This is a genomic window from Caballeronia sp. LZ029, assembly GCF_031451275.1.
Taxonomy (GTDB): Bacteria; Pseudomonadota; Gammaproteobacteria; order Burkholderiales; family Burkholderiaceae; genus Caballeronia; species Caballeronia jiangsuensis.
The window spans coordinates 1,854,713-1,908,572 of sequence record NZ_JARUXO010000001.1 but is presented as its reverse complement, the minus strand read 5'-3'; the positions used below and the strand labels follow the sequence as shown (position 1 = coordinate 1,908,572).

Sequence of the window (53,860 nt, the reverse complement as noted above, 5' to 3'; positions counted from 1 at the left end):
ATTTCTGCAACTGGTCGTTCACAACTCTTCCTTGGGTGTTGAGGCTCGCCCGTTCTTCCGGGTCTCAGCCGATGCGCACGAGCTGCGCCTTGTAGTATTCGCGCCGGTCGGCGTAGCTTGCCGTGGCGGCGCGCATGCGGGCGATGTCCGCCTCGCCGATCTCCCGGACCGCTTTCGCGGGCGCGCCGAGAATCAGCGTGTTGTCCGGAAACACCTTGCCTTCGGTGACGACGGCGCCCGCGCCAACCAGACAATTGCGGCCGATCACCGCACCATTCAAGACCACGGCCTGAATCCCGATCAGCGAGCCTTCCTTGACCGTGCAGCCGTGCAGCATCGCCTGATGGCCGACGGTGACATCTTGCTCGATCGTCAGAGGAAAGCCAGGGTCCGCATGCAGCACCGCGCCTTCCTGCACGTTGCTGCCGCGTCCGACGACGATCGGCTCGTTGTCGCCGCGCAGCGACGCGCCGGGCCAGACGCTCGTGTTTTCCTCGAGCGTCACGCGGCCGATGATGGTCGCGGTGTCCGCCAGGAACACGCTTTCGTGGATGGTCGGGGCGTCGTCGCCGAGTTTGTAGATGGCCACATTGTCTCCTGGGGCGTGGTGTCGTAAGAGTGGGGCGCTTGGGGCGCTTGGGGCGCTAAAATGCGCGCCTGCCGGTGCGGCTTGACGGTCAATCTCGTCGTTGCGCCAATTGTTGCGCGATGTGCGGCGTCCGCCGGGATTACCATTTTAGCTGTTTGCCGTAAGCGTCCGCTGGACTGCCCTGTTGCACGCCCGTTTTCGAGATAGTTCGATGCAAGATCCCGTGATTCCCACCACCGAAGAGCACGCCTGCGCGCGCCGCGGGGCGCTCGCCATCCTGCGCGAGCGCGAGCCCGCGACGAAGGCGGCGCACGCCCGCCTGCTGTTCGAGGCTGCGCGCGCGGAACCGTCCCGCATCGATCCGAACGCCACGCTCGATGAACCCGACGATCTGCCCGGTCGGCCGGAACGACCGGAACTCGTCGAGCCGTCGTCGCTGAAGCGTCGCGGCATGCAGTCGGATGCGGGTCGCGCCGTGTTGCTGCACGCGCTCGCGCACATCGAATTCAATGCGATCAATCTCGCGCTCGACGCCGTCTGGCGATTCCCGTCGATGCCGCGCGATTTTTATCTCGACTGGTTAAAGGTCGCAGCGGAGGAAGCGCATCATTTTTCGCTGCTCAGCGCGCGGCTCGCCGAATTCGGCCATGTCTACGGCGATTTCCCCGCACACGACGGCCTCTGGGAGATGGCGCAGCGCACGCGCGGCGACGTGCTCGCGCGCATGGCGCTCGTGCCGCGCACGCTGGAGGCTCGCGGCCTCGACGCATCGCCGCCGATTCGCAAGCGCCTCGCGCAGGCGGGCGACCACGCGTCCGCGGCGATTCTCGACGTCATCCTGCACGACGAAATCGGCCACGTGCTGATCGGCAATCGCTGGTTCCGTTTCCTGTGCGACGGCCAGCGCCTCGATCCGCATACGACCTACGAACGCCTCGCCGAGCAATACCACGCGCCGAAGCTGCGCGGCCCGTTCAACTTCGAGGCGCGCCGCGACGCCGGCTTCGACGAAGCCGAACTGCGCGCGCTCGCCGGGCTGGACGACGCGAAGTAGCGCGCGGCCATCGTCGCTATAATCGAACGATCATCCTTTTCATCCGGAACGACACCATGAAAGAATCGCGCTCCGAATTCGTCGATGCGCGCGGCGTGCGTCTGCACGTGCGCCGCTGGGGCTCGCCCGACGCCCCGATGCTCTTCATGCTGCACGGCTGGATGGACATGAGCGCGTCGTTCCAGTTCGTCGTCGATGCGCTCGCCGGCGACTGGCAGGTGCTCGCGCCCGACGCGCGCGGCTTCGGGCTGTCGGACTGGCCCATCGCGGAGAAGGGCGGCGGGCATTACTACTTTCCCGACTATCTCGCCGATCTCGACGTGCTGCTCGATCATTTCTCGCGCGGCGCGCAGGTGAATCTCGTCGGCCACAGCATGGGTGCGAACGTCGCGCTGCTTTACGCGGGCGTGCGGCCCGAGCGCGTGCGCCGCGTGGTCGATCTCGAAGGCTTCGGGCTGCCGGCGGCGCGTGCGTCGCAATCGCCGGGGCGCATCGCGCAATGGCTCGACGATCTGCGCACGCCGCCCACGCTGCGCAGCTATGCGAGCCTCGATGAAGTCGCCGACCGGCTGATCCGCACGAATCCGCGTCTGCCGCTCGCCCGCGCGCGCTATCTCGCGCAGCACTGGTCGCGCGAGGAAAGCGACGGGCGCTTTCATCTGCTTGCCGATCCGGCGCACAAGTTGCGTGGACCGACGTTGTATCGGCTGGACGAGGTGAGCGCAGCGTGGGCGCGCGTCACGGCGCCGGTGCTGCATGTCGAGGCGAAGGACTCGCCGACGCTCGCCACTTTCGCGGGACAGACGCCCGTCGCCGAGTTCAAGACGCGCTTTGCCGTGTTCTCCGACTGGCGCGAGGAAATCGTCGACGGCGCCGGGCACATGATCCATCACGACCAGCCGGAGCGTGTCGCGGCGCTGATCGAATCGTTCTGCCGGTGAGCGACGCGCCACGGTACGAAGGAACTACATAATCGGCGTGTCATGCCGTTACAGTTAGAATGTAAGTGAAACCTCAGAGCCGAAAATGAACGCCGATCTGCATTGCCATTCCACCGTGTCCGACGGCCAGTTCGCGCCCGCCGAAGTCGCGGAGCGCGCGCATGCGAACGGCGTGACGCTGTGGTCGCTCACGGATCACGATCAGCTCGGCGGGCAACACGAAGCGCGCAAGGCCGCCGAGGCGCTCGGGATGGACTATCTGCCCGGCGTCGAGATTTCGGTGACGTGGGCGTCGCGCACGGTGCATATCGTCGGCATGAACGTCGATCCGGACAACGCGGCGCTCCTCAAGGGCCTCGAGTGCACGCGCAACGGGCGCGCGGCGCGCGGCGAGGCGATTGGCGAGGCGCTCGCGGCGATCGGCATTCCGGATTGCTACAAGGGCGCGCTGCGCTTCACCGACGACCCCGACATGATTTCGCGCACGCACTTCGCGCGATATCTGGTGGAGGCGGGTTACGCGAAGTCCACTTCGGACGTGTTCGCGCGCTATCTCGGCGACGGCAAGCCGGGTTTCGTCGGGCATTGCTGGGCGAAGCTCGCCGATGCGGTCAAGTGGATCAAGGATGCGGGCGGTGAGCCGATCATCGCGCATCCGGGACGCTACGATTACACGCCGGTCGAATTCGCCGCGCTCTTCGACGAATTCATCCAGCTCGGCGGCCGTGCGATCGAGGTCGTGACGGGCAGTCACACGCCCGATCAATACCGCGAATACGCCGATGTCGCGCGCCGCTACGGCTTCGAGGCATCGCGCGGCTCGGACTTCCACGGCGCGGGCGAAGGGCGGGTCGATCTCGGCCGGCTTCCGCCGCTTCCCGACGATCTCACGCCCGTCTGGGCGCGCTGGCTTTAGCGTTCTTTTCGGCGCGCGTCGCTCTTTCGATGCGCGCACGGTCTTTGCATTACCGGGATTTTCCGCACGCACATCGCGTGAGGCGTCTGCGCGCGATTCGCACGCGCCGGGCCTTCGCGATTACGATCGAAACAATAAGGCGTCGCCATGTCTCAATTTTTTCGCATTCATCCGGACAATCCGCAGCCGCGGCTCATCAATCAGGCCGTGCAGATCATCCGGGACGGCGGTGTCGTCGCGTTGCCGACGGATTCGAGCTACGCGCTCGGCTGCCATCTCGATGACAAGGACGCCGTCGAGCGATTGCGGCGCATTCGCGGCATCGACGACAAGCAACTGCTGTCTCTGCTCGTGCGCGATCTTTCCGAGCTCTCCAACTTCGCGATGGTCGACAACCAGCAGTACCGGCTGATCAAGTCGGTGACGCCGGGGCCTTACGTATTCGTGCTGCAGGCGACCAAGGAAGTGCCGCGCCGGCTCTCGCACCCGTCGCGCAAGACGATCGGGCTGCGCGTGCCGGATCATGCGATCACGCTCGCGCTGCTGGAGGCGCTCGGCGAGCCGCTGCTCGCATCGACGCTGATTCTGCCGCCCGACACCGAGCCGCTCAACGATCCCGAAGAGATTCGCGAGCGGCTTGAGAAGCAGGTCGAGCTCGTGATCGATTCGGGCGCGTGCCCGGCGGAGCCGTCGACGGTAATCGATCTTTCATCGGGGGAGCCAGTGCTCGTGCGCGCGGGGAGAGGCAGTCTCGAACCGTTCGGGCTCACGGCGTAAGCGCCGCGCAGTAGCGTACACGGGCACACGACCCGATCGAGCGTTATCGCACATCATGGGCGAAATAGTGCGCGCCCGGCGCCCTCGTGCGCGTCTGATCCGACCTGCCTGCTTGCTACAATACCGCCCCATGGACTCTTCCCTGATACAAACCATCGCGGTCTACGCGCTCCCCGTGATCTTCGCGATCACGCTGCACGAGGCCGCGCACGGTTATGCCGCGCGACTGCTCGGCGACAACACGGCTTACGTTCTGGGCCGCGTTTCCATGAACCCCATGCGCCATATCGATCCTATCGGCACGATCGTGATTCCGATCGTCCTGTACTTCGTGACGAGCGGCGCCTTCATGTTCGGCTACGCGAAGCCCGTGCCGGTGGCGTTCGGCAATCTGCGCAATCCGCGCTGGGGCAGCCTGTGGGTCGCCGCCGCGGGCCCAGGCAGCAACTTCGTCCAGGCGATCGTCTGGGGCGTGATCGCGGTGCTGCTCGCGGCCTTTCACGTCGACGAAGTGTTCTTTACGCGCATGGCCGCCGCGGGCGTCGGCGTGAATCTCGTGCTCGGCGTGCTGAATCTCTTCCCGCTGCCGCCGCTCGACGGCGGCCGCGTCGTCATGGCGCTCCTGCCGGTGCGCGCGTCGATCGCGTTTTCGAAGCTCGAGCCGTACGGCTTCTTCATCGTGATGGCGCTCGTCGTGACCGGCGTGCTGACGCGCTACTGGCTCGGGCCGCTCGTGAACGTCGGCTATACGGCGGTGTCGGCTATCCTGAATCCCCTCGCTTCACTATTCCCATAACATCATGTTCCCTGACCGTATCTTCTCCGGCATGCGGCCCACCGGGTCGCTGCACCTCGGCCACTATCACGGCGTGCTGAAAAACTGGGTGCGGCTGCAGTCCGAATATCCGTGCTTCTTCGCGGTGGTCGACTGGCACGCGCTCACGACGCACTACGAGACGCCCGAGGTCATCGAGAAAAACGTGTGGGAGGTGCTCATCGACTGGCTGGCGTCCGGCATCGATCCGGCGCAGGCGACGCTCTTCATCCAGAGCCGCGTGCCCGAGCACGCCGAGTTGTCGCTGCTGCTCGGCATGGGCACGCCGCTCGGCTGGCTCGAACGCGTGCCGACCTACAAGGAACAGATCGAGAAGCTGCGCGAGAAGGATCTGTCCACTTACGGCTTTCTCGGCTATCCGGTGCTGATGGCGGCGGACATTCTGCTGTATCGCGCGTCGCTCGTGCCGGTCGGCGAGGATCAGGTGCCGCACGTCGAGATGACGCGCGAGATCGCGCGCCGCTTCAACTACCTGTACGGACGTGAGCCGGGCTTCGAGGAAAAGGCGATGGAAGCCGCGAAGAAGCTCGGCGGCAAGCGCGCGAAGCTCTATCACGAGTTGCGCGTCGCGTATCAGCAGGAAGGCGACGACGAAGCGCTCGAACAAGCCCGCGCGATGCTGCAGGAATCGCAGAGCCTGTCGATGAGCGACCGCGAGCGGCTGTTCGGCTATCTGGAAGGTTCGCGCAAGATCATCCTCGTCGAGCCGCAGGTGCTCTTGACCGAAGCGTCGCGCATGCCGGGGCTGGACGGGCAGAAGATGTCGAAGTCCTACGGCAATACGATCGGCTTGCGCGAGGATGCGGCGACCATCGAGCAGAAAGTCCGCAGGATGCCGACCGACCCGGCGCGCGTGCGGCGCAACGATCCGGGCGATCCCGACAAATGCCCGGTCTGGCAACTGCATCAGGTCTATACGGATGAAAAGACGCACGAATGGGTGCAGAAGGGCTGCCGCAGCGCGGGCATCGGTTGCCTGGAATGCAAGCAGCCGGTGATCGAAGGCATTCTGCGCGAGCAGCAGCCGATGCTCGAGCGCGCCCAGAAGTACATGGACGACCCGTCGCTGTTGCGCGCGATCGTCGCGGACGGCTGCGACAAGGCGCGCAAGTTCGCCACGGAAACGATGCGCGACGTGCGCGAGGCCATGGGCCTGTCCTACAACTGATGGAAGGGGCGCCGAGTCCGTGGGTCGCGCGCTGGGCGCATCTCGTCGCGCCCGGCGGCGCGGTGCTCGACGTCGCCGCGGGTAGCGGGCGCCACGCGCGCTGGTTCGCGGCGCGCGGTTTTCCGGTTCTGGCGATCGACCGCGACGCAGACGCGCTGGCATCGATGTCCGCGATAACCGGCATCGACACGTTGAGCGCCGATATCGAAAATGCGCCCTGGCCGCTGCCGGACGACCGAACGTTCGATGCAATCGTCGTCACGAACTATCTGCATCGGCCGCTCTTCGGGCACTTGATCGATGCGCTCGCGCCCGGCGGCGTGCTGGTCTACGAGACGTTCGCGGCGGCCAATGGCAGCATCGGCAAGCCGTCGAATCCCGCGTTTCTGCTCGAACCCGGCGAACTGCTCGAAGCGGTGCGAGGGCGGCTGCGCGTGATCGCTTACGAGGACGGATTCGTCGACGACCCGCGTGCTGCCTATGTGCAGCGGATTTGCGCCGTTCGCGAACCGCAGTCAGCCGAAAACGCGCTCACCATTGGTAACATACCCCCGGGTCCGCCGCGTTACGCGCTGACCGGCTAATCCGCTACAATCGCGTAATATCGCTTTTCGCGATTAAATTCACGATTAAATTCATAGAGTTTCATGACAAACGGAACACACGGCGGCATCCAGATCCGCGGCAGCATCCCTGCCATCGTCACACCGATGCACGAGGACGGTAGTCTTGATCTGCCGGCGTTTCGAAAACTGATCGACTGGCATGTCGAGCAAGGCTCGAACGGTCTCGTCGTGGTCGGCACCAGCGGCGAATCGGCCACGTTGTCGGTCGAAGAGCACATCCTGATGATCCAGACGGCCGTCGAACACACGGCCAAGCGCTTCCCGATCATCGCGGGCGCGGGCGGCAATTCGACCGCCGAAGCCATCGAACTCTCGAAGCAGGCGAAGAAAGTCGGCGCCGACGCCACGCTGCAAGTCGTCCCGTATTACAACAAGCCGACGCAGGAAGGCATGTACCGTCATTTCCGCACCATCGCGGAAGCGGTCGATCTGCCGGTGCTGCTTTACAACGTGCCGGGCCGCACCGTCGCCGACATGAGCAACGAGACGATCCTGCGTCTCGCCGACGTGCCGGGCATCATCGGCGTGAAGGAAGCAACGGGCAATATCGATCGCGCGGCGCATCTGATCAAGCACGCGCCGGCGAACTTCGCGATCTTCAGCGGCGACGATCCCACGGCCATCGCGCTGATGCTGCTGGGCGGTCACGGCAATATCTCGGTGACGGCCAACGTCGCGCCGAAGGAAATGAGCCAGCTCTGCAGCGCCGCGATCGAAGGCGATGCGATCACCGCGCGCCGCATTCATCTGAAGCTGCTGTCGCTGCACAAGCAACTCTTCTGCGAATCGAATCCGATTCCGGCCAAGTGGGCGCTGCAGGCGCTCGGCCGCATGGAAGGCGGCATCCGTCTGCCGCTCACGCCGCTCGACGCGCGTTATCACGACGTGGTGCGTGACGCGTTGCGCGACTCCGGGCTTCTCGCCTGATCACACGTGGCGGCGCGCCAAGTCACAAAGAATCGAAAGGCCGCGCCGCCGCACGTGATCGAAATGAACCACACCTTCAGCCATCAACCGCCGCTCACTGGCTTCGACATTGGCCTCGCTGAACCGCTCGGCTAGAGCGGATTCGGCGCGAGGCAATGCGTCATCAGCAGCAAAGAAGGACCTCATGAAACTTTCCGCTCTTCTTACTCATGCCAAACGCGTGAGCGTGGTGTCGCTCGGCACCGGCGCGCTCATCTCGCTTGCGGGTTGCGATACGCTCAACGACTGGCTCGCGCCGGATCGCGTCAACTACAAGGCTGCCGAAACCGCGCCGTCGCTCGCGGTTCCGTCCGATCTGACCACGGCCGACATCAGCCAGCGCTATGCCGCGCCGCCGAAGATCAACGCGCTCGGCGGCGCCGCGGAGCGCTCGGTCACGCCGGCCGGCAACGCGACGCTCGGCGTGCCGAACGCGCAGGATCCGTTCGGCATGCACATCGAAAGCGACGGCGATCGCCGCTGGCTCGTCGTCGATGGCCGCTCGCCCGATCAGATCTGGGGGCCGCTGAAGGAGTTCTGGGAAGAGAACGGCTTCACGCTCAAGACCGATGCGCCGCAGACCGGCATCATGGCGACCGACTGGGCCGAGAATCGCGCGAACATTCCGAACGACTGGTTCAGAAACAGCGTGGGCAAGCTGCTCGACTTCGCTTACTCGTCGGGGACGCGCGACATGTTCCGCACGCAGGTGGACCGCGCGTCGGACGGCTCGACCGACATCTCCGTCACGCACAGCGCGATGGAAGAAGTGCTGACGGGGCAGGATAAAACTTCGTCGCGCTGGGAAGCGCGTCCGCGCAATCCGCAGCTCGAAGCCGCGGTGCTCACGAAGCTGATGCAGAAATTCGGTCTGACCGAAGCGCAATCGCAAAAGCTGATGGCCGAGGCGCGTCCGTCGGGTGCGAAGGTGGCGGTGGATCAGGTCGCGGGCGGTTCCACGCTCGATCTCGCCGAGCCGTTCGATCGTGCATGGCTGCGCGTGGGCCTCGCGCTCGATCGCACCAACTTCACGGTCGACAATCGCGATCGCGACAAGGGCATCTATTACGTCCATTTTTCGGACTCCATGGCGGAGCTGAAGAAGGAAGGTCTCTTCGGCAAGCTCTTCTCGAGCAATACGCCGAAGCCCACGCGCCAGTTCCTCGTGAACGTGCGGCCGAAGGCAGACTCGGTGACGCAGGTCGGCGTCGTCGATGCGAATGGCCAGCCGGATAACTCGTCGGATGCGCAACGTATCGTGTCGTTGTTGCATGCTCAGTTGAACTAGACGAACACGTTAGTCAGCCGATGATGAGTTCATTGTGAGATTCGCCAGTCTCGGCAGCGGCAGCGAGGGCAATGCGTTGCTCGTCGAGGCATCGAGCGGCACGACCACGACGCGCGTGCTGCTCGATTGCGGATTCTCCGGGAAGGAAGTCGAGCGCCGTCTCGCGCGACTGAACTGCCGCGCCGAGGATCTGGACGCCATCGTCATCACGCACGAGCATACGGACCATATCGGCAGCGCATTGACGCTCGCGCGCCGATGGTCCATTCCGTTGCACATGAGTTGGGGCACGGCGCGCGCGATCGGCGCCGATGAAGCCAACGTCGAATTGAACGTGCTGTGGGGCGATGAGAGCGTCGCCATCGGCGATCTCAGCGTGATGCCGTACACCGTGCCTCACGACGCCCGCGAGCCGCTGCAATACGTCTTCTCGGACGGCGCTTGCCGCCTCGGCGTGCTGACGGATGTCGGCGTGTCCACGCCGCATATCACGAGCGTGCTGAGCGGCTGTGATGCGCTCGTGCTCGAATCCAATCATGACGTTGAGATGCTCGCCGCGAGCCGTTATCCGCCATCGCTCAAGGCGCGCATCGGCGGGACGCACGGGCATCTGAACAACGAAGCGGCGGCGGCCATTCTCGCGTCGCTCGACCGCTCCAGGCTGCGTCATCTCGTGGCCGCTCATCTCAGCCAGCAAAACAATCTGCCGCATCTCGCGCAGGCCGCACTTGCGGCTGTGCTGGGGGCGTCCGCGATCGATGTCGTCGTGGCGACTCAGGCCGAAGGGTTCGACTGGCTCACGCTCTAGAACGAGCGCAGAATGCGGATACAAAAAAACCGGCTCAAGAGCCGGTTTTTTCGTTTGCAGGACCGCATCGAGCGGCCTGCAACGCAGCGCCGATAGGCTAAAAGCCTTACTGGCTTGCGCCCGATGCCGGAGCAGCAGCCGAAGCGGCAGCGTCCGAAGCTGCGCCAGCAGCCGAAGCTGCATCGCTTGCAGCGGCCGAAGCGCTCGATGCAGCAGCGTTTGCGTCCGAAGCAGCAGCAGCCGGTGCCGAAGCAGCCGACGTATCGCTTGCAGCGCTCGGAGCAGCCGTTTCGCTAGACTTGTTGCATGCAGCCAGAGCAACAGCAGCCAACAGGGATGCTACGAGGAGGGATTTCTTCATGATCACGTCCTTTTATGGTTAAAGGTAAGCAACAGCGCAAAGTACCGGTAATGTGTGCTCCAACACCGACCTGGGCCGCTGTGGAGACTCACAATTCTTTTTTGTGTGAGACTTCCTACGGCTTGGCCGGAAATTATAGGCACTTTCGTAACGACCGTCGATAAATCGGGGGACGATACGTTGTCTTTCTCATACAAACTTTCATATTGCGGAACAGCAAAATTCTAACATCCGCAGCGTGTCAAGAAGTCTCGTAAAGTCAAGCCTGTCAAGGCAAAGCCCCAATCCGAAGCCAGCCCGCACAATACCATTCGTGCAGCAGCGCTGTCATTGACGATTCGTCTGTAAGTGTTACAAAGCGTTTCGCCTGCAGACAGCGAGTATCCGCCAATTCAGGGAGCCACTTTTTCATCTTTGACAACAACACTTCGGCTTCACCATTTACGAAAAATGACCGCGCGTCATAGAGCAAAATAGTCTTTCTATCCAGCCTGACGCCCGTTTTTTTCGCTCGCTCTACAAACTTTTGCTCATTCAACACGCGCTCGGGCGGGTCGAATACGACGTTCGCTTTCGGCTCGCTCAAATACGTGCCCAGAAACGCCGCAATGTCCTTTTCATTCCAGTTGACGTTCGCAAGGATCGCGCCAACACGGTCGATGAGCAGCGACGGCAGCGCCGCCGGACTCGACACGGGCTCCTGCGCCGGATCGCGATAGCGGGCGTTGCCCTTGGGACCATCGGATGCGTCGCCCATGCGCTCGGCGAGATGATAGAGGAACTGCGCCGTGAGCTCGTGCGCGGAGGGCGCGCGAAAGCCGATCGACGCCGTCATGCATTCGCCTTCCGCGATACCGTCGTGCGCGATATGCGGCGGCAGATAGAGCATGTCGCCGGGCTCCAGCACCCATTCTTCCTCGGGCTCGAAGTGCTGTAAAACTTTCAACGGCAGTCCGGGTTTTAGCGAAAGATCGCGCTGTGCGCCAAAGCGCCAGCGGCGCTTTCCATGAACCTGGAGCAGAAACACGTCATAAGAGTCGAAGTGCGGTCCGACACCGCCGCCATCGGTCGCATACGAGATCATCAGGTCGTCGAGACGCGCGTCCGGAATGAAGCGGAACCGGTTCATCAACGCGTGCGCGCGATCGTCGTGCAGATTCACGCCCTGCACGAGCAGCGTCCATTCGCGCTTCTTCGACGAAGGCAATTCGTCGGGCGCGAACGGACCGTGCTCCAGATTCCATGTATTGCGAAAATGTGTGATGAGACGCGACTCGACGTCGTCGAGATCGGCGAGTTCGAACAACGCTTCGCGCGAGAGCGGAGCCGCGATATCGGGAATGGCTTGCCGAATCAGCAGCGGTTTTTTCTGCCAGTAACGCCGCATGAACTGTCGCGGCGTACGGTTGCCCAACAAGGGGGTGGGTTCGTCCGGCAAAGGCGCGCGACTATGCGCGAGAAGGCCGGGAACCGGGGATGGGGTTGCGTCAGAGGGCCGCTTGGGCATCGTATAATCGAGGCTTGTATCTTGGAGGATCCAATGAAAATTGCGAAAGACACTGTCGTTTCGGTCGCTTACAAGCTATCGGATGCGCAAGGCAATCTGATCGAGGAGAGCGACGAGCCGATGGTCTATCTGCACGGCGGCTATGATGGCACGTTCCCCAAGATCGAGGAAGCGCTCGACGGTCACGAGGCGGGCTATGAAACGCTCATTCAGCTCGAACCGCAGGATGCGTTCGGCGAGTACGATCCCGAACTCGTGAAGGTCGAAGAGCGCAGCCGTTTTCCCGAGCCGCTCGAAGTCGGCATGCAGTTCGAAGGCACGCCCGAAGATGGAGATGACGACATCGACTCGCTCATCTACACCGTAACCGACGTCGCCGAGGACAAAGTCGTGCTCGACGGCAATCATCCGCTCGCGGGCATGGCGCTGCGTTTCGCGCTGTCGGTGCAGGAAGTACGCACGGCCACGGATGACGAAATCCAGCATCAGCACGCGCATGGCGCGGACGGCCTGCACGTCGTCGACGAAGATGAAGACGATGACGACGAACCGCGCAAGGACGCGGGTCCGACGCTGCATTGAACGCGTCGGCAGATGAATAAAGAAAGCGCAGCTTCGGCTGCGCTTTTTTATTGCCCGCTCGCGCCGTTCTGCACGCCCGATGCAGGCACCGGATAGATCGGCGGCAAGGACTGCGGCGGCGTGAGGATAGGCGGCAGCTCGGAGGCGGGCGAGGGCATCGAAGGCGGCGGAGGCAGCGACTCCGGCAGATCGTTGCGCGGCAGCGCAGGCGGCGTGGATGCCGGTGCGGGATAAGGCGCATAAGGCTCGCTCGACTGCGCGGGCGCTTCAGGCGGCGGCGCGCTCGATTCTTTCGTATGGGATTCCTTCACATCGCGCACGCGCAGCCGAAATGGCGGGTGCCATTGCGCATCGCTTTGCACTTCGAGCCATTGCGATTGCGGCTTTCTGAACGCGATCGCCACGCGCGTGAGATTCGTGACGATCAAACCCTTGTCGTTGCGCAAAGGCTGATCGATATGAAAGCCGTTCGGCTCGGACGCATCGGTGCCGTGAATCACGACGACCGGACCGCGAAAGATTTCCGCCGCCTTCACGAGGCTGCGCTTCAGTTCGAGGAAGCCATCGCGCGGCTGGTTCGAGCGCGAGAAATGCAGCCATGCGAAGCGATCGCGCCGCTCGTAGCGAGAGAAGTCGGGATCGGCCTGAAGCATGATCACGAGCGCGCGCATTTCGGCGCGTCGCGCCGATTCCGCCGCATGTTCGAGCCAGAAGGTCGTCGCGACGGCGCGGTCTTCGAACTCGCCGTTGCGCCCGCCCGCCGTCAGATAGTGATTGTTCGGGCTCGGCGCATTCAGCCCGATGAACGCGATGCCTTGCGCCTGCCAGCGCACGATTTCCCGGAACGTGCGAAAGCGCGCGACGTCGCTTTCGCGCGAGAGCGTGAGCGGATTTTGTCCGAGCGAGCTGGCATCGGCGAAGAAGAGCTGACGCACGAAATCGAGCCGTTCGACGGGATCGTAAGTGCCCCCGTGCGCGAGCGTGCAATCGGCCCAGTCGTGCTGACCGAGCAGCATCACGAGCGGCGTGCGCGACGCGTCGAGCAGGTCGTGACGCGACTGATAGATGCTGTCGCGGCACGGCTCGGTTGCGCCCTTGAAATTGCCGTCGTAGACAATGAACGCGATGCTGCCGTCGCGCGCGATCGCATCGAGCATGCGGCGCACGGGCGCTTCGTCGGCGGGGCGGGTCAGTGCATCGGAGATCACGGCGAACGCAAGCGGCGCGTTGCCCTCGGCACGCGCATGAGCGATCGCGCCGCACGCGAGCGCGAGCGCGATCGTCACGGCGCGCGTCAGGCGCGCGGCGACAGCGCGCTCGACGCGCGGCGCGTCACGCTCAACGCGATGCATCCGGCGGACGATTCGCCAGTTCATGTAGTTCGTAGAGCAGATCGAGCGCTTCGCGCGGACGCAGATCGTTCGGATCGAGCGCGCGCAGCTTGTCCATCACCGGGTGTTCCGGCGCGTCGGCGGTCTCCTGATCTTCGTGCGGCGGATCGTCTTCATAGGGCGCATACGGCTGGCTCGCGAACAGATCGAACTGTGCGGCGGGCTGGCTGACTGACTGCTGCTCCAGATGCACGAGATGCTTGCGCGCCGCGCGAATCACCGCGGCCGGCACGCCCGCGAGTTGCGCGACCTGCAGCCCGTAGCTCTGATTGGCCGGGCCTTCGCTCACCGCGTGCAGGAACACGATGCCATGATCGTGCTCGACCGCCGACAGGTGCACGTTCGCCGCCTGCGCGAATTCCGCGGGCAATTGCGTGAGTTCGAAGTAGTGCGTCGCGAAGAGCGTGTAGCAGCCGTTGTGCGTGAGCAGATGCCGCGCGATGGCCCACGCGAGCGCGAGGCCGTCGAAGGTCGAAGTGCCGCGCCCGATCTCGTCCATCAGCACGAGGCTCGATGCGCTCGCGTCGTTGAGAATCGCCGCGGCTTCGGTCATCTCGACCATGAAGGTCGAGCGGCCGCCCGCGAGATCGTCGGCCGCGCCGATGCGCGTGAAGATGCGGTCGAGAGCGCCGAAACGCGCGCGCTTCGCGGGCACGTAGCTGCCGACGTACGCCATCAGCGCGATCAGCGCGGTCTGACGCATGAAGGTGGACTTGCCGCCCATGTTCGGGCCGGTGATGAGCAGCAGCTTGCGGTCCTGGCTCAGACCGCAATCGTTGGCGATGAACTGCTCGACCTGCGCCTCGACGACCGGATGCCGTCCCTGTTCGATATCGATGCCCGCGTCGGCGGTGAATTCCGGCGCGACCCAGTCGAGCGCGCGGGCGCGTTCGGCGAACCCGCACAGGAGATCGAGTTCCGCGAGCGCGCTCGCGACGCGCTGGCAATCCGCGATGAAAGGCAGCAGATTCTGCAGCAGCGCATCGTACAGCGCGCGTTCGCGGGCGAGGGCGCGTTCCTGTGCGGACAGCGCCTTGTCCTCGAACGTCTTCAGTTCAGGCGTGATGTAGCGTTCGGCGTTCTTCAGCGTCTGACGGCGGCGATAGTCGTCGGGAACCTTGTCGGTCTGCCCGCGCGTGACTTCGATATAGAAGCCGTGCACCTTGTTGTATTCGACACGCAGATTCGCGATGCCCGTGCGCGTGCGCTCGCGTGCTTCGAGATCGATCAGGAACTGATCGCAATTCTCCGAAATATCGCGCAGTTCGTCGAGATCGGGATCGTAGCCGCGCGCGATCACGCCGCCGTCGCGAATCAGCGCGGCGGGCTCGGTCGCGATGGCGTTCGTGAGGAGATCGAGACACTCGTGCGGCGGCTCCAGCGCGGCGCTGATGCGCTCCAGCGCCGGCGTATGCGCGGCCACGTTCGCGACGAGCGTGCGCAAGTCGGGCAGCGCGGCAAAGGTGTCGCGCAGGCTCGACAGATCGCGCGGCCGCGCCGACAGCAACGCGAGTCGGCCCGTGATGCGCTCGATGTCGGAGATCTTGCGCAATGCGCCGCGCAGGGTGTCGAGGCCGCCGCTGGCAGGGGCGTCGAGCAATGCGCCGATCGCTTGCTGGCGCGCTTGCGCAATCGCTGCGTCGCGCGGCGGATGATGCAGCCAGTGGCGCAGAAGCCGGCTGCCCATCGTCGTGCAGCAAGTGTCGAGCAGCGAGAAGAGCGTGGGCGATTCGGTGCCGCGCAGCGTCTCTGTGAGTTCGAGATTGCGCCGCGTGGCCGGATCGAGCCCGATGTACTCCGATTCGTATTCGACCTTCAGGCTGCGCACGTGGCGCAACTGCTGGCCTTGCGTCGCGGCGGCGTAGAGCAGCAGCGCGCCGGCCGCGCCGCACGCGCAGGTGAGTGTTTGCGCGCCGAAGCCGTCGAGGCTCGCGACATCGAGTTGCTCGCGCAGGCGCTGCGTGCCCGAGCCGACATCGAAATGCCATGCCGGAACGCGCGTGGTCGCACCGGGATTCGTCACGCCGAGCGACGAGGGGACGTCGGTGATCGAATCGGCGATAAGCGTTTCCGCCGGACGAATGCGCTCGAGCGCGGCGCTCACCTGTCCCGGCGCGACTTCCGCGAGGCGCAAAGCGCCGCTCGCGAGATTGAGCCACGCGAGCCCGACGCTCGTGACCACGCCGCGACGATTGTGCGCGGGGCAGAGCGCCAGCAGATAGACGTCGCTTTTGTCGGAGAGCAGGGCCGCGTCGGTCAGCGTGCCCGGCGTGACGACGCGCACGACCTTGCGCTCGACCGGCCCCTTCGATGTCGCCGGATCGCCGATCTGCTCGCAAATCGCAACCGACTCGCCGAGCTTCACGAGCTTCGCGAGATATTGCTCGCATGCGTGATGCGGCACACCCGCCATCCTGATCGGATTGCCGCCCGATGCGCCGCGCTGCGTGAGCGTGAGATCGAGCAGGCGCGCGGCCTTCTCGGCGTCGTCGAAGAAAAGCTCGTAGAAATCGCCCATTCGGTAGAAAACGAGCGTGCCAGGATGCTCCGCCTTGATGCGCAGATACTGCTGCATCATCGGTGTATGTTGGGAAATCTCCGCATCGCTCAGACCCTTGTCGGACGGGGCTGGATTCGCTTCAATGGCTTGCCTGGTAAGGGCTTCGGACAATTCGTATTCTCTCAACTAGTGTACGTCTAAGGTAACTATTTGTACGGCTTGCGCTGCTTTTTCGGTATAGGTCTTGGTATAGTTCGTCTATACGGGAGCGAAGCAATGACAAAACCTACACCTGAAAAAGCCGCACGACCGACACTGACACCCGCGATTATCGCCGCTATGCAGCCGGGCGTCGAACTGAGCGATCCAGATTACCCCGGTCTGCGCGTGCGCTGCACCGGCTCGGGTGCGAAGACATTCTTCTACCGATACCGCGGGGCCGACGGCGGGCTGCGGCAGATCAAGCTCGGCGAGTTTGGGGCGATGACGCTGGCCGGCGCGCGCAAAGCGCTGTCGGTCAAAAAGCAGGAGCGGGAGCAGGGCATCGACCCGCAGATGGAAAAGCGCAAGACGCGGGAAGAGGCAAAGCGGGCCCGCGAAGCGACGCGTCTGACAACCTACACCGTGGGCGATATGGTCCAGCACTATATCGACGAGGAACTGGATCAGCAGAAACGCGGCGGCGAAAGCGTGCGGCTGTTGAACCGCGAGCTGCTGCCGAAGCTCGGCGCGCGCCCCGCGGCGGCCGTCACGCGCAAGGAATTGCAGGACCTCGTTATTCGCCCGACGATGGCACGTGCGCCGCGCGTCGCGACGATGTTGCTCAGTCGCATCCGTTGCGCCTACGCGCACGCGGCCGAGCAGGGGCGGCTTCCTGATGACCACGTTTCGCCGACGGTCGGCATCAAGGGCGCCGCGCAGGTTCGGCGCAAGCGAGCATTCAGCGACAGCGAGATCGCGATGTTCTTGCGGTGGCTTCCAAACTCGCCGTTTTCCTTGTCAGTGCGGCACGCGCTTCAGTTGTCGCTGCTGACTGCAAGCCGGTCGGGCGAGATCGTCTCGGCGCGCTGGCGCGACATCGATCTCGATCGCGGCACCTGGGTCATGCAGGAGACGAAGAACGAGGAACCGCACACCGTCATGCTATCCCGCCAGGCTCTCGAGATCCTGCGGTACCGCCGAGAACTACATCCCGACTTCGTATTCCCGAGTCCGAAACGCAAAGACCGGCACATCGCGCAGAAGGCCATCGGCTTGGCCCAGTACGAAGCGAGGCAGGCGCGCGACGATCAACCGGCCGCTGACCCGCTCGCAGTGTCGTGGACGACTCACGACCTTCGCCGATCCGCCGCGACCGGCCTGGCGCGCCTTGGATGCCCGCGCGTCGTGCAAGATCGCATCCTGAACCACGTCGACGGTTCAGTCAGCGCAATCTACGACCAGCATCGGTACGATGACGAGGCGCGCGAGTATTTGCAGCGATGGGCCGACCATCTCGACGCGCTGCTCGTGCCGAATGTGACGGCTCTCGATGCGAGGGCTGCGTGATGGATACCCTTCTGACCGCACCGACGCCGGCAGAGATCCTTGAGAAGCAGCGCCTCGCCGAGCTTGAGTACGATCGGCGTCGCGCGTGTATCGACCTGCTCGTGCTTGCATATCACGAGGGTTACGTAAGCCTCGAAACAGTATGCCGACAGGCAAAAGACGTGCTCGCGACTTCTGAAACTACAGACCGCGGGCGCTGGCTGGCTTATGGTTCGATGCTTGACTGGGCGCTTTCGAAAACGCCGCCCGACGATGTTCGCAAGGCCAAGCTGCACACGGTTCCCGACTCGATGGCGGAAGCGGTGCGCGCTGTCGTGCGCAATATCGCCGAGAAAGAAGGGCTTCGCACGAAATCCAACGCCGCCGACGAAAAGACTCGCTTCGAACGCGCGCAGGAAGTCTTCGGAGAGTTGGGGCTGACCTTCACCGTGTCGTCGATTCTGAAATGCTGCGGGCACAAATGATTACCCCAGTTTGTCAGTAATCGGGGGCCGACAGAGGCGCTGCAAATAACGAAACTTGGACCTGTTCTAACCAATCACGGACAGCCAAGTGAAAACGAAAGACGACGCGACGCCCCGCCTTGTCGCCTCACATCGCAGCATCGAGCCCGAAGTCGTCGACATGACCGGGCTGCGCATCATGCTCGGTGGTCGCCCGCGCCAGTGGGTGTACGACCGGATGCGCGACGATTCGGCTTTTCCCCGTCCCATCAAGATCGGCACGTTCAAGAACGCATGGCTGATCCGCGAAGTGCGTGCCTATCTCGAAGCCCTGCCGCGTCACGAGCTGACCGGCTTGTCGGGCCCCGACTACCGTGCGTCGGTGGCGAAAGCCAAAGCGAGCGCCGCATGAGCATCTACTTCCAAATCGAAGCGACTGAAGATCCGAACGTCGTCTTGGTCCGCAGCTCGGCCAATCCGAACCCTGAGCGCAAGCCCGCTATGGCCGTCGCACTCGGCGATCTAGGCGGTGTGTTGCTTTTGCTGTGGGAAGCCGCGCAGAAGGGCGCGCGTACGGAATAGGGACGGCGTATCGGAGCGAGCTAACGCCCCGACCGCCTAGCACGACAGTAACGATTGGGAGAGGGTTACCGTGGCACTTGACAACGATTCTACGTTAGTACAACTGATTTTGACAACAACTCGTGAGCTGGTTGAGGCCTGCGTCTGTTCGTTCGCTCTGACGTCCCTCGCGCATTACATGGGGCTCTTCTGATGCCGATCAAACGAGGGCCGCGCCCTGATCGATTCGCGGTGACGCCTAACGACCTGCTCAACGACCCATCGCTGAATTGGGCCGAGATCGGCATGCTCGTCTTCTTGCTGAGCAAGCCGGATCATTGGAATATCAACGTGAAGGCGCTCATCAACAAGACTCGCGATGCCCGGCGCCCGGTTGGGCGTGATGCCGTCTACAAGATCCTCGATGACCTGACGGCGGCTGGATACGTCAGCCGAAAGCGCAAAGCCGACGGCTCGGTCGTCTGGACGATCTACGACAGGCCTCATCCGGGAAACCCGGAAAAGGGTGCAGAGCCTCATCCGGAAATTCCCCACGAGGAAACCACGCAAGGCTTTGAGGCATACGCAGAGCCTCATCCGGAAAACCCAGATCGGGATAACCCAGATCGGGCTTTTCCGGATGTATTAGTAAAGACTGAAAAGGCAGTAAAGACTGAAAAGGCATCTATGTCGGGTTCACCCGACGATGCCCTCAAGGTGCTGACGCACCTCAATGAAAAAGCCGGCCGGAAGTACAGGCCAGTATCGGCGAATGTCGACCTCATCCGGAAGCGGCTCAAGGAAGGGGCGACAGTCGAAGACTGCCTCGCAGTGATCGACTGTAAGTTCGATGAATGGGGCGACGATCCGAAAATGGCCGGGTATCTCCGGCCGGCGACACTCTTCAACGCGTCCAAGTTTGCCCAGTACATCGGCCAAGTCGACAACAGCGAAATCGACGATCAGTTCTTGGGGGCGATATGAACCGCCTCCCGATCAACGGCCAGCGACTGCTCGACATGCGGCGGCGCAAGCAACGGCCGGCGGGCGTCACACTGATCTCGTTCGTTGGCTGGCTGCCGTACTCGAATTTCCAACTCTCCGCGAATCCGACGGATTCCGTCGACTGGACGCCTATCGCCGGGCTGGAGATCGACGTGATGGTCAGCCGGGCAATGCCGTTCTCCGCAGTCGTGCGCCAGCTCGGGGCGATCGCTCTGGCCGCGCCCGACCACATGGTTCTGAGCTACGTCGAAGGGCCGCGCGTAGATTGCGGGCAGGCCCGGTACTCGTTGCAAACCTTCAATCCAAACACTGGACGGATGCTCTTCGACTGGTTCCCGATGGCCGTCGGCGTGCCGCACATTGCCGACGCCATTAAGCTCGAACGCCGTCTGTGGCACGAGCTCGGTAGATCCCTCCCGATTCCCTTCGATGACGCCGAGCGGCGCATCCTCACCCGCATGAAAAAGGAGGCCGCATGGCCCAAGTGATTCCCGACGACATCGATTTTGAACAATACCTTCGAGATGACGAAGACGGCCGCGCAAAGGTGCGTCCGGCTTCAGAATTTGTCGACGAGGTCGTCCAGTTGATCCACGGCGAAGAGGACGAGACCGGCAACAGCACGCCCTGGCCAAAGGTCGGGAACCTTCTCAAGTTCAGGCCCGGCGAAGTGTCGCTTTGGGCGGGAATCAACGGTCACGGAAAGTCGGGAGCGCTGGGGATGGTTGCTCTGAATTTCCTTGCGGAAGGCGCGCCCACTTGCATTGCGTCGATGGAAATGACCCCGCGGAAGACCTTGGAGCGCATGGCGAAGCAAGCCGCCGCGAGCGAAAAGCCGACGATCGAATACCTGGAGCGATTCGGCCAGTGGACAGATGGCCGTCTCTGGATCTACGCCCACATGGGGCAAGTCAAGAGTGACCGAATGCTCGCCGTCGCGCGGTACTGCCGCAAAGAGCTTGGCATTGAGCATGTGGTCATCGACTCCCTTCTGAAGTGTGGCATCGCGCCCGACGACTACGCCGGACAGAAGAACTTCGTCGACGCGCTTTGCGCGCTCGCGCGCGACACCGGTTTGCACATTCATCTCGTCCATCACATTCGAAAAGGCGAATCCGAGATGAGCGCGCCCGACAAGTTCGACATCAAAGGTGCTGGCGAAATTTCAGACCTCGTCGACAACGTCCTGCTGATCCACCGCAACAAACGGAAGGAAGCGGAGATGGTGAAAGCACTTGCCGGCAACAACCTCGACGCGCAGGAAAAGCTGCGCATGCAGGGAGACACGATTCTGATCTGCGCGAAGCAGCGTCATTTCTCGTGGGAAGGCCAGGTCAACCTGTTCTTCGACAAGCCGAGCCAGCAATTGCGCGAAGGCCCGAGTTCGACGCCGCGCTATATCGACTTCGACAACGGCGGATGGCAGCAGAAATGGGGTCGATGACTGTTGTGTGAAAACAACGGCGGGCGATTCGGAGGGGGAAACCCGGTTCCCTTCGCCGCCAATCCTGCTTCAGGTACCAACGCGCGAGGGACATAACCATGCGAGATCTTTCCGAAAAACTGATCAGCGATATCGAAATGCTCGACCGATCGGAGGCCCGGCCAACACCATTTAGCAAGCGCCTCGAAAACGCCTGCTTGAAGGATCGCGAGCTCGACATGCTCGTCTATGGCAACGAGCGCGCGACGACGTCCTCGCGCACGCGGCTGCTGTATGCGTGTGCGCGCTGGTGCTTCGCAATCGACGAGACCGTCGCGCTGCTCGATGCGCTTGACGGGCGCGCTGAACAGGCACCGATCTGATAGCAGCGTTCGACGCCCGCCTGGCCAGAATCTCGCCGATTGGGCGTCAAAACCTATACCGGGAACTACACAATGGACGATCCACCAGTACTGCGGTTCGGCGACGTCGACGTGCCCTTCACGAAACCCGTGATCTTCGTGTTGTGGATGCTTTACCTGCAGCCGCATCGCCCCGTGCCCGTTGCTTCAATCTTGAACGTCAAGCGCGACGCGGCGATCAAGCGCATTCAGCGCGGGGCCGAACGACTCGGCACGATCGACGCCAAGCTCGCGGTAAAGCTGCGCGAGCACGTGCATTGGGAAGGGGGCGTCGCGCGATACACGCCCCGGCGCTGAAAAATGTCACTGGCGTTGTAAACGGGGTGGCCGCGTGGGAGATTGGCGCATCTCAACGGGGAAACCTATGAAACGCACAACCATCCTGCGGGCCAAAGCGCAAGAAGCGGCCGTCGCGCTGCAGAACGCCATCGCAGCGCGCGACGCATCACTGGCTGAAGTCTCGCGCAACCCGTCGTCCGACAAGGCGCACACGGCGCTGAATGATGCGCTCGCAGCCGTGCCGCGCGCTAACGCCGAAGTCGAGGCGCTGGCAGCAGCGCTCGAGCAAGCGCAACGGCTCGACGACGCTGACGCGCTCGCAGAGAAGCGCGCCGCATGTCTCGACTACGCAAAGCGCGCGCTCGAAGTCGCCGGCAAGCGCGTCGAAGTCGCGAAGAAACTCGACGCACTGCTTGCGCGCCTGCCGGGCATCGTTGCCGAGTTCGCCGCGCTCGATACCGAAGCGCATTCGCTGATTGCTGCCGCACTGCCTCACGATCTGAAGCTGCCGCAGTACGGCAACTCGACCGCGATCAACTCGCTCTTCGACAGTCGGATATCGAAGGCGCTACTCGCACCGCTCGCCGCGGCCGGATTTCCTACTTGGGACAAGATCAGCGGCCCGACGTCTCTGAACGCGTCGCAACTCATCGCGTGGATCCAGGACGGAAGCCACTACTCTGGCGCGCATCCGGCCATCGCCATGAGCAAGGTGAAGATCGCCGACGCCGTGCAGGCTGCGAACGAAGTGCTCGCACGCGAGATTGAGCGTCTGCAGAAGCACGCCGGCTTGATCGAAGGCGACGACCCCGAAGACGCGATACCGTTCGTGCCGATCGCCCCGCCGCAGGTCAAGACCGTCATGGCGCGCGACCCGCACACTGGCGAGATGATCGAGCAGGAATATTCGATCGACGCGACCGAAGTCGTGTGGGGTGCGGCGAAATGAGCGATTTCGAAGCTATGGCCTCGCGCCTCTACGGCGGCTCGACGCCCACGACACCGCAAGCGCAAACCGTAATGCAGGGTGAAGCGGCACCGATCGAGAACCGTCTGTATCCCGATGCTGCGCCGTCGCCGCAAGCAGCCCCGCAGCCCGCTGCCGAGCCTGCCGCGATCGAATCCGAGACAGCGTCCGAGAAGCCGCAGGAAAGCGCACCGCAGGCCGAACAGACCGCAACCGAACCCGGCAAGCCCGAACTCCCCGATGCGATCCGCGAGCTGCGCGACGACCCGACGCGCCGCATGTTCAGCCCGCAAGGCACGTTTGCAAGCGTGCCGCTCGAAGACGCGATGGCGAACGTTGCCGCAGATCCTGAAGTGAAAGCCGCGGTCGCTCATGAATTTCGCGAGATCTTCGAGGACATCGGCGCGAGCCCGCAAGACGCGCACGAACTCGTTACCGCTGCTCGTGCTTTCACTGCCGAGCCGGTGACGCCTGAGCGCGACGCTTCTAACGTGAACTCGGCAATCGACGCGTTGAATCGGCAGTACGGCAAGGACGCAAAATCGGCGCTCGCAACCGCGCAGGCAATGATCAATCGCGACCCGCGCCTGGCGCAGATGCTCGATCGCACTCGACTCGGCAACGACCCGAAGACCGTACTGAAGATTGTGGCGCTCGCGCGCAGCAACCGCGGCCGACGCTGAGTATCGGCGTGGATATAGGTCAGCGCGGCGCCACGCCGTGAGCCCATAGCCAGCGCGTAACAAACACCAATACCGTAAAGGGGTAGGACATGATTCTCGATCAACAAAGCCTTTTCAGCGACGCGCAGGCGATCACCGTCAGTGCGAATTCGCAGAATGTCATTGACCACCTGCTGACGACGCAACTGCCGTACGGCGCGGTGAATCAACCAATCGGCGTTCTCGCGCAAGTGAACCAGCCCTTCGCTGGCGGCACGTCGCTGCAGATCTCGCTCGTGTCGGCCGATGACTCGGCTCTGTCGTCGAACGTCGTCACGCACCTGACGACGGGCGTAATCCCCGTCGCGTCGCTCACGCAGGGTGTACAGGCGCTCGCCGCGCGCGTGCCGCAGCAGAAGCTGCGCAAGTATCTTGGCCTGAAGTACACGGTCGTCGGCACGATGACCGCGGGCACGATCACGGCGGGGCTCGTCGAAGACATCAACTCGGTGATGCGCACGACGGACTTCACGAAAGGCTTCTCGGTGGCGTGATGGCTCGCGACGTCGAAAGCGGCAAATTTCTGCCCGGCACTTCGGGCAACCCGGGCGGCAGAATGTCCAATGCCGCCCGGCGTCTGCGCGAGTTGATGGAACAGGACGTGGAGCTCTTCTATGCGCAGTTGGTTGCTGGCGCGAAAGAGGGCGATCCTACGTGCCTGAAAATCTATTTCGACCGCATCCTGCCCGCGCTGAAGCCCGCCAACCCGCCGACGCAGCTTCCGGCACTCTATGCCGCCGCCAACCTCACCGAAGCCACTCGCGCCGTCACAGACGCGATCGCGCGCGGCGATCTCTCGATTGAAGACGGCCAGCGATTGCTGATGGGGATCGGTGCAACTGTGCGCGTAGAGGAGCACGACGAGGTCAAGCGTGCGATCGCCGGCATCCAGGCGAAGCTCGGCATTAAGAAAGAGACCGGAGACGATGTATGAGCACGCCATTGCTGCGCCAGCTTCGCATACTCGAAGCCAGCACGGACGCCTTTCTAGCTCGCAGATCCACATCATTTACGGCTGAAGATCGAGCACAGCGTACCTACAGTCTTATCCGATCTCTGGCGTCGACGAACAGTAGCTGCAGCGCGCTGGCGCCGACACCGCACGACGGTCACTGGCCCTACCTGCCGTCTCGTTATGACGAACCGAACGTGATGCGCTATGACGCGCTGGTGGCGATGGTTGAGGCTTGTGGTCATCGGCTGTTGGTGTTGTTCCGCGACACGATAGGTACGCCTCCCGAGCTTCCGAGCGGCGGCATCGTGCCGCTCTATTTTGCGAAGGATGATGCCGAGCCGTTGATCAGCTTCTGGTTCGAACCGACCTCGCACTCTGCACTGGTATAGCTGCACGTATCACTTTTCAATCAATGTCCGTCGACGGTGCCGAGAGCCGGGCGACAAACACCGATGACAGGGCGGCGTACCGCCGAAAACAATAGGGAACATCATGCCAACAGTACCGAGTGAGGTGGCAGCCGCCGCGATGGACCCGCCGCGCTCGCCGTCCCCAGGCGAGCATTCCATTACGCAGATCGGCAAGTACCGTATCGAGTCGCTGTTGGGCGCCGGCGCGATGGGCATCGTCTATCGCGCGTTCGACCCGCACATCGAGCGCCACGTCGCGCTGAAGACGGTTCGCCGCGAGTTGTTCGAAAGCTGCGAGCGGGAGAGCCTGAAGGAGTGTTTGCGTAACGAGGCGCAGACAGCCGGCCGGCTCGCGCATCCGAATATCGTCGGCGTGTATGACTACGGCGAGACGGCGGACACCGCCTATATCGCGATGGAACTAGTGAGCGGCCAAGGACTGAAGCAATGGCTCGACACTGGCCGTCCGCTCGAACTCGCCACCGCGCTCGACTGGTTCGGGCAACTGCTCGCCGCGCTCGGGTTCGCTCACGAGCACGGCGTCGTGCATCGCGACATCAAGCCCGCCAATCTGCTCGTGAGCGCGCAGGGGCAGCTGAAGGTCGCGGACTTCGGCCTCGCGCACGACAGCGTCAGCGTCAGCGCGGACGATGCGACGTGCGCGATGCTAGGCACGCCGAGCTACATGTCGCCGGAGCAGTTCACCGGCGAGCCCGTCGACGGGCGCTCGGATCTCTTTTCCGCCGCGATTGTGCTCTATCAGATGCTCACAGGATGCCGTCCTTTCGCGGGCGCATCGCGGGCCGAGGTCATGTGGCAGATCATGTACGAGACGCCGCGCGTGCCGTCCGCCTGCAATCCAGCACTGTCGTCCGCCTGCGACGACGTGCTGATGCACGCACTGTCCCGGCGTCCCGATGCGCGCTTCCAGACGGCTCACGCGCTGCGGCGGGCGCTCGACGATGCGACGGACGGCTCGCCCCTCATCGCGACGACGATTACTTCAAGGCGCGCGGCGTGACGAACCCGACCGACGGCCAGATGCTCGGCGCGTATTGGACGATGAGATCTCTTTCCGCAAACAGGTGACACTATGCAAAAGCCAATCAGCCGCCTGCTAGAACTCTGCGCGAGTCTCGAAGACGCCTGCAAAGCCGCTGGGAAGCAAGGCGATATGTCCGACCTACTAGCGCTGCCGCGCGTTCGGCTCATGGCGTTACAGAACGCCATTGACAACATCACGCTCAACTCAGCGAAGCTGTTTAGTGTGATGGCGTTTCACACGAAAGCGCAGAAGACGTCGGCGCGTTTGATCTTCCGCTTCGCAATGTGTTCCGAGCGCCAGTTCGGCAGACCAGTCAGTCACCGCGAAGCGCTGGCGCTGCTCGATGAAGTGCTCGCGGCACTCCCTTGCCTCGTCGCTGCCATCAAGGAATTCGACGGCGCGTGCAGCGAGCTCGCCGAGATGTTCCACTGAGCGCGTCGCACATACCGAACGCTTGTGCGCACATACTCAAAGGATTCTGATAGGAGTCCTTTTGATGACCGTATCAAGCGCAACCCGAAAAGCAGGCCCGTTCGACGGTAACGGAGTGACGACCACGTTCCCGTTCACGTTCAAAGTTTTCAGCAAAGACGACGTCCAAGTCGTGCTGACGAATGCGAACGGCGCCGACACCCCGCTCGCGCTCGACGCCGACTATTCCATAACGCTGAATGGCGATCAAAACGGCTCGCCGGGCGGCTCGGTCACCTATCCACTGTCCGGTTCGCCGCTGCCTTCCGGCTCCAAGCTCACGCTTACCGGCGATCTGCCGAATCTGCAACTGACCAACATCACCAATCAAGGCGGCTTTTACCCCGAAATCATCGAGACGATGGTCGACCGGGCGACGATCCAGATTCAGCAGCTTGCCGAAGAACTCGCGCGCAGTATTCGCGTTTCCGTATCCGATGCGTCCGTCGGCCTGCAGTTGCCGAACAGCGTTGCCCGCGCGAGCACGACGCTCGGCTTTGATGCTAATGGGAATCTCACAGTGCTGCCGATCCCGGCGTCTGTCGGCGCGGGGGACTTGCGTAACGAGACTTTCACGTCGGGCGTTGATTTCACGCCCGACATTTCGACGTCACTTTTGCTTTCGCGCTCGTACGGTACGGCCGCGAATATTTCCGTCTTCTTCGACGGGGCGTTCCAAGGCCCCGACCAGATCGCATCGCTAAACGGTAATGTGCTGACGTTCACCGCGCCGATTCCGTCTGGTGTTCAGAAGGTGTACGTGAAAGGCGGCACGACGCTGTCTCTGTCGCTTCCGCCGCTGCAGAGCATTATCGACACGATGCTCGCCGCCGGCTCGAAGATCTATAACCGCGCAAACAACTGGATCGACGTCAAGGACTATGGCGCGAAGGGCGACGGCGTGACGGACGATACAGCTGCGGTGCAGGCTGCGATCAACGCCGCGGCGCCGTTCCCGTACATGGGCAGCACGCGCGCGACGGAGCTGCACAGCGTCATCGGCACCGTTTATTTCCCGTCTGGAACATACAAGGTGTCGTCGAAGATCCGCCTCGCGCCGGGGCTGCACCTGCTCGGCGACAACGCGACGACCGACTATCCGAGCCGCGACGGTGTGAACGGCGTTGGCACCGGCGGGATCAAGCGCTTCGGCTCGTGCATCTACTCGACGTTCGCGAACCAGCAGAGCTATGCGCTGGACACGTCGCCGTGGAGCAGCACAGGCACGCGGAGCGATGACTATCTGCAGACCGCCGCAGATTCGAGCGCTGGCACGCACACGCAGATGCAGGGCATCGTCATCGAGAACATGTCGCTGATCGGCGCATGGACGTGCCGCGGCTTGAATCTCGCCGGTGCCGACACCTTCCGCCTAAAGAACGTGTTCATTAAGGGCTTTAACGTCGGCGTGCGCTGCTCCGCGGTCTGGTACGGCCGCGCCGAGAACGTGACGATCGAGTCGAACTATCGCGCCTGGATCAATGCAATCGGCTGTACGGATGTGCAACTCGACAACTGCGCACTACGCAACGGTGTCGACGGCGTGACGTACAGCGCGTCGGCGAGCGGGCGCGAACCGTCCGACCCGCCTACGACGACCAATCTCACGCAGGCGATGCTCGACCAGAACGTCGGCGTTGTCAGCTATTACTCGACCATCTCCTCCGACAATACCGCGCTCGAAAATTTCCAGACAGCGATCCTGTCGTCGAACACGGTCGATCGGCACACGAATCTATATGTCGAGGGTATCTCGGACGTCGTGCTGCGCGTCGCGAACTTCGACGGCCAGAACGGCTATTACCACTTCGACACGATCAATCCAAACGGGGCATCGTGCGATCTGCTGTGGTGCAGCCTCGCGCGTGTGGAGGTCGATTGCAACTGGACAAACTACACACCCGGCAACTATCGCAAGCTGATCGGCTTTCTGAACGCGCCAGGCAATAGCCGCGATCTCATTCCGATCTTCAATGCGCGGTTCACAACGAACGCTGGCGACACGCTCGGCCCACAGTTCTATCGAAAACGCCCTGACGACTACAACGTGGGCAACTGGACGCCGTCCCTTTCATTTGGTGGGAACAGCGCAGGCACGCCAGATCTCGCTTATGGGCGATGGCACCGCATCGGAAATCGCGTCTTCTGCGATTTCAACATCCATATCGCAACGCTCAGCGGCGCAACCGGGCAGGCGCTAATCAGCGGCTTGCCGTTTAACTCAGACACGACGACGAATCACATCTCGGTCGGCGTTGTCGGGTACTCGTCCAATTCCCCGTCCGACGTTCGTCTGAACATAACGTGGAATTCGGGCGCGACTGCCTCTCTCGTCAACTCGACCGGCGTCGCGCTCACGAATTCGGGGTTCAGCAACGGTGTGCAGTTGGCAGGATCGTTCTCTTACGAGGTTCAGGCCGGCCAGTAAGGCGAAGAGAATATCGACGCATCGAGGAAATGTATGCGACAGATGATAGGTGTCACCGAAAGAGGCATGCGTGTCGGGCAAGATCACCAGCGCGCGAAGCTGTCGAATCGCGACGTCGAACTGATCCGGCAGATGCACGAGGAAAAGATAACCCGCAGAGTCATCGCCGAAAAGTTCGGGGTAAGCGTAAGTCTGGTCGACAAGGTTGCAAACTACCGGCGCCGGGTTCAGGTGGCAACGCGGTACAAGCAGGCCCTGTGAAGCCGATCGCCAGGATCAATCACGGAAGAACTGCGGATATTCGCGCTTGATCTTGGCGATGACGTCGTCCATGTAAATGTCGCGCCGCAGCTCCTGCGTAATCTGCTTCGCCTCGACCGCAGCGCGAATTAGCGCATCTCTCGCGACGGCCGGAAGGATCGAGGCAACGAATGGCATTGACGTGTCGAGCATGGCGGAGCTCCGTGGGTTAACCGGATTTTAATGCAGTTGGCCCTCGTTTGAGCCGTGCTTTGCTTATGCCCCATGGAGCCGCTTTAAGACGCGCACAGCCGCGAGGAGATGACGCGCGATCTCTTCGATGGCTCGCTGCTCGTCCGTCTTCGTGTCGTTCTCGTTGACCTGCGTCGGCGGGACTTCCTTGGATCGCCGGAAGCTTATGAAGTCGACGACGTTGCTCGTGGGTGCAGAATGGTGCGAGGCGAGTGTTGTTCCCTTAGACATGGCTGATCTCCCTTTCGACGATGCGTGCAACGGCAAGAAGAGCGTCGCCGGTAATATCGAGCGCGTCGGCGTACGTGGGCGCGAGCGCCGCGCGCTTGATTGCGTCGCGGGCGATGAATTCGATGATGGCGGGGCTTATGTGCCGCGTCTGTGCGGCGGGTGGCTTTCGCATGGAATCGCTCCTAGTCGAGACTGGGACCCGTTTTTGAGACGGGCGGGCAGGAGCTCAAAACCGCGACTAGACGGCGGGCATATTTCCCTTACGGGTCTTGTATTAGCCGCACTCCCGCCCATTGGCACGAAACCTATGGACGCAAAAATAGCCACGTTCTTTCGGGGTGGCTTGCCGCTAGTCGTTGGTGTTTTGAGCACCGTGAAGCGAAGCATAGAGGGCGGGGTATACGATCGTCAAGCAGTTTTCGTGACGGGACCATCGACAAGATCGCGAATTATCGGCGGCGCAACGTGGCAGCAAAGCGGTACAAGCGCGACGATCGTTAGCTACCGCCTAAAGCATCGACCGGTGGATGCCGATAGACCGACGCCGACTCGATCAAGATCACCGGCATGAAGCGGTACTCGAAGCAAGCGGCGCGGTTCAAGCGGGCGTCCAGTGTCGATGTCGTGACGGGCGCTCGCGGGTGCCCGGTCATGACATAGTCGACGAATGAGGCGCTGTGCGCTAAGCGCGCGGGGCTCGCACCGGCCGGTGAACTGCTAGCGGCGAATGTCGATCTGCTTCGATTGACGCGCGGGGTCAAGTTCTGCCGCGCGCGGCCGATATCGTCGGCATGGACAACCGAACAGAGATGCAGATCCGCCACTACGTGCGGGTAATTGAACTTGTGCGCAAGCGCGAAGGCCGGCCGATACCGTCAGACTTCGAGCGCGACACGCCAGAATGGCGCGAATGCGTCGAGCAGATGAAGGCGCAGTTACGCCACGCCCTGAGTTACGATTGGAATGCGCCGCTCGCCTTTGAGCGGGACATGCAGATCAATGTCGATAACGTCGAGGACGTCGAGTTCGTCGACGCGCCAAGAAAGGGCAAAGCATGACGCAACGAAAGATCCGGCGGACGCAGGAACGCTTGTTCGCGCCGCACCACATGCTACTGAACGCCGCTCGGCACGCGCTCGAAGCCGCTCGGACGGAGCCGAAGGGCAGTTTCTACGGGCAGCTGAGCGCCATGACGTTTTCTGCGCTCGCCTTGGAAGCGCTGAGTAATGCGATCGGGGCAGCGGTAATTAAGGATTGGAAAGACTTCGACAGCGCAAGGCCGATGGCAAAACTGCGGATCTTGGCCGACGAACTCGGCGTCGCCTACGCCGGTGACCAAAATCCGTGGGCGACTGCGCGGTGGATGATGGGATTTCGAAACGCAATCGCGCATGCCAAGTCTGAGCCACTGGAGACCGACGAGATCATAAGCGAGCGGGAAGACGAGAATCGCCTGTTCGACTGGCCGCAATCCAAGCTTGAAAGGGAAATAACGGCGGGCAATGCAGAGCGCGCATTTGCGGCGGTAGAAGAAATCAAGCGCTTATTGCTCGATTGTATTCCTGTCGACAAGCGATTGGGTTTGGAGGTCGACGGCGCGACCGGCAGCAGTACGCTTCACACCGACTGAAGCGCAGGTGTCGGCGTTAGTGTAGGTTTGCGGCTGCGCTACCTTCTAACGCAGGTCGATTGTAGCTCAGATACTGCTGCATCATGGGCGTGTGCTGCGACAGGTCCGCGAGCGGCGCGGCGGTGTCGGGGGAAGTGTCGGGGAGTGCCGTGTGATTGCCCATCTTGCGTGCTGTGAAAGCCGGAACGACCAGACGACCGGACGCGACGTGCGCCGGCCGCAAATCAGCCGATAGGGCATGAGTTTAACCTGTAGCGGGATGACGGCGGAGTCGGCCGAACGGCCAATGAGATGTCGCTAGAGGACTGAGATGGCGAGGGCACGCGTGCATTGCGCCCTCACGGCTGTCGCGAGGGCGCAGCACGCCGCCGGAATACGCGCAATGCGGTCCCGGCTGCAAGTTTCGATGATGCCGAAGCGCCTCACGCGCGCCCGGCGAGATAACCGACGAGCAACGCGAGACCGGCCACCGCGCCGAGCGTATGCCACGGCCTGTCATGGACGAAGTCGTCGGCGTAACCGGCGGCGTCGTTCAGCCTGCCCGCCAGCGCGCCGTTCGCGCCATTCAACTGCGAACGCGCGGTTTTCAGTTTCGACTGCAACTCCTTGCGCAGCTTGTCCGTATCGATGTCCTTCGCGTTCTGGATAGAGCTTTCCAGATCGTCGAGCAGACTTCGCAACTGGCCGCTGGCCGAATCGACGGCGTCACTCGCACCGCGCACCGCGCGCTGGCCGAGATCGGCTGCGCCATTGATCTTGCTGTCGAGCGTCGAACGTGTGAACAATCCCATTTCCTTGCTCCTTTATTGACGTTGCCGAGTAATGATTATGGCCGGGTCCGCTTCGCATTCGTCACTGTAATCACAGCTCGCGCGGCAATCCCGGCGCGCGCCTACAGCGTTACGACTTCGCCCCGCCGCCTGCGTTCCATCCCTCTTCCTCGTCCGCCGGCGCCGGGGTATGAACCCAGAATACACCGTGGAGCAAGCTTCATTCCTCGACCAGCGCGCCGAGATCCGTTTCACGCTCGTTTTGCGTGTGGCGGCGCATCGCGAGCGCCATCATCAGGCACACGAAAAGGCCGAATACGACGATGATCCACTGCACCGGCACCTTGGTCGTGAGAAGCAGCGCATAGGCGCCGAGCATCGCGAGCACGGCGAGATTCTGGTTGAAGTTCTGCACCGCGATGGAATGCCCGGCGGACAGCAGCGTCGCGCCGCGATGCTGGAGGATCGCGTTCATCGGCACGATGAAAAAGCCTGACAAGCCGCCCAGCGCAATCATCAGCGGATACGCCATCAGGATATATGCCGGCGCGAACAACGGACCGATCTGCACGCCCGATCCCGCCGGGAACAGATCCTTGTTGTAGAACGCCATCGCGACCGACACCGCGCCGATGAGCACGCCCACCGGCAGCACCTTAAGCGACTGGCGCAGCACGATCCACGCGGACGCCGCCGCCGCGCCGAGCGCGATGCCGATGCCCGTCACGCCCTGCAGGACGGCGGCTTTCGAGAGTGTCAGGCCGAGGTTCGCATCGGCCCATTTGAGCACGAGCAACTGGAGCGTGACGGCCGCGCCCCAGAGCAGCGTCGTGACCCACAGCGCGATCTGCGCGAGCTTGTCCTTCCACAACACCTTGAAGCAATGCGAGAAATCGTGGACGAGCCGGGTCGGCTGGTTCAAGAGATTCGGGTAGCGCGCGCCGGTGTCCGGAATGAACACATTGATGACGGCCGCCGACGCATAGATCACCATCACGGCGAACAGCGCGGCGTGCGCGGCGGTGCTCACGAGCGGCAGATGCGCATGCGTGACCCAGCGCCCGACGACCTGACTCACCAGCGCGCCGCCGATCACGGTGCCGAGAATCGTCGAGCCGACCGTGGCGGATTCGAGCCATGCGTTCGCCGCGATCAGCTTCTGCGGCGGCAGGAGCTCGGTGAGAATGCCGTACTTCGCGGGCGAATACGCAGCCGCGCCCAGACCGACGACGCCGTACGCGAGCATCGGATGGACGCCTGCGATCATCATCGCGCAGCCGGCCGCCTTGAGCGCGTTCGAGACGAACATGACGTGGCGCTTCTGGATGGCATCGGCGAATGCGCCCACGAATGGTGCGAGCACCACGTACGAAATCGTGAAGAAGATTTGCAAAAGCGGCGTGACCCACGGCGCCGAATGCACGACGGCGAGCATGGCGATGGCGGCGATCAAGAGCGCATTGTCGGCGAGCGACGAAACGAACTGCGCGGCGATGATCGTGTAGAAGCCTTTCTTCATGAGCAGGGGTGACGTGTGGCGCGGCACGCGCCGAAGGAGCGGACAGACGGGGGAAAAGCTTGCACTGTAGCGGAGCCCCGCATTCGTTGCAGAGCAGGCGGCGCGCCCGAAGCGCGAGGGAAGAGAAACGACGGAGCGCAGGGCGCGCCCCGTCGATGCGGCTTATTCGCCGGTCAGACGCGTGCGCGAGTACATGTCGAGAATCTTGATCATCTGCGCGTACACCTTCGGATTGGCCGCGACGATCTCGTTCTTGAAGAGGAAATCCGATTCGCCGGTGTAGTTGCCGACGAGCCCGCCCGCTTCCGTCACCATCAGGCTGCCGGCCGCCACGTCCCACGGATGGATGCCTTGCTCGAAGAAACCGTCGAGACGCCCGGCCGCGACGTTCGCGAGATCAAGCGCGGCGGCGCCCGGCCGGCGCAGGCCCGCGCACGACAGCGTCATTTCGCTGAAGAGGCGCATGTAGCCGTTCAGGCCCTGGCCGTCGCGGAACGGGAAGCCCGTGCCGATGAGCGCATCCGACAGACGATCCAGCTTGCCGACGCGGATGCGCCGTTCGTTCAGATACGCGCCGCGGCCGCGCGATGCGGTGAAGAGGTCGTTGCGGGTCGGATCGTAGATGACGGCCTGCTGCACGACGCCCTTGTGCGCGAGCGCGATCGACACGCAGTAGTACGGGAAGCCGTGAATGAAGTTGGTGGTGCCGTCGAGCGGATCGATGATCCACTGGAACTCCGACTCGCGATCCGTTTCGCCGGATTCTTCGGCGAGGATGGAGTGATCGGGATAGGCGGTGTGCAGCGTCTCGATGATCGCGGCTTCGGACGCCTTGTCGACTTCCGTCACGAAGTCGTTGTGCTGTTTCTTGCTGACCTGGATGCGGTCCAGATCGAGCGACGCGCGATTGATGATCTGTCCGGCGCGGCGTGCGGCCTTGACAGCGATGTTGAGCATCGGATGCATGAGCGAAATCCTCTGACGGCCGGCGCTCACGTGAAATGAATGCGCGGACGGAAAAGTTGGCGACAACGACTATGTCGACGAAAGACGAATTGAATAAGAGCGGTGCGTCCGCGCGAAGGTTCGACTGAATGAAAAAACCGTTCGCGGCGCGCGAAGGGGCCATTTTACCCGAAAGTGGCCGCGCGTTTTCGCCGCTTCGGCAAAGCGCGTTAACATACCGGGTTCGAACATTCAGCACAGATCGCGCCTTGGAACCCAACGAACTTTCCGCGCCCGCAGGCGGCTTCACCTCCACGCGCTTCATCCTCGTCGAGCCGAGTCATCCCGGCAATGTCGGCGCGGCCGCGCGCGCGTTGAAGACGATGGGCTTCGCGCGCCTCGTCCTCGTCGCGCCGCGCTTAGCCGACGTCAAGAACGAGCCCGAAGCCATCGCGATGGCCTCCGGCGCCGATGACGTCCTCGCGTCCGCGCATGTCGTCGATACGCTCGCCGATGCCTTGGTCGGCGTGCACTGGTCGGTCGCGCTCACGGCGCGCATGCGCGAATACGGTCCGCCGCAGATGCCGCCGCGCGCGCTCGCCGAACGCGCGCACGAATTCGTGCGTCACGGCGACATCGCGCTCGTATTCGGCAACGAGCGCACGGGGCTGTCGAACGCGGATGTCGAGCGCTGCAGCGCGCTCGCGCATATTCCCGCCAATCCCGCGTACAGCTCGCTCAATCTCGCGCAGGCCGTTCAGGTGCTCGCCTACGAGCTGCGGCTCGCGTTTCAGGCGCCCGCGAGTGCGCTCGCCGTCGTCGAATCGGCGGGGCAGAGCGCGTCGAGCGAAGAAATCGAAGGCATGTACGCGCATCTCGAAGACGCGCTCGTCGCGCTCGATTTCCTCGATCCGGCCAATCCGAAGAAACTGATGTCGCGCGTGCGGCGGCTCTTCGCGCGATCGGGGCTGGAGCGCGAAGAAGTGAATATCCTCCGCGGAATGGCGAAGCACATCCTGCTGCACACGAAGAAAGACTAGAACGCGCGTGCCCTCGCGGGCTCTCGTCTGGCCGATGGCGACGACCGCGCTGCCGTCGGGGGCATCGAGCGAACTCTGCGCGCTCGTCCTACAATCGGCGAAAAACGGCGACAGCCGATATAAGCTTTGCGCGTTCCGTGCTTTAGGTTTTCATTGCACGGACGCCCGCGCGCCCCTTCCCACAATCGAGATACCGCCATGTTCGACCGACTTCGCGAAGACATCGCCGCCATCCGCGAGCGCGATCCCGCCGCCCGCAGCGCCTGGGAAGTCGTCACCTGTTATCCCGGGCTGCACGCGATCGTGCTGCATCGCGTAGCGAACGCGTGCTGGCGCGGGCAATGGCGCTGGCTCGCGCGGTTCGTGTCGCAGATCGCGCGCTTTCTCACGGGCATCGAGATTCATCCGGGCGCGACGCTCGGGCGGCGCGTGTTCATCGATCACGGCATGGGCGTGGTGATCGGCGAGACGGCGGAAATCGGCGACGACTGCACGATCTATCAGGGCGTGACGCTCGGCGGCACGTCGCTCACGCGCGGGGCGAAGCGCCATCCGACGCTCGAACGCGGCGTGATCGTCGGTGCGGGCGCGAAGGTGCTCGGCGGCTTTACCGTCGGCGCGGAAGCGAAGATCGGATCGAACGCGGTGGTCGTGAAGCCGGTGCCGGCGGGCGGCACGGCGGTGGGCAATCCGGCGCGCATCGTGATGCCGGCGGTTGCGAAGCCGAAGGAAACGAAGAGCGAAGGCTTCTGCGCCTACGGCATCACGCCGAACGCGGACGATCCTGTCTCGCTCGCGATCCACGGCCTGATCGATCACGCGTCGACGCAGACGCAGCGCATCGATGACATCGTCGCGGCGCTGGAGCGGCTCGGCGCGCGCGTCGAAGCGCTCAATGCTGTCGATGGCGCCGCGCTCGTCGATCTCAAGCGCCTGTGCACGTCGATGGACGGCAAGACCACGGAAGAGCGCGTCGCGTCGCTCGAACGCTAGAGCGGCAACGCGCGCACGCCTTCGTCATCGAGGCGCAGATAGCCGCCGCGCGGCGTGTTCGCGTCCAGTTCCCAGTCGGGCAGGACCCAGCGCACGCCCGCGACTTCGCGATGCATCGCCGGACGATGCGTGTGGCCGTGAATCAGCGTAGTCGTGTGGCTGTGGATGAACAGCTCGGACACCGCTTTTTTCGTGACATCGTATTTCGCCTTGTCGCCCATCACGCGCGAGCCTTCGCTTTTCGTGCGCATGCGCTGGCCGATCGCGAGGCGCGTATGGAGCGGCAACGCCAGAAAAAGACGCTGCGCGAAGCGGTTGCGCGCGAACTTGCGGAAACCCTGATACGCGCGATCCGCCGTGCACAGGCCATCGCCGTGCGCGAGCACGACGCGCCTGCCGAACGCGGTGATCACGAACGGGTCGGGCAGCGGCATTGCGCCCGCGTCTTTCATGAAGCGCTTGCCCAGCAGGAAATCGCGATTGCCGTGCATCACGTAGAGACCGATGCCGCGTTCGGAGAGCGTGTGCATGAGGCGCGTCATGCGGCGCGCGAAGGTGGCGCGCGCGTCGTTCGCGGGGCCATCGAGAACGTCGTCGCCGATCCAGAACTCGAACAGGTCGCCGAGAATGAAAACGGAGTCCGCATCGTTCGCCGTGACCTCGATGAAATGCTCGAAGGCCGCGACCGTTTTCGGAATCGCTTCCGAGAGATGCAGATCGGCAATGAAAAACAGCGGGCGCGCGTTGTTCGCTGCACCCGCTGCTTCGCGATCGAATGAAGTCTTCGTATCGATCATGCAATGACCAGTATCAGACCACGACGGCCTTCTCGATCACCACGTCGTCGACCGGCACGTCCTGATGGAAGCCCTTCGAACCGGTCTTGACCTTCTTGATCTTCTCGACGACATCCATGCCTTCGACCACCTTGCCGAACACCGTGTAGCCCCAGCCTTGCGGCGTCGGCGACGAATGGTTCAGGAAGTCGTTGTCCTTCACGTTGATGAAGAACTGCGCGGTCGCCGAATGCGGATCGTTCGTGCGCGCCATCGCGACCGTGCCGGCGTCGTTCTTGAGACCGTTGTTCGCTTCGTTGTTGACCGGCGCATCGGTCGGCTTCTGGTTCATGCCCGGCTCGAAGCCGCCGCCCTGGATCATGAAGCCGTCGATCACGCGGTGGAACACGGTGTTGTCGTAGTGACCCTTCTTCACGTAGGCGAGGAAGTTCTCGACGGTCTTCGGCGCCTTCTCCGCGTCCAGTTCCAGCTTGATGACGCCGTGGTTGGTATGTAGTTCGACCATGATGATGTTCACTCCAGTGAGTTTGATTGAGCGCTGGCGCGGCGCGCGCGCCAGGTTAGCGACAGGCGCTTCGGATTACTGCGAGACCACGGTGGCCGACTCGATCACGGTCGGCTTTTGCGGCACGTCCTGCATCGGCCCGCGCGTGGTGGTCGGGCTGCCTTCGATCTTCTTCACGACGTCCATGCCCGCGACGACCTTGCCGAACACGGCATAGCCGTTGCCGTCCGGGCTCGGATAGTCGAGACCCGCATTATCGACCGTATTGATGAAGAACTGGGCGGTGGCCGAGTTCGGGTCGCTCGTGCGCGCCATCGCGAGCGTGCCCGTGGCGTTCTTCAGACCGTTCCTGCTTTCGAGCGGGATCGGCGCGCGCGTCGGCTTCTCTGCGAAGCTCGTGCTGAAGCCGCCGCCCTGGATCATGAAGCCCGGAATCACGCGATGGAAGATCGTGCCGCTGTACTGACCGGACTTCACATAGTCCAGAAAGTTCGCGACGGTCTTCGGCGCTTTCTCGGGATACAGCTCGACCTTGATGTCGCCTTGCGTGGTCTTGATGAGCACGGTGGGATGCGCGGCCTGCGCATTCGGCTGGGCGAACGCCGGCGCGCTCGCAATCAGGGCCGCGCTCGAAAGCGCCAACATCAGGAATTTCATGAAGGATCGATCCTCGTGTGGTGAATGCGGACAGTCGGCAGCGATGAGCGCTTACGGCTGCGCCTTCGGCGCGGCGTAAGGCGTGGTCGGCAGCGGGGCGGTCGGGCCGCCGAACGGCGAGAATTCGTCGGGCGAAGGCATGGCCGGCGGGACGACGCCGGACGCGGGCGCCCACTCGTCGGCGGCCGTGCGCGGCGCGATGGCCGCGCCCGCTCCGGATGCGCCGTCGGCCGCACCCGCGCGCTTCTTCGGCGGCGTGTAGATATTCTGGATCGCCGTGATGCGCTGGCTCGTGAGCGGGCTCTTCGAGCCGAGCGACTGCGCGCGCTTGTACGACTCGCTCGCGAGACGAAGATAAAGATCGCCCAGGTTGTCGTAGGCGAGCGCATAGCCGGGGTTCGCCTTGACCGCCGTTTCGAGCGCGGCGCGCGCGTCTTCGTAGCGGCCCTTCTTCGCGTAGAGCGCGGCGAGGTTGTTGTACGGCTCGGGCAGTTCGGGATAGGCCTGCGTGATTTCGGTGAAGGCAGCGATGGCGTCGTCGTCGCGGTTCAGACGCGCGAGCACGGTGGCGCGCTTGAACTTCGCCTGCACGTCGCGCGGGTTGCTCGCGATGCGCGCATCGAGTTGCGTGAGCGCGGCGTTCCAGTCCTTGCTCGCGATGGCCGCGTCGATTTGCGGCGTGTCATCGCGCGTGGCGGTCGAGGTCTGCGCGAGCGCGGCCCCGGACATGCCCGCGCATGCGGCGAACGCGAAGGTGGCGATGGCGAGCGTCCGGGAAGCGAACCGGCAAGAGAGTTGCAGAGACGTGCGCGCTTTGCGATGAGTCACTTGGAATCGAGTCAAAGAATGATGCAGCGAAAGAAGCCACGAAAGCGGCGAAAGAGACCGCGAGCGCGTGGATGCGTGAACGATCGCGACGATCGATGAGCGAGCAGAAATGCCCGATGCGGCACACTGTCCGGCAAGGCTTTCAGCCTGGCCCGGAGCGCGGCTCGTAAAGCCCGCCGCGCGGCCGCTTCGACATTTCATAGGCTCAAGTCCCGGTGTTATACTCCGACCCATTCTAACAAAAGGTCTGCACGTCCCGCGCACGTGTCTTGCGCCTGGTTCTCCAGGCACGCGTATCGCGCCGGCGCCAGACTCTCTTTTGCCACTCGTGGCCGCTTCCGTCCTGGTCGCATGACCGTCGTGTTCGTGCTCGCGTGTGGGTCTCGTTCGCTCCCGCACGCATCGACCACGCCGCCTGCTGCCCGGCACACGGTTGACTCCGGTCCATGCTTCGCCTTCTATGAACTCGCTGCGCATCTACAACACGCTCGCCCGTGACAAGCAACCCTTCACGCCGCTCAAAGCCGGCGAGGTACGCATGTATGTCTGCGGAATGACGGTGTATGACTATTGTCACATCGGCCATGCGCGCGTGATGGTGGTATTCGATATCGTGCAACGATGGCTGCGTACGATCGGCTACAAGGTCACGTTCGTTCAGAACATCACGGACATCGACGACAAGATCATCCGCCGCGCGGTCGAGAACAACGAGCCAATCAAGTCGCTCACGCATCGCTTCATCACGGCGATGCATGAAGACGCCGACGCGCTCGGCGTCGAGCGCCCGGACATCGAGCCGCGCGCGACCGACTTCATCCCGCAGATGCTCGGCATGATCGATGCATTGCAGGCGAACGGCTACGCATATCAGGCGAAGGACGGCGACGTGAACTACGCGGTGCGCAAGTTCGCCGACTACGGCAAGCTCTCGGGCAAGTCGCTCGAAGACCTGCGCGCGGGCGAGCGCGTCGCCGCGAACGACGCGAAGGAAGATCCGCTCGACTTCGTGCTGTGGAAGCAGGCGAAGCCCAACGAACCCGCCGACTCCGGCTGGGACTCGAAGTGGGGCCGCGGGCGTCCGGGCTGGCACATCGAATGTTCGGCGATGGGCTGCACGCTGCTCGGCGAGCAGTTCGACATCCACGGCGGCGGGCAGGACCTGCAGTTCCCGCATCACGAGAACGAGATCGCGCAGAGCGAAGGCGCGACCGGCAAGCGGTTCGTGAACTACTGGATGCACAACGGCTACGTGCAGATCGACAACGAGAAGATGTCGAAGTCGCTCGGCAACTTCTTCACGATCCGCGAAGTCCTTGAAAAATTTGATGCCGAAGTCGTGCGCTTCTTTATTGCGCGGGCACACTATCGTTCGCCGCTGAATTACAGCGACGTGCATATCGACGATGCGAAGAACGCATTGACGCGCCTATATACGGCATTGAAGGATGTCGAGCCGGACAATCAGCAACTTGACTGGAACGAGGCGAACGCGCAGCGTTTCCAGTCTGCGATGAACGACGACTTCAACACGCCCGTGGCCGTGTCGGTGCTGTTCGATCTCGCGAGCGAAGTGAATCGTACGCGCGATCCCGCGCTCGCTCGCCAGCTCAAGGGTCTCGCGGGCGTGCTCGGTCTGCTCGGGCGCGAACCGCGTGCGTTCCTGCAGCAGGCGAGCGGCACGGGTTCGGAGCAAGGACTTTCGCCGCAAGAGATCGAAGCGAAGATCGCCGCGCGCATCGCCGCGAAGCAAGCGAAGAACTATGCCGAAGCAGACCGGATTCGCGCCGAATTGCTCGAAGCCGGTATTGCGCTTGAAGACAAACCGGGTGGGTCGACCGAATGGCGCCGCGTTTGAACGCGGCCCTTCGTACCCTCTGATCGACTCACCAGGCAGGAGGCAAGATGGCAACGGCCAGGAAGACGCCGGTCAAACGACCCGCGTCTGTTAGCGATGCGTCGGGCGCGGCAAAGCGCACGCGCGGCGCGCAAACGAAAGCGAACACGCAGAAGATCGATGGCGCAGGTGCAACGGTCGGCCGCAAGACGGCCAGAAGCGCTGCACTCAAGGCGGCGAAGCCTGGAACGGCGACGCGCCTGAACGGTGCCGCGCGGCCATCGAAGGCGGGCACGGAAGAAGCCGAAGCGTCGCCCGCGAAGGGCAACGGCCGCGCTGTCGCCGGCGATGGCGCGAACGCGCAGGCGCTCGTCGCGGAGCGTGGCGAGGTCGTGCGCAAGTCGCGCGTCGTCACGTCCGATGCGGCGCTGCCCGTGCAGATCGGCGGGCTCACGCGCGAGATCGTTCGTCCCGACTACTGGGATCGTGCATGCGCCGATCTCATGAAGCGCGACCGCATCCTCAAGAAGCTGATCCCGAAGTTCGGCGAGATCCATCTCGTCAATCTCGGCGATCCATTTTCGACGCTCGCGCGCTCGGTGGCTGGTCAGCAGATTTCCGTTAAGGCGGCGCAAGCAATCTGGGAACGCGTGAAAGGCGCGTGTCCCGAGGTTCACCCCGCGCATTTCATCCGGCTCGGCCACGAGAAGCTGCAGGCGTGCGGCTTGTCCAGACGCAAGGCCGAATACATTCTCGATCTCGCGCAGCATTTCGAATCCGGCGCGCTGCATGTCGATGCATGGACCTCGATGGACGACGAAGCCGTCATCGCCGAGCTCACGCAGATTCGCGGCATCGGCCGATGGACCGCCGAGATGTTCCTCATCTTCAATCTGTCGCGGCCGGACGTTTTGCCGCTCGACGATCTCGGGCTGATTCAGGCCATCAGCGTCAACTATTTCAGCGGGGAGCCGGTGACGCGCAGCGAGGCGCGCGAAGTCGCAGCGAACTGGGAGCCTTGGCGCACGGTCGCGACCTGGTACATGTGGCGCAGTCTCAATCCGATTCCGGCGGATCATTAAAATACACACGCGCAGGACGCGCGAATTTCGCGGGCTATCGTTGATTTATAATCGATAGTTCCCGCGCGAATTTTTGAGGGACGGACGCGGTTAGAATACGCGCTGCCCGCTGTTCTAGGACTCGAACATATGAAGACCACGTTTCTGGATTTCGAGCAGCCGATCGCTGAACTCGAAGCGAAGATCGAAGAACTCCGCTTCGTTCAGGACGATTCCGCTGTCGATATTTCGGAAGAAATCGAGCGGCTGTCGAAAAAGAGCCAGCAGCTCACGAAGGATCTCTACGCGAACCTGTCGCCGTGGCAGGTTTCGCAAATCGCGCGTCACCCGCAGCGCCCGTACACGCTCGACTATGTGAGCGAGCTTTTCACCGATTTCCACGAACTGCATGGCGATCGCGCCTATGCGGACGACCTCGCGATCGTCGGCGGCTTCGCGCGCTTCAACGGTCAGCCGTGCATGATCATCGGTCATCAGAAGGGCCGCGACACGAAGGAACGCGCGCTGCGCAACTTCGGCATGCCGCGCCCCGAAGGTTATCGCAAGGCCGAGCGTCTGATGCGCACGGCCGAGAAGTTCAGCCTGCCGATCTTCACGTTCGTCGATACGCCGGGCGCGTATCCGGGCATCGGCGCGGAAGAGCGCGGACAGTCCGAAGCCATCGGACGCAATCTGTATGTGATGGCCGAGCTCAAGACGCCGATCATCACGACGATCATCGGCGAAGGCGGCTCGGGCGGCGCGCTCGCGATCGCCGTGGCCGACACCGTGATGATGCTGCAGTTCTCCACCTACTCGGTGATCTCGCCCGAGGGCTGCGCGTCCATTCTGTGGAAGAGCGCGGCGAAGGCGCCGGAAGCGGCCGAAGCGCTCGGTCTCACCGCGCATCGTTTGAAGGCGCTCGGTCTCATCGACAAGATCGTGAACGAGCCGCTTGGCGGCGCGCATCGCGATGCGAAGGGCATGGCCGCGCTCCTGCGCCGCGCGCTCGCCGATTCGCTGCGTCAGTTCCAGGGCATGAGCGTCAACGACTTGCGCGAACGCCGCTTCGAGAAGCTGATGGCGTACGGCAAGTACAAGGAATCGCTGCCGGGCGCGTAAGCCCGCAAACTTCGGCATTCATCTTTCACGAACTCTCGTGACTTCCGATAACGAAACTCCAGCCGGCCGCCTCGTCTTCGAGGCGGCGCGCGCGACGGTTTCGGACGCGGATCTTTCCTCCGATGCACTTCTCGCGGTCGCATTGAGCGGCGGACTCGACTCCACCGTGCTGCTCGATGCGGCCGTGCGCTGCTTCGGCGCGCGGCGGGTCGTCGCGTTCCACGTTCATCATGGCCTGAGCCTCAACGCGAACGCGTGGGCCGCGCATTGCGAAAGCTTGGCGGCATCGCTCGACGTGCGTTATGCCGCGCGCCATGTCGATGTTGCGCGCGCGGGCGGCGAGAGCCTCGAAGCGGCGGCGCGCGATGCGCGTTACCGTGCGCTCGACGACCTCTGCGACGAGCACGGCGCGAACGCACTGCTGATCGCGCATCACGCCGACGATCAGGCCGAAACCGTGCTGCTGCAACTGCTGCGCGGCGCGGGCGTCGCGGGCCTCGCGGCGATGGCGCCGCAGCGCGCGGACGGCGCGGTGCCGCGTCTGCGTCCGCTGCTGCGATTGCTGCGCGCACAGCTCGAGCAATACGCGCACGAACATGATCTGAGCTGGATCGACGACGAATCCAACGCCGACACGCGCTATTCGCGCAACGCGCTGCGGCATGACGTGCTGCCCGTGCTCGCGGTGCATTTCCCCGGTTTCCGCGACGCGCTCGCGCGCACGGCATCGCATGCGGCGTCGGCGCAGCGGCTTCTGGATCAGCTCGCGCGCATCGATCTGGCGCACGTGCAGAACGCGGGCGAAGAGGGCGCGCTGATGCTCGACGCGTTCCTCGCGCTCGACGACGACCGCGCGATCAACCTCATGCGTTTCTGGATGCGCTCGCGCGGCTTGCTGGCGGCATCGACGGCGCGTATCGCCGACATGCTGCGTCAGTTGCGCGATGCGGCCGCCGCGCGCGATGGCCATGCGCTGCGCGTCGATCATGCGGGTCACAGCCTGCGCGTTTATCGCAACGTGCTGTTGTGGGAGGCGGGCGACAGCGGCGATGCGCCCGATCTCGACGAAGGCGCGCCAGCGTTCAAAACCGCGCAGGAACTGCAATGGCAGGGCGAAGAGGTATGGCGTCTGCCGCAGTGGCGCGGCTCGTTCGTGTTCGAACCCGTCGATGAACCCGCTGATGACGTCGTCGGCGAGGGCGTGTTGCGTGCCGCGCCGCTCGTCGCGCGCTCGCGTGCAGGCGGCGAACGCATGCGCGTCGCGTCCGAAGCGCCGAGCCGCACGCTCAAGAACCTGTTTCAGGAGCGCGGCGTGCCCGCCTGGAAGCGCGATGTGCCGCTGCTTTTCGTCGGCGAGGCGCTGCTGTTCGTGCCGCATGTGGGCGTCAATCGCGACGCGGCGCCGAGCGCGGCGCTCGGTTCGCTGCGCCGCATTTCGTGGCGGCCGGATTTGCTGCTGGCGTAGGGTGCTTTTGAGCAGCCGTTGCGCCGAAGCCGGTAAAATCGTCGTCACCGGCGCTCCATCTTGTAATTTCAGCCTCGATCGGGTACGGTAACTCGTTTCGCCCAGGCGCGTTTTTGCGCGGCATCTCCGTTCAAAAGACTCGATTTCGCCCGCATCGACGCATCCGTGCGCCGCGTACAACATTCGTGCGAGCGCGCGACGGGCGTGCGGCAGCGCCCGCTGTTCGTAGGCTTCGACATCCCCTGAAGCAAATCGAGCGCGAGTCTCAAACGCTCTCGCGCCCACGCGCGTGAAGCGCGGTTTTCCCTCCAGTTCAAAACGACAATGGCACTCATCGTACACAAATACGGCGGCACTTCGATGGGCTCGGTCGAGCGCATCAAGAACGTTGCCAAGCGCGTCGCCAAATGGCACAAGGCAGGCCACAAGATGGTCGTCGTGCCCTCGGCGATGTCCGGCGAAACCAATCGCCTGCTCGGCCTCGCACGCGACATCAAGGCCGACCCGGACCCGCGCGAACTCGACATGATTGCCTCCACCGGCGAGCAGGTGAGCGTGGGGCTACTCGCCATCGCGCTGCACGCCGAAGGCCTCGACGCCGTGAGCTATGCCGGCTGGCAAGTGCCGATCAAGACGGACAGCGCGTTCACGAAGGCGCGCATCAGCGAGATCGACGGCGAGCGCGTGCTGAAGGATCTCGACGCGGGCAAGGTCGTGGTCATCACGGGCTTCCAGGGCGTCGATCCCGAAGGTCATATCGCGACGCTCGGCCGCGGCGGCTCGGACACGTCGGCGGTCGCCATCGCGGCGGCCATGAAGGCGGACGAGTGCCTGATCTACACCGACGTCGACGGCGTCTACACGACCGATCCGCGCGTCGTCGAAGAAGCGCGCCGGCTCGACCGCGTGACCTTCGAGGAAATGCTGGAAATGGCGAGCCTGGGCTCGAAGGTGCTGCAGATCCGCTCGGTGGAATTCGCCGGCAAGTATCAGGTGAAGACGCGCGTGCTCTCCAGCCTGACCGATCCGCTGATGCCGCTCGAAGCCGAAATGCACTCCGGCACCCTGATTACTTTTGAAGAAGACGAGAACATGGAAAAAGCAGTGATTTCTGGCATCGCGTTCCAGCGCGACGAAGCGCGCATCGCGGTCATGGGCGTGCCCGACAAGCCGGGCGTCGCATATCAGATTCTCGGGCCGGTCGCCGATGCGAACATCGACATCGACATGATCATTCAGAACCAGAGCGTGAACGGCAAGACCGACTTCACGTTCACGGTCGGCCGCGGCGATTATCACCGCGCGCTCGAAATCCTGAACAACCAGGTGAAGGGCCACGTCCAGGCGGAAACCGTGCTGGGCGATCCGAAGGTGTCGAAGGTGTCGGTGGTGGGCGTCGGCATGCGCTCGCACGTGGGCATCGCGAGCACGATGTTCCGCACGCTGTCGGAGGAGGGCATCAACATCCAGATGATCTCCACGTCGGAAATCAAGATTTCGGTGCTGATCGACGAGAAGTACACCGAACTCGCCGTGCGCGCGCTGCACAAGGCGTTCGAGCTCGACCGCGCGTAGTTAGCGCGGGTTTGAATCCTCCGCGCCGTTGCGGTTTGCGGAGCAGGGCCTTTCGGTATTGATCGTTTTGAAAAAAATAATCACGCCAGTTTGACCCGCGCCTGCGAACACGTTATTATCTCGATCTCGTTGCACTGCACTCCCGGTGCGACGAAAAGTTTGGGAGACGTGGCCGAGAGGTCGAAGGCACTCCCCTGCTAAGGGAGCATCTGGCTAAAAACTGGATCGAGGGTTCGAATCCCTCCGTCTCCGCCAGTAGTAGTAAGAAAGCCCCGTAAGTTCAACGACTTACGGGGCTTTTGATTTTTCGACCCACAAAATGACCCACGTCACCTCGCGCTCGTTAATGAGGAATAGAACGTTAAGGTTTGCGAATAAAATTTAACGCTATCTTGAAATGATTGGTGCGGGTACTTGTCCTATTCTGTGGCTTCCGGCGCGTGGTTACGCCGGGCTGGTTTAGCAGCCAGTGAGAATTTGACCCGCGACGCCTGCGCAATGCAGGCGAAGCGTTAGACTCCGTATACCCTCCGACCAGGGGTGCGCGGTGCTGTTGCTCGCCTATGGGCGGGACTTGGCAGGGGAGCCGAAAGGCTCGCCGGTATGGTCATTCTCCCGGTCTGCTAACCCTGCCATTGTTCCCGCCCGCCCCTTCGTTCGAAGGGCGCGGTTCCGGGCTTCACACAGGAGCGAGACATGGGTCATCGGGAAGTTCTCACAGCCACGGGCGCGGTGAAAATCGACCATCGGCTGAGCCAAATAGCGGTCACCGTGAGACGCGCGCAAGAAACACTTGCACGTCACAAGCGTTCGCTCTGCGACGAACAGGCGGCGCGACTCGATGCCCTTGAACTCAGCTTGTCCGGCACGCTGGCGAGCGCGAAGTTATCCATACAGCTTTTTCAGTCCGTGCGCCCTTTCCTGCGTCCGATGGATGCAGCCGAACATCGGCTAATCGAAGAACTTGTCGATAGCGGCTTCCTTCCAAACGTTCCGAAGCGCCCATGACGGCGGCGCGCTCGCTCGTGTCGATCACGCCGACACTGCGAAGCTCGTCGGCTCGCCTAAGTCGATCAATAGCGCATGGATACGCTCGTAAAGCGTCGCCTGCAAGCGCTCAGCGTCGTCGTAGTCAAGGTCGGCGGCAAGAAGAGGCGCGACTCGCGACGGCCACGCCAGCAACGCATCGCGCACGTTGCGAAAGGCGCTAAAGAGGACTTGCTCTGCCTCATCCAGCTCGATTAACGCACCGCTGCGAAGTTCATATTCCAGCCGCGCCAGTCGTGCGGCATAGACCGTTTTCAGTCGTACCGCGTCGGCATAACTCAGCGACGGCTCATCGTCAAGCGCACCGTCCAGTTCGTCTAACGCTGCCTTCATCGCCTCGGACTCTTCGACCGTCAGCGCGGCGGCGCGCTCAAAGTTTGCCGGTCGCCACGGCGAGCCGACCAATGCGGCATCAAGTTTGCCGTTAGGAAGGCGGGACAATCGCCCTTCGCGGATCGCGCGCCGGACCGTGCTTTCGTCGCAGCGCTCCCGTCGACCAAACTCACGAATCGAAATTCCCATGATCGGCTCCTATCCGAACGTTGCGGTGCGGACTCGTTTTGAGATTCAGCGCTACAGGAACATGGAGGGTTCACTTTTCCGCGTCGCCGTCGCGCGCAGGAAGGACCCGCGCCGTCGTTCAGGCGGGTTCAACGCAAACGGAACTTCGCCGTCATGCTCCACGCTTGGTTTCCTCTTGAACGAGCAAAAGCGAATCACGCAGAGACAGCACAACACGATCAAGGGCGAGTCGCTGATGCTCGGTCAGTTCGACGGACACTGTTCCAAGTTCTAAGGTCGAGAACTGAAGTTCAAGCGCAAGTAGGGCATCGAGCAAGCGCGCGGATGGTTTCGCTACCCGACCATGCCCGCCTACTGTCGCCTTCTTGATCGCAGAGATACGCGCCATGTCATGCGTGCGCAGCACTTCCTCCCACTTGTCGTCTGGTACTCGCGCCAGCTTCATCCATTCATGCGCCTGCTTTCTTGATATGCCAGCAGCACGACACTCTTTTGCGATGGACCAACGCTCAGGCTGTTCCTTGTGGGAACGCTTATTCATGCTTTCCTCTTCGCTAACACGCTCATACGGAATCCCAGACTTCGCCATCAGCGACCGGGGAAGACGCACAATCGACTTCGCCGCCCGAAGATTTCACTCCGTGGGTCTGAAATCTTCGGGCGAACTGCTCAAAGGGGCAGAAGGCAAACCCGCGCCGTTGTCGAAGATTTCAGACATCCCCGAAGATTTCACGTCACCGTGTTCGGAAATCTTCGTGAAATGTTCGTCGTCTGAATTCTTCGGGAGAGCCCAGAGCCAGCCTTCCTTCATTCCGAGCTTGCGCTTTTCAACCTTCAGGTCCGATGCGGCGCGAAACATCGTCGACCAGCTATAGCCCGCGCCTTCGGCGTCTCGTTTTAATTCGCGCGCATTGACCGGGCCGTCGGCCAGAAGACCGGCGAGGAAGTCGCGCGCTTCGTCGCGCAGCGAGCCGCGTTCGTCGTCGTTTTCCTCGACAGCGCCCAGAATGTCGCGCGCGCTGCCCTCGATGCGTTCGCCCCAGACGATGCGGTTCGAGAAAATACCGGAGCGAGCCTCGCCTTGTTCGAGCGTGTAACTGAACCCGCCGTCGTCTCGCGCGATGTTCGACTTTGCGCGCGCGAGGATGCGCCGTTCCTCGCCTTCGTCCTTAGCCGTGACCAGCACCATGCGCGCGAGCGCGCCGAATGCCTGCGAGCCGATCACGCGTTCGACGGGCGTTTTTCCTTGCGTGCCTTTGCCGAAGTGCGAGATGCCGATCACAGCACAGCCATGCGCCGATGCCAGATCGATCAGCGGTTGAAGGTCGCGGCGCACATCGTTGGCGCGGTGGGCGTCGCCGCTCACGGCACTCAGGACCGGATCGACGATCAGGAGCCGCGCGCCGCCAATGTTCGCGATGCGCTCGTTCAGAAGCACAATGTCGCGCGCTGGATCGAACGACAGCAGTTCACCGTCGACGTTCGTTACGCTCTGCACGAAATGCACTCTATGAAGGTCAGCTTGCGCGAGCATCAGGCGCGGAACGATGGTGTCGGCGGCATCGTCTTCGCCCGACCAGATCAACACATTCCCGCCATTTGCGCAGGCGCTGTCGTCTGGCCACCGACCTCCGCGCGAGATTACCGCCGCCAAGGTAAGCGCGAGTGTCGTCTTGCCCGTGCCCGCCGCGCCCGCGAGGATTGTCAGTTTTCCCGCCGGCAGCCAATCCCGCCAGAGCCAGTTAATCGACATCGGCTTCACGTTTGCCGCGCACTGCAAGAGCACGCGCTGCGCTGTTTCGTTTTGCACGGGCGCGATCGGTCGATCGCACCTCATCGGGTCGGCTCGCGCGGCGCGCTGCGCTGCCGCGTCGATTTGTTGGCATCGGGCGTCGTCCTGCTCGATTAGCGCAGCGCAGTCTGCGAGGCTTAGGCCGGTCTGCATTGCTTCCCCCTGTTTTGCAACTCGCCGTCCTTGGCGCGTTGTTCGAGCGCATACCAGAGACAAGCGCGCGCGTGTTCCTCAATCCAGTCACGATGCTCGCGCCATTCGTCGGGCGTCATGCATTGCCCGCAACGATGCAGTTCCTTCTCGATGCACCGTTCGATCCACGCGCGCAACGATTGAGCGCGCGTTACCATGCGCGCGTCGGCGTCGCGATACCGATCGTCGATATCAGCGGCGAACATTGCGCTTTCCGCGTTGTGCCGCCTCGCGGCTCGCGTTGATCTGTTGCTCGATCCATGCGACGACCTCGGCCTCGACCCAGCGTACTGCGTCGGACCCGATGCGAACGGGGCGCGGGAATTCGCCGCGTGCGACGCGCGCATAAATCGCCGACCGTTCGAGACCGACGAGCTCGGTCACGCGGCGGCGCGGTATCAGAACAGGAATGACGGGATCGGCCATGTTTTCACCTCGACGGACTGAGGCGCGCGCCGGAATAGCGCGGCATGGCTCATTGAAGAGCGGTAAAGCGCGGTTGAATAGGTGGGTGGGTTCAGAAAACCCACCCCCGAAAAGCGACAAAGGGGTGGGTGGGTTTTGCGCTAACCTGAGGTGGGATTCCCCGTTACCTTCGCGCAAGTCAATACTGGCGCGGCTGCGGGGGTACTCAGGTTATGACTTGGGCGCGCCGCCTTCCGTGGACCAGTTGCAGATTTTCGCGATTTCGTTCACTGCTGTCTCATTGATCTTGCCGTCGTCCTTCGTCAATCCGAATTCGGCAGCGTGCTCGCGTAACCATTTTCCCAGACACTCCTTGGGGCTTTTGCCGTGGATGATCGGAGCCAGTTGCCATGCTCTGACGGCGGCGGCGAGCTTTGGCGCGTAGTGTGGAATGTTCGGGTTCAGGTAGTCAGGTTCGTTGGTGCCTTGAGGAAAGAAGAACCCAGTCGTTACCCCTCGCGATGCGAGCCACGCTCTTAGATTGTCGAGAGAAACGGTTGTTCGGCCTGTATCGAAATCACCGACAGGTATCCACCGCATATCACTCGCGGAACCATCCGGCTCACGTATGTAACGCCGCTCTCCGAGGTAGACGACGCTCGCGGCCAGTGTTTCAGCTTGGACGGCTCGTACCAGAGTATCCAGAGCAGTGCGGAAGAGATGAGGGGCATTGTCCTTGTTGGCGGCAACGTCGGGGTCTTGTTCCCCGGAATACCAGATGCAGTAACCTTCATCCCCGAACTGGTCTTGCGGTCGAACCCGGCTCGGTTCAATCCCGATAATCAGTGCCGCCGCTGTCGTCAAAGTGAAGGTGTCCGCGATCCTGCAAAGATCGAATTCGTCCATCATTCCTCCGGCCCCGCAGGGCGCTAATAGGGGCTACTGCATACCGCTATTCCTGCGTCCGAACGGAACTTCGACCACCTTCTTTTCGGTCGGCACGCGCTGCGCATACGCAGCCCACTGATCCATTAGCTTCGCACGCTTGACGAACAAATCGCCGCGCGCGTATGCGGCTTCGACTTTGCTTTTTAATCCATGAGCCAGCGCAGCCTCGATGACCTCGCGCGGGAAGTTCGTGGTCTCGCCGCTCCAATCTCGAAAAACGCTTCTAAAACCATGAGCGGTCAAATCGTCACGGCCCATGCGCTTAAGCAGCGCCAAGAGCGCCATGTTAGACAAAGGCTTGTCCTTCTTGCCGGGCGAGCAGAACAGATAGTCCCCGCCCGCCGCGAGCGCATCTTTGACGATCGCGAGCGCAGCAGGTGAAAGCGGAACCCGATGTTCCTTTCCCATCTTCATGCGCGCGGCGGGAATGGTCCAGACTTTCGCCTTCAGGTCGAACTCTTCCCGACGCGCACCGATGATTTCGCCGGTACGCGCCGCTGTCAGGATCAGCAGTTCGAGCGCGCGCGCCGCCGCGCCTTCCTGCTTCTGAACCTCTTGGAAGAACGCTCCAAGTTCGGCATAGGGCAGGGCGGCGTGGTGCTCGACTTTCTGCACATTCGAGCGCTTAGGTAAAAGTTTGTCGAGATGTCCACGCCAGCGCGCCGGATTTTCGCCGGTACGGTAGCCGCGCACTTTCGCCCAATCGATCACGCTCTCGATGCGCCCGCGCACGCGCGAAGCTGTTTCAGTCTTGACGTACCAAATCGGTTCGAGCACCTTCATCACGAGACCGGTATCCACGTCTGCGACCGGCAGCTTTCCGAATACTGGCCCGGCGTAGGTCGCCAGCGTGTTCTTCCACTGCTCGCCGTGCTTTTCGTTTTTCCAGCCGCCGCGATGCGCTTCTATATAGGCGGTCGCGCATTCGTCGAAGGACATCGCCTTCGCCTTGGCAGTGTCGTCGGCGGCGCGCTCCTTCTGCTTGGCGTCGAGCGGGTCAATCCCGTCGAGCAGGAGCCGCCGACATTCGAGCGAGCGCGTGCGGGCGTCGGCGAGTCCGACCGTGTGCAGCGGCCCGAGACCCATATATCGGGCGCGGCCCTGCCGCATGTAGCGGAACAGCCACGACTTGACACCGTTCTTCGTAATCTGCAAGTACAGCCCGTTCCCGTCGCAGTAGTCGCCCGGCGCGGCGGTCTTGTTGACGAACGCCTGAGAGAGGCGATTGATTGCTTTTGCCATGATTGAACCCACATATCGACCCACAAAATGATAGCGGATTCGCGCGGAAAAGTGCGGTTTGATGCGGTCTGAATTTCTCCCTATTTAATTGATCTATAAGGAGTTTTTGGATCGATGCGGAAACTCGCGGAGCGAAAATAGGCGGACTCCGTCTCCGCCAGTTGTCGTAGAAGGGCCCCGCAAGCGTAAAAACTTGCGGGGCTTTTTCTTTTTGCGCGGCAATCGGCTTTCGTGCCGATGAATTGGTTCGTTATCCTGCGCGAAGTTCACACGACAAGAAGCCGCCTCGCTTTAGGACATTTCCGCTTTCTATGCTGACCTTAGCTAACTAACCTCGCGGGTTGCTTGCCGCCGGGCAAGCAAGAGTGCAACGCGACGCGTGCGTTCGTTGTCCCGATTACGGTATTGCCCGAATGCGCCGACGCCATCAGGCAATACCTTTTTCAAGGTTGGCAGTTCAGTCATGGCAGTTATCAGAAAGCTCATTGCTCCAGCGCTCTTGTCGCTGCTTTGCGCGGCACAGGCGCATTCGGAAGCGCTCGATCCGACTCTTCTCAAGCTGATGGGCGTACAAGGCCCGCATAGCCAGTTCGCCGGTCCTTATGTCGGCGCGAAGTTCGGTGTCGACAGGTCGGACGTCACGGGCCCGAACCCGACGTCCTCGCAGACGACGTACTTCCCCGGCCTCGTGGCGGGCGTGAATTACGACGTCGGCCGTTTCGTGATCGGCTTCGAAGGATTCATGGATTTTCACGACGGCTCGACGACCGGGAAAGACGGCGGCATCGACCTGAAGTTCGGTATGCCAGTCAACGGAAATATTCTGCCGTACGGACGCATCGGCTTTACGGGCACGTGGCCCGATACGCGTCTGCATTACGGCGCCGGCGTCGAATACAAGCTCGAGAAAAACTGGAGCGTGGCGGCCGAATATACCGGCGACAAGTCGAGCTACCAGGGCGGTCTTCGCCGCAACGATAGCCTGACCGTGGGCGTGCACTACTACTTCTTCTGATTGTTCCCTGCCAACGCGCGTGCGTCGCCGCGCGCGCGTTGCGCTCAACTACGCGTTACTTCCCCGACGCGATCCGATCCTGAATGTGCTTTGCCCGCGCCGGCGACGACGGATGCGAATCGAGCATGCTCGACTTGCCGCCATCGATCGATGCGAGCTTCTGGAACGCGGTCACGAGTCCCGCCGGGTTGTATCCCTTCTTCTTTTGCGTGTCGAACGAGTAGTCGTCGGCAGCGCTTTCC

General features: G+C 62.8%; 64 protein-coding genes and 1 tRNA gene (1 of these 65 only partly in view). 41 read left to right on the top strand and 24 right to left on the bottom strand.

Annotated elements, in window-relative coordinates; genetic code table 11:
- Together hslO and QCE73_RS09065 are read right to left on the bottom strand one after the other, a co-directional pair.
- Window positions 1–22, bottom strand: the 5' end (the start) of a protein-coding gene (hslO, locus tag QCE73_RS09070; RefSeq protein ID WP_309880823.1) for an Hsp33 family molecular chaperone HslO. 929 nt of this gene lie to the left of the window's left edge; only the first 22 of its 951 coding nucleotides appear in the window; the start codon lies at window positions 20–22; the stop codon falls past the left edge of the window.
- Window positions 23–64: 42 nt separating this feature from the next.
- Window positions 65–589 carry a gamma carbonic anhydrase family protein gene (locus QCE73_RS09065; RefSeq protein WP_035503076.1) on the bottom strand — a complete coding sequence of 175 codons (525 nt, stop codon included), beginning with the start codon at window positions 587–589 and terminating at the stop codon, window positions 65–67.
- A gap of 211 nt (window positions 590–800) precedes the next feature.
- On the opposite strand from QCE73_RS09065, the gene QCE73_RS09060 reads away from it, so the two are divergent.
- The 8 genes from QCE73_RS09060 to dapA all read left to right on the top strand — a co-directional run bounded on the left by QCE73_RS09060 (window position 801) and on the right by dapA (window position 7,833).
- A complete protein-coding gene (locus QCE73_RS09060; RefSeq protein ID WP_309880820.1) occupies window positions 801–1,643 on the top strand; it encodes a ferritin-like domain-containing protein in 843 nt (280 codons plus the stop codon).
- Window positions 1,644–1,699: 56 nt separating this feature from the next.
- Window positions 1,700–2,584, top strand: a complete 885-nt coding sequence (locus QCE73_RS09055) for an alpha/beta hydrolase (RefSeq protein WP_309880818.1) — start codon at window positions 1,700–1,702, stop codon at window positions 2,582–2,584.
- An 85-nt stretch (window positions 2,585–2,669) separates the two neighbouring features.
- Entirely contained in the window at window positions 2,670–3,500 is an 831-nt protein-coding gene (locus tag QCE73_RS09050) for a 3',5'-nucleoside bisphosphate phosphatase (RefSeq protein ID WP_309880816.1), read from the top strand.
- Between the two features lie 147 nt (window positions 3,501–3,647).
- On the top strand, window positions 3,648–4,277 hold the full coding sequence (locus tag QCE73_RS09045) for an L-threonylcarbamoyladenylate synthase (RefSeq protein ID WP_035503070.1): 630 nt from the start codon (window positions 3,648–3,650) through the stop codon (window positions 4,275–4,277).
- A 130-nt stretch (window positions 4,278–4,407) separates the two neighbouring features.
- On the top strand, window positions 4,408–5,073 hold the full coding sequence (locus QCE73_RS09040) for a site-2 protease family protein (protein WP_035503067.1): 666 nt from the start codon (window positions 4,408–4,410) through the stop codon (window positions 5,071–5,073).
- Between the two features lie 4 nt (window positions 5,074–5,077).
- The gene (locus QCE73_RS09035; RefSeq protein WP_035503065.1) at window positions 5,078–6,280 is read left to right on the top strand and encodes a tryptophan--tRNA ligase; all 1,203 of its coding nucleotides are present in this window, start codon (window positions 5,078–5,080) and stop codon (window positions 6,278–6,280) included.
- On the top strand, window positions 6,280–6,864 hold the full coding sequence (locus QCE73_RS09030) for a class I SAM-dependent methyltransferase (protein WP_309880814.1): 585 nt from the start codon (window positions 6,280–6,282) through the stop codon (window positions 6,862–6,864). Before QCE73_RS09035 ends, QCE73_RS09030 begins: the two co-directional genes overlap by 1 nt.
- 63 nt (window positions 6,865–6,927) lie before the next feature.
- Complete coding sequence (gene dapA, locus QCE73_RS09025) at window positions 6,928–7,833, top strand: 4-hydroxy-tetrahydrodipicolinate synthase (protein ID WP_309880812.1); 906 nt, start codon at window positions 6,928–6,930, stop codon at window positions 7,831–7,833.
- Here dapA and QCE73_RS09020 read toward each other — a convergent pair whose 3' ends face one another.
- A complete protein-coding gene (locus QCE73_RS09020) occupies window positions 7,834–8,019 on the bottom strand; it encodes a hypothetical protein (RefSeq protein WP_187608824.1) in 186 nt (61 codons plus the stop codon).
- Here QCE73_RS09020 and bamC point away from each other — a divergent pair.
- On the top strand, window positions 8,018–9,160 hold the full coding sequence (gene bamC, locus QCE73_RS09015; protein WP_309880810.1) for an outer membrane protein assembly factor BamC: 1,143 nt from the start codon (window positions 8,018–8,020) through the stop codon (window positions 9,158–9,160). The two genes, QCE73_RS09020 and bamC, sit on opposite strands and share 2 nt — an antisense overlap.
- A 34-nt stretch (window positions 9,161–9,194) precedes the next feature.
- On the top strand, window positions 9,195–9,968 hold the full coding sequence (locus QCE73_RS09010) for an MBL fold metallo-hydrolase (RefSeq protein ID WP_309880809.1): 774 nt from the start codon (window positions 9,195–9,197) through the stop codon (window positions 9,966–9,968).
- 106 nt (window positions 9,969–10,074) lie between these two features.
- On the opposite strand, the gene QCE73_RS09005 is transcribed toward QCE73_RS09010, so the two are convergent.
- Together QCE73_RS09005 and QCE73_RS09000 are read right to left on the bottom strand one after the other, a co-directional pair.
- Complete coding sequence (locus tag QCE73_RS09005; protein ID WP_074168913.1) at window positions 10,075–10,329, bottom strand: hypothetical protein; 255 nt, start codon at window positions 10,327–10,329, stop codon at window positions 10,075–10,077.
- A 268-nt stretch (window positions 10,330–10,597) separates the two neighbouring features.
- Complete coding sequence (locus tag QCE73_RS09000) at window positions 10,598–11,836, bottom strand: cupin domain-containing protein (protein WP_309880808.1); 1,239 nt, start codon at window positions 11,834–11,836, stop codon at window positions 10,598–10,600.
- Window positions 11,837–11,869: 33 nt separating this feature from the next.
- Here QCE73_RS09000 and QCE73_RS08995 point away from each other — a divergent pair, with 33 nt between their 5' ends.
- A complete protein-coding gene (locus QCE73_RS08995; RefSeq protein ID WP_035503052.1) occupies window positions 11,870–12,418 on the top strand; it encodes a peptidylprolyl isomerase in 549 nt (182 codons plus the stop codon).
- 47 nt (window positions 12,419–12,465) lie between these two features.
- On the opposite strand, the gene QCE73_RS08990 is transcribed toward QCE73_RS08995, so the two are convergent.
- A complete protein-coding gene (locus tag QCE73_RS08990) occupies window positions 12,466–13,794 on the bottom strand; it encodes a hypothetical protein (protein ID WP_309880807.1) in 1,329 nt (442 codons plus the stop codon).
- The gene (mutS, locus tag QCE73_RS08985; RefSeq protein ID WP_309880805.1) at window positions 13,757–16,387 is read right to left on the bottom strand and encodes a DNA mismatch repair protein MutS; all 2,631 of its coding nucleotides are present in this window, start codon (window positions 16,385–16,387) and stop codon (window positions 13,757–13,759) included. Before mutS ends, QCE73_RS08990 begins: the two co-directional genes overlap by 38 nt.
- A gap of 198 nt (window positions 16,388–16,585) precedes the next feature.
- Here mutS and QCE73_RS08980 point away from each other — a divergent pair, with 198 nt between their 5' ends.
- From QCE73_RS08980 to QCE73_RS08895, 18 genes are all read left to right on the top strand, one after another.
- On the top strand, window positions 16,586–17,857 hold the full coding sequence (locus tag QCE73_RS08980) for a tyrosine-type recombinase/integrase (protein WP_309880804.1): 1,272 nt from the start codon (window positions 16,586–16,588) through the stop codon (window positions 17,855–17,857).
- Window positions 17,857–18,321 carry a hypothetical protein gene (locus QCE73_RS08975; protein WP_309880803.1) on the top strand — a complete coding sequence of 155 codons (465 nt, stop codon included), beginning with the start codon at window positions 17,857–17,859 and terminating at the stop codon, window positions 18,319–18,321. The genes QCE73_RS08980 and QCE73_RS08975 overlap by 1 nt, the downstream gene beginning before the upstream one ends.
- A gap of 88 nt (window positions 18,322–18,409) precedes the next feature.
- The gene (locus tag QCE73_RS08970; RefSeq protein ID WP_309880802.1) at window positions 18,410–18,712 is read left to right on the top strand and encodes a hypothetical protein; all 303 of its coding nucleotides are present in this window, start codon (window positions 18,410–18,412) and stop codon (window positions 18,710–18,712) included.
- The gene (locus tag QCE73_RS08965) at window positions 18,709–18,882 is read left to right on the top strand and encodes a hypothetical protein (RefSeq protein ID WP_309880801.1); all 174 of its coding nucleotides are present in this window, start codon (window positions 18,709–18,711) and stop codon (window positions 18,880–18,882) included. Before QCE73_RS08970 ends, QCE73_RS08965 begins: the two co-directional genes overlap by 4 nt.
- Before the next feature lie 192 nt (window positions 18,883–19,074).
- Window positions 19,075–19,845 carry a conserved phage C-terminal domain-containing protein gene (locus QCE73_RS08960; RefSeq protein WP_309880800.1) on the top strand — a complete coding sequence of 257 codons (771 nt, stop codon included), beginning with the start codon at window positions 19,075–19,077 and terminating at the stop codon, window positions 19,843–19,845.
- Complete coding sequence (locus QCE73_RS08955) at window positions 19,842–20,354, top strand: histidine ammonia-lyase (RefSeq protein ID WP_309880798.1); 513 nt, start codon at window positions 19,842–19,844, stop codon at window positions 20,352–20,354. The genes QCE73_RS08960 and QCE73_RS08955 overlap by 4 nt, the downstream gene beginning before the upstream one ends.
- Window positions 20,342–21,310, top strand: coding sequence for an AAA family ATPase (locus QCE73_RS08950; protein ID WP_309880796.1), 969 nt, complete (start codon window positions 20,342–20,344; stop codon window positions 21,308–21,310). Before QCE73_RS08955 ends, QCE73_RS08950 begins: the two co-directional genes overlap by 13 nt.
- A 137-nt stretch (window positions 21,311–21,447) precedes the next feature.
- A complete protein-coding gene (locus QCE73_RS08945; protein ID WP_309880794.1) occupies window positions 21,448–21,672 on the top strand; it encodes a hypothetical protein in 225 nt (74 codons plus the stop codon).
- Between the two features lie 39 nt (window positions 21,673–21,711).
- Window positions 21,712–22,008 (top strand): hypothetical protein, encoded by a 297-nt coding sequence (locus tag QCE73_RS08940; protein WP_309880793.1) that lies wholly within the window; start codon window positions 21,712–21,714, stop codon window positions 22,006–22,008.
- Window positions 22,009–22,075: 67 nt separating this feature from the next.
- Window positions 22,076–22,939 (top strand): hypothetical protein, encoded by an 864-nt coding sequence (locus QCE73_RS08935; protein WP_309880792.1) that lies wholly within the window; start codon window positions 22,076–22,078, stop codon window positions 22,937–22,939.
- Window positions 22,936–23,640, top strand: a complete 705-nt coding sequence (locus QCE73_RS08930) for a hypothetical protein (protein WP_309880791.1) — start codon at window positions 22,936–22,938, stop codon at window positions 23,638–23,640. Before QCE73_RS08935 ends, QCE73_RS08930 begins: the two co-directional genes overlap by 4 nt.
- An 89-nt stretch (window positions 23,641–23,729) precedes the next feature.
- Window positions 23,730–24,173, top strand: a complete 444-nt coding sequence (locus QCE73_RS08925; RefSeq protein WP_309880790.1) for a Bbp16 family capsid cement protein — start codon at window positions 23,730–23,732, stop codon at window positions 24,171–24,173.
- Window positions 24,173–24,613, top strand: a complete 441-nt coding sequence (locus QCE73_RS08920; protein ID WP_309880789.1) for a DUF5681 domain-containing protein — start codon at window positions 24,173–24,175, stop codon at window positions 24,611–24,613. Before QCE73_RS08925 ends, QCE73_RS08920 begins: the two co-directional genes overlap by 1 nt.
- A complete protein-coding gene (locus tag QCE73_RS08915; protein ID WP_309880787.1) occupies window positions 24,610–25,023 on the top strand; it encodes a hypothetical protein in 414 nt (137 codons plus the stop codon). Before QCE73_RS08920 ends, QCE73_RS08915 begins: the two co-directional genes overlap by 4 nt.
- Before the next feature lie 103 nt (window positions 25,024–25,126).
- A complete protein-coding gene (locus tag QCE73_RS08910; protein ID WP_309880784.1) occupies window positions 25,127–26,065 on the top strand; it encodes a serine/threonine-protein kinase in 939 nt (312 codons plus the stop codon).
- Window positions 26,066–26,137: 72 nt separating this feature from the next.
- Window positions 26,138–26,521, top strand: coding sequence for a hypothetical protein (locus QCE73_RS08905; protein WP_309880783.1), 384 nt, complete (start codon window positions 26,138–26,140; stop codon window positions 26,519–26,521).
- Between the two features lie 64 nt (window positions 26,522–26,585).
- Window positions 26,586–28,988, top strand: a complete 2,403-nt coding sequence (locus QCE73_RS08900) for a glycosyl hydrolase family 28-related protein (RefSeq protein ID WP_309880779.1) — start codon at window positions 26,586–26,588, stop codon at window positions 28,986–28,988.
- A 66-nt stretch (window positions 28,989–29,054) separates the two neighbouring features.
- A complete protein-coding gene (locus tag QCE73_RS08895) occupies window positions 29,055–29,249 on the top strand; it encodes a helix-turn-helix domain-containing protein (protein WP_309880777.1) in 195 nt (64 codons plus the stop codon).
- A 15-nt stretch (window positions 29,250–29,264) separates the two neighbouring features.
- On the opposite strand, the gene QCE73_RS08890 is transcribed toward QCE73_RS08895, so the two are convergent.
- On the bottom strand, window positions 29,265–29,441 hold the full coding sequence (locus tag QCE73_RS08890; RefSeq protein WP_309880775.1) for a hypothetical protein: 177 nt from the start codon (window positions 29,439–29,441) through the stop codon (window positions 29,265–29,267).
- Window positions 29,442–29,703: 262 nt separating this feature from the next.
- Window positions 29,704–29,883 carry a hypothetical protein gene (locus QCE73_RS08885; protein WP_309880774.1) on the bottom strand — a complete coding sequence of 60 codons (180 nt, stop codon included), beginning with the start codon at window positions 29,881–29,883 and terminating at the stop codon, window positions 29,704–29,706.
- 619 nt (window positions 29,884–30,502) lie between these two features.
- Between QCE73_RS08885 and QCE73_RS08880 the strand changes: the two genes are divergently transcribed.
- A complete protein-coding gene (locus QCE73_RS08880) occupies window positions 30,503–30,769 on the top strand; it encodes a hypothetical protein (RefSeq protein ID WP_309880772.1) in 267 nt (88 codons plus the stop codon).
- Entirely contained in the window at window positions 30,766–31,341 is a 576-nt protein-coding gene (locus tag QCE73_RS08875; RefSeq protein ID WP_309880771.1) for a hypothetical protein, read from the top strand. The genes QCE73_RS08880 and QCE73_RS08875 overlap by 4 nt, the downstream gene beginning before the upstream one ends.
- A gap of 422 nt (window positions 31,342–31,763) precedes the next feature.
- Here QCE73_RS08875 and QCE73_RS08870 read toward each other — a convergent pair whose 3' ends face one another.
- The 3 genes from QCE73_RS08870 to QCE73_RS08860 all read right to left on the bottom strand — a co-directional run bounded on the left by QCE73_RS08870 (window position 31,764) and on the right by QCE73_RS08860 (window position 34,596).
- The gene (locus QCE73_RS08870) at window positions 31,764–32,132 is read right to left on the bottom strand and encodes a YqjD family protein (protein ID WP_187608832.1); all 369 of its coding nucleotides are present in this window, start codon (window positions 32,130–32,132) and stop codon (window positions 31,764–31,766) included.
- A gap of 199 nt (window positions 32,133–32,331) precedes the next feature.
- Entirely contained in the window at window positions 32,332–33,630 is a 1,299-nt protein-coding gene (lplT, locus tag QCE73_RS08865) for a lysophospholipid transporter LplT (protein ID WP_309880770.1), read from the bottom strand.
- Window positions 33,631–33,792: 162 nt separating this feature from the next.
- Window positions 33,793–34,596, bottom strand: a complete 804-nt coding sequence (locus QCE73_RS08860) for an inositol monophosphatase family protein (protein WP_309880769.1) — start codon at window positions 34,594–34,596, stop codon at window positions 33,793–33,795.
- Between the two features lie 128 nt (window positions 34,597–34,724).
- On the opposite strand from QCE73_RS08860, the gene QCE73_RS08855 reads away from it, so the two are divergent.
- On the top strand, window positions 34,725–35,615 hold the full coding sequence (locus QCE73_RS08855) for an RNA methyltransferase (RefSeq protein WP_309880768.1): 891 nt from the start codon (window positions 34,725–34,727) through the stop codon (window positions 35,613–35,615).
- A 198-nt stretch (window positions 35,616–35,813) separates the two neighbouring features.
- Window positions 35,814–36,608 (top strand): serine O-acetyltransferase, encoded by a 795-nt coding sequence (cysE, locus tag QCE73_RS08850; RefSeq protein ID WP_309880767.1) that lies wholly within the window; start codon window positions 35,814–35,816, stop codon window positions 36,606–36,608.
- Here cysE and QCE73_RS08845 read toward each other — a convergent pair.
- From QCE73_RS08845 to QCE73_RS08830, 4 genes are all read right to left on the bottom strand, one after another.
- Window positions 36,605–37,405 (bottom strand): UDP-2,3-diacylglucosamine diphosphatase, encoded by an 801-nt coding sequence (locus tag QCE73_RS08845; RefSeq protein WP_035503042.1) that lies wholly within the window; start codon window positions 37,403–37,405, stop codon window positions 36,605–36,607. The genes cysE and QCE73_RS08845 overlap by 4 nt on opposite strands.
- A 13-nt stretch (window positions 37,406–37,418) precedes the next feature.
- Complete coding sequence (locus QCE73_RS08840) at window positions 37,419–37,910, bottom strand: peptidylprolyl isomerase (RefSeq protein ID WP_035503121.1); 492 nt, start codon at window positions 37,908–37,910, stop codon at window positions 37,419–37,421.
- Window positions 37,911–37,985: 75 nt separating this feature from the next.
- Window positions 37,986–38,567: a peptidylprolyl isomerase gene (locus QCE73_RS08835; protein ID WP_035503040.1), complete on the bottom strand. Its 582-nt coding sequence runs from the start codon at window positions 38,565–38,567 to the stop codon at window positions 37,986–37,988.
- Window positions 38,568–38,618: 51 nt separating this feature from the next.
- Entirely contained in the window at window positions 38,619–39,296 is a 678-nt protein-coding gene (locus QCE73_RS08830; protein ID WP_309881954.1) for a tetratricopeptide repeat protein, read from the bottom strand.
- A 559-nt stretch (window positions 39,297–39,855) separates the two neighbouring features.
- Here QCE73_RS08830 and cysS point away from each other — a divergent pair.
- The 7 genes from cysS to QCE73_RS08795 all read left to right on the top strand — a co-directional run bounded on the left by cysS (window position 39,856) and on the right by QCE73_RS08795 (window position 47,463).
- The gene (gene cysS, locus QCE73_RS08825) at window positions 39,856–41,253 is read left to right on the top strand and encodes a cysteine--tRNA ligase (protein ID WP_035503038.1); all 1,398 of its coding nucleotides are present in this window, start codon (window positions 39,856–39,858) and stop codon (window positions 41,251–41,253) included.
- Window positions 41,254–41,300: 47 nt separating this feature from the next.
- A complete protein-coding gene (locus QCE73_RS08820; protein ID WP_309880765.1) occupies window positions 41,301–42,314 on the top strand; it encodes a DNA repair protein in 1,014 nt (337 codons plus the stop codon).
- A 129-nt stretch (window positions 42,315–42,443) separates the two neighbouring features.
- Window positions 42,444–43,415, top strand: coding sequence for an acetyl-CoA carboxylase carboxyltransferase subunit alpha (locus tag QCE73_RS08815; protein WP_035503035.1), 972 nt, complete (start codon window positions 42,444–42,446; stop codon window positions 43,413–43,415).
- A gap of 37 nt (window positions 43,416–43,452) precedes the next feature.
- The gene (gene tilS / locus QCE73_RS08810) at window positions 43,453–44,880 is read left to right on the top strand and encodes a tRNA lysidine(34) synthetase TilS (protein WP_309880762.1); all 1,428 of its coding nucleotides are present in this window, start codon (window positions 43,453–43,455) and stop codon (window positions 44,878–44,880) included.
- A gap of 324 nt (window positions 44,881–45,204) precedes the next feature.
- On the top strand, window positions 45,205–46,455 hold the full coding sequence (locus QCE73_RS08805) for an aspartate kinase (RefSeq protein ID WP_035503032.1): 1,251 nt from the start codon (window positions 45,205–45,207) through the stop codon (window positions 46,453–46,455).
- Between the two features lie 162 nt (window positions 46,456–46,617).
- A tRNA-Ser gene (locus tag QCE73_RS08800) sits at window positions 46,618–46,710 on the top strand.
- A 441-nt stretch (window positions 46,711–47,151) separates the two neighbouring features.
- Complete coding sequence (locus tag QCE73_RS08795) at window positions 47,152–47,463, top strand: hypothetical protein (RefSeq protein ID WP_309880760.1); 312 nt, start codon at window positions 47,152–47,154, stop codon at window positions 47,461–47,463.
- Between the two features lie 24 nt (window positions 47,464–47,487).
- Here the strand turns inward: QCE73_RS08795 and QCE73_RS08790 are convergent, their stop codons facing one another.
- From QCE73_RS08790 to QCE73_RS08760, 7 genes are all read right to left on the bottom strand, one after another.
- Complete coding sequence (locus QCE73_RS08790; RefSeq protein ID WP_309880758.1) at window positions 47,488–48,024, bottom strand: hypothetical protein; 537 nt, start codon at window positions 48,022–48,024, stop codon at window positions 47,488–47,490.
- Between the two features lie 151 nt (window positions 48,025–48,175).
- A complete protein-coding gene (locus tag QCE73_RS08785; RefSeq protein ID WP_309880756.1) occupies window positions 48,176–48,565 on the bottom strand; it encodes a hypothetical protein in 390 nt (129 codons plus the stop codon).
- Window positions 48,566–48,658: 93 nt separating this feature from the next.
- Window positions 48,659–49,834, bottom strand: coding sequence for an AAA family ATPase (locus QCE73_RS08780; protein WP_309880754.1), 1,176 nt, complete (start codon window positions 49,832–49,834; stop codon window positions 48,659–48,661).
- 119 nt (window positions 49,835–49,953) lie between these two features.
- A complete protein-coding gene (locus QCE73_RS08775) occupies window positions 49,954–50,214 on the bottom strand; it encodes a hypothetical protein (RefSeq protein WP_309880753.1) in 261 nt (86 codons plus the stop codon).
- Complete coding sequence (locus QCE73_RS08770; protein ID WP_309880752.1) at window positions 50,201–50,434, bottom strand: AlpA family phage regulatory protein; 234 nt, start codon at window positions 50,432–50,434, stop codon at window positions 50,201–50,203. The genes QCE73_RS08775 and QCE73_RS08770 overlap by 14 nt, the downstream gene beginning before the upstream one ends.
- Before the next feature lie 210 nt (window positions 50,435–50,644).
- On the bottom strand, window positions 50,645–51,322 hold the full coding sequence (locus QCE73_RS08765; RefSeq protein WP_309880751.1) for a hypothetical protein: 678 nt from the start codon (window positions 51,320–51,322) through the stop codon (window positions 50,645–50,647).
- A 30-nt stretch (window positions 51,323–51,352) separates the two neighbouring features.
- Window positions 51,353–52,603 (bottom strand): phage integrase central domain-containing protein, encoded by a 1,251-nt coding sequence (locus QCE73_RS08760; RefSeq protein ID WP_309881951.1) that lies wholly within the window; start codon window positions 52,601–52,603, stop codon window positions 51,353–51,355.
- 463 nt (window positions 52,604–53,066) lie between these two features.
- Between QCE73_RS08760 and QCE73_RS08755 the strand changes: the two genes are divergently transcribed.
- The gene (locus QCE73_RS08755; protein ID WP_309880749.1) at window positions 53,067–53,618 is read left to right on the top strand and encodes a porin family protein; all 552 of its coding nucleotides are present in this window, start codon (window positions 53,067–53,069) and stop codon (window positions 53,616–53,618) included.
- 55 nt (window positions 53,619–53,673) lie between these two features.
- Here the strand turns inward: QCE73_RS08755 and QCE73_RS08750 are convergent.
- Window positions 53,674–53,860: M48 family metalloprotease (locus QCE73_RS08750; protein WP_309880748.1), on the bottom strand; the 187-nt coding region annotated here is incomplete at its 5' end.

Bases quoted from the DNA above. Each gene is read 5' to 3' on its own strand.
- QCE73_RS08995 (WP_035503052.1), top strand. From the start codon at position 11,870: ATGAAAATTGCGAAAGACACTGTCGTTTCGGTCGCTTACAAGCTATCG.
- QCE73_RS08905 (WP_309880783.1), top strand. From the start codon at position 26,138: ATGCAAAAGCCAATCAGCCGCCTGCTAGAACTCTGCGCGAGTCTCGAA.
- QCE73_RS08930 (WP_309880791.1), top strand. From the start codon at position 22,936: ATGAGCGATTTCGAAGCTATGGCCTCGCGCCTCTACGGCGGCTCGACG.
- QCE73_RS08945 (WP_309880794.1), top strand. From the start codon at position 21,448: ATGCTCGACCGATCGGAGGCCCGGCCAACACCATTTAGCAAGCGCCTC.
- QCE73_RS08785 (WP_309880756.1), bottom strand. From the start codon at position 48,565: ATGAATAAGCGTTCCCACAAGGAACAGCCTGAGCGTTGGTCCATCGCA.
- QCE73_RS08835 (WP_035503040.1), bottom strand. From the start codon at position 38,567: ATGAAATTCCTGATGTTGGCGCTTTCGAGCGCGGCCCTGATTGCGAGC.
- QCE73_RS08875 (WP_309880771.1), top strand. From the start codon at position 30,766: ATGACGCAACGAAAGATCCGGCGGACGCAGGAACGCTTGTTCGCGCCG.
- QCE73_RS08815 (WP_035503035.1), top strand. From the start codon at position 42,444: ATGAAGACCACGTTTCTGGATTTCGAGCAGCCGATCGCTGAACTCGAA.
- QCE73_RS08755 (WP_309880749.1), top strand. From the start codon at position 53,067: ATGGCAGTTATCAGAAAGCTCATTGCTCCAGCGCTCTTGTCGCTGCTT.
- QCE73_RS08935 (WP_309880792.1), top strand. From the start codon at position 22,076: ATGAAACGCACAACCATCCTGCGGGCCAAAGCGCAAGAAGCGGCCGTC.
- QCE73_RS09005 (WP_074168913.1), bottom strand. From the start codon at position 10,329: ATGAAGAAATCCCTCCTCGTAGCATCCCTGTTGGCTGCTGTTGCTCTG.
- QCE73_RS08795 (WP_309880760.1), top strand. From the start codon at position 47,152: ATGGGTCATCGGGAAGTTCTCACAGCCACGGGCGCGGTGAAAATCGAC.
- QCE73_RS09030 (WP_309880814.1), top strand. From the start codon at position 6,280: ATGGAAGGGGCGCCGAGTCCGTGGGTCGCGCGCTGGGCGCATCTCGTC.
- QCE73_RS08760 (WP_309881951.1), bottom strand. From the start codon at position 52,603: ATGGCAAAAGCAATCAATCGCCTCTCTCAGGCGTTCGTCAACAAGACC.
- QCE73_RS08840 (WP_035503121.1), bottom strand. From the start codon at position 37,910: ATGGTCGAACTACATACCAACCACGGCGTCATCAAGCTGGAACTGGAC.
- QCE73_RS08950 (WP_309880796.1), top strand. From the start codon at position 20,342: ATGGCCCAAGTGATTCCCGACGACATCGATTTTGAACAATACCTTCGA.
- mutS (WP_309880805.1), bottom strand. From the start codon at position 16,387: ATGATGCAGCAGTATCTGCGCATCAAGGCGGAGCATCCTGGCACGCTC.
- QCE73_RS08890 (WP_309880775.1), bottom strand. From the start codon at position 29,441: ATGCTCGACACGTCAATGCCATTCGTTGCCTCGATCCTTCCGGCCGTC.
- QCE73_RS08770 (WP_309880752.1), bottom strand. From the start codon at position 50,434: ATGGCCGATCCCGTCATTCCTGTTCTGATACCGCGCCGCCGCGTGACC.
- QCE73_RS08965 (WP_309880801.1), top strand. From the start codon at position 18,709: ATGAGCATCTACTTCCAAATCGAAGCGACTGAAGATCCGAACGTCGTC.
- QCE73_RS08980 (WP_309880804.1), top strand. From the start codon at position 16,586: ATGACAAAACCTACACCTGAAAAAGCCGCACGACCGACACTGACACCC.
- QCE73_RS08775 (WP_309880753.1), bottom strand. From the start codon at position 50,214: ATGTTCGCCGCTGATATCGACGATCGGTATCGCGACGCCGACGCGCGC.
- QCE73_RS08990 (WP_309880807.1), bottom strand. From the start codon at position 13,794: ATGAACTGGCGAATCGTCCGCCGGATGCATCGCGTTGAGCGTGACGCG.
- QCE73_RS08805 (WP_035503032.1), top strand. From the start codon at position 45,205: ATGGCACTCATCGTACACAAATACGGCGGCACTTCGATGGGCTCGGTC.
- QCE73_RS08885 (WP_309880774.1), bottom strand. From the start codon at position 29,883: ATGCGAAAGCCACCCGCCGCACAGACGCGGCACATAAGCCCCGCCATC.
- bamC (WP_309880810.1), top strand. From the start codon at position 8,018: ATGAAACTTTCCGCTCTTCTTACTCATGCCAAACGCGTGAGCGTGGTG.
- QCE73_RS08880 (WP_309880772.1), top strand. From the start codon at position 30,503: ATGGACAACCGAACAGAGATGCAGATCCGCCACTACGTGCGGGTAATT.
- QCE73_RS08920 (WP_309880789.1), top strand. From the start codon at position 24,173: ATGGCTCGCGACGTCGAAAGCGGCAAATTTCTGCCCGGCACTTCGGGC.
- QCE73_RS09040 (WP_035503067.1), top strand. From the start codon at position 4,408: ATGGACTCTTCCCTGATACAAACCATCGCGGTCTACGCGCTCCCCGTG.
- lplT (WP_309880770.1), bottom strand. From the start codon at position 33,630: ATGAAGAAAGGCTTCTACACGATCATCGCCGCGCAGTTCGTTTCGTCG.
- QCE73_RS08860 (WP_309880769.1), bottom strand. From the start codon at position 34,596: ATGCATCCGATGCTCAACATCGCTGTCAAGGCCGCACGCCGCGCCGGA.
- QCE73_RS08790 (WP_309880758.1), bottom strand. From the start codon at position 48,024: ATGGGAATTTCGATTCGTGAGTTTGGTCGACGGGAGCGCTGCGACGAA.
- QCE73_RS08915 (WP_309880787.1), top strand. From the start codon at position 24,610: ATGAGCACGCCATTGCTGCGCCAGCTTCGCATACTCGAAGCCAGCACG.
- QCE73_RS08765 (WP_309880751.1), bottom strand. From the start codon at position 51,322: ATGATGGACGAATTCGATCTTTGCAGGATCGCGGACACCTTCACTTTG.
- cysE (WP_309880767.1), top strand. From the start codon at position 35,814: ATGTTCGACCGACTTCGCGAAGACATCGCCGCCATCCGCGAGCGCGAT.
- QCE73_RS08895 (WP_309880777.1), top strand. From the start codon at position 29,055: ATGCGTGTCGGGCAAGATCACCAGCGCGCGAAGCTGTCGAATCGCGAC.
- QCE73_RS08960 (WP_309880800.1), top strand. From the start codon at position 19,075: ATGCCGATCAAACGAGGGCCGCGCCCTGATCGATTCGCGGTGACGCCT.
- QCE73_RS08845 (WP_035503042.1), bottom strand. From the start codon at position 37,405: ATGATCGATACGAAGACTTCATTCGATCGCGAAGCAGCGGGTGCAGCG.
- cysS (WP_035503038.1), top strand. From the start codon at position 39,856: ATGAACTCGCTGCGCATCTACAACACGCTCGCCCGTGACAAGCAACCC.
- QCE73_RS09045 (WP_035503070.1), top strand. From the start codon at position 3,648: ATGTCTCAATTTTTTCGCATTCATCCGGACAATCCGCAGCCGCGGCTC.
- QCE73_RS08870 (WP_187608832.1), bottom strand. From the start codon at position 32,132: ATGGGATTGTTCACACGTTCGACGCTCGACAGCAAGATCAATGGCGCA.
- dapA (WP_309880812.1), top strand. From the start codon at position 6,928: ATGACAAACGGAACACACGGCGGCATCCAGATCCGCGGCAGCATCCCT.
- QCE73_RS08910 (WP_309880784.1), top strand. From the start codon at position 25,127: ATGCCAACAGTACCGAGTGAGGTGGCAGCCGCCGCGATGGACCCGCCG.
- QCE73_RS08955 (WP_309880798.1), top strand. From the start codon at position 19,842: ATGAACCGCCTCCCGATCAACGGCCAGCGACTGCTCGACATGCGGCGG.
- QCE73_RS09000 (WP_309880808.1), bottom strand. From the start codon at position 11,836: ATGCCCAAGCGGCCCTCTGACGCAACCCCATCCCCGGTTCCCGGCCTT.
- QCE73_RS08830 (WP_309881954.1), bottom strand. From the start codon at position 39,296: ATGTCCGGGGCCGCGCTCGCGCAGACCTCGACCGCCACGCGCGATGAC.
- QCE73_RS09060 (WP_309880820.1), top strand. From the start codon at position 801: ATGCAAGATCCCGTGATTCCCACCACCGAAGAGCACGCCTGCGCGCGC.
- QCE73_RS09020 (WP_187608824.1), bottom strand. From the start codon at position 8,019: ATGAGGTCCTTCTTTGCTGCTGATGACGCATTGCCTCGCGCCGAATCC.
- QCE73_RS09055 (WP_309880818.1), top strand. From the start codon at position 1,700: ATGAAAGAATCGCGCTCCGAATTCGTCGATGCGCGCGGCGTGCGTCTG.
- QCE73_RS08925 (WP_309880790.1), top strand. From the start codon at position 23,730: ATGATTCTCGATCAACAAAGCCTTTTCAGCGACGCGCAGGCGATCACC.
- QCE73_RS08975 (WP_309880803.1), top strand. From the start codon at position 17,857: ATGGATACCCTTCTGACCGCACCGACGCCGGCAGAGATCCTTGAGAAG.
- QCE73_RS09050 (WP_309880816.1), top strand. From the start codon at position 2,670: ATGAACGCCGATCTGCATTGCCATTCCACCGTGTCCGACGGCCAGTTC.
- QCE73_RS08900 (WP_309880779.1), top strand. From the start codon at position 26,586: ATGACCGTATCAAGCGCAACCCGAAAAGCAGGCCCGTTCGACGGTAAC.
- QCE73_RS09035 (WP_035503065.1), top strand. From the start codon at position 5,078: ATGTTCCCTGACCGTATCTTCTCCGGCATGCGGCCCACCGGGTCGCTG.
- QCE73_RS08855 (WP_309880768.1), top strand. From the start codon at position 34,725: ATGAAAAAACCGTTCGCGGCGCGCGAAGGGGCCATTTTACCCGAAAGT.
- QCE73_RS08820 (WP_309880765.1), top strand. From the start codon at position 41,301: ATGGCAACGGCCAGGAAGACGCCGGTCAAACGACCCGCGTCTGTTAGC.